We start from the raw sequence: 57,671 nt of genomic DNA, 5'->3' as shown, positions 1-57,671 counted from the left end.
CGCGGCCCAGGTAGCCGCGGCCCAGCGGGCTGCCCAGGGGGCGCAGCCGGCAGGCCAGCAGGCCGCCCCCAAGCGGGGCCGGGGCCGTGCCAGGCGCTCCAATAAGCCCGGAATCAAGGTGTATTTCCTGGGCGGCCTCAATGAAATCGGCAAAAACTTTACCCTATATGAGTGCCAGGACGATATGCTTATCGTAGATTGCGGCCTGGCCTTCCCGGACGACGATATGCCCGGCGTGGATCTGGTCATCCCGGACTTTGCCTTTGTGGAGAAACACCGGGCGAAGATCAAAGGCGTGGTCATCACCCACGGCCACGAGGATCACATTGGCGCGGTGCCCTACCTGCTGAAAAAGCTCAATGTGCCTGTCTACGGCACGGCCCTGACCATTGGGCTGATCGAGAGCAAGCTGAAAGAGCACGGCCTCACCGGCTCGGCCAGGCTGCACGTGACCCCGCCGGGCTCCCGCATCAAAATGGGCTGCATGGAGGTAGAGCTTATCCACGTAAACCACTCCATCGCCGACTCGGTTTCCCTGGCCATCCACAGCCCCGCAGGGGTGCTGGTGCATACCGGGGACTTTAAGATCGACTTTACCCCCGCCGAGGGGAAAATGATTGACCTGGCCCGGTTTGCCCAGTTGGGGCAGGAAGGGGTGCTGGCCCTGCTGGCCGACTCTACCAACGCGGAGAGGCCCGGCTATACCCAGACCGAGCAGCGGGTCAACGACTCCCTGGACGCACTGTTCAACCGGGCCCAGGGCAAGCGCATTATTGTGGCAACCTTCGCCTCCTCCATCAGCCGGGTGCAGATGATCATCAACTGCGCGGTAAAATACGGGCGCAAGGTGGCCCTTTCCGGGCGTAGTATGGTAAATGTAATGGGCATTGCCAGCGAATTGGGGTACCTGGACATTCCCCCTGGGGTGCTGGTAGACCTGAACCTGATCAACCGCTACGAGCCCGGCCAACTGGTGCTGATTACCACCGGCAGCCAGGGCGAGCCCATGTCCGCCCTGACCCGTATGGCGTTCTCTGACCACCGGCAGGTGGCCATTGGGCCAAACGACTTCATTATCCTGTCCGCCCGGCCCATCCCCGGCAACGAAAAGACCGTAGGCGCGGTGGTGGACGAGTTGCTGAAACAGGGCTGCACGGTGATCTATGAATCCATGTACGAGGTGCACGTGTCCGGCCACGCCTGCCAGGAGGAGTTAAAACTCATCCACGCCCTGACAAAGCCCAGGTTCTTTATACCTGTGCACGGCGAGCAGAAACACCTGCAAAAGCACGCAGGGCTGGCCATGGCCATGGGGATGCCCAGGGAGGATATCTATATTGGCGATATCGGCAATGTGCTGGAGATCCATGAGGACCACATGAAACGGCTGGCCGACGTACCTGCGGGCAGTGTGATGGTGGACGGCCTGGGCGTAGGCGATGTGGGCAGCATCGTGCTGCGGGACCGCAAACATCTGGCCGAGGACGGGCTTATTGTGGCGGTGTGTTCGGTAGACGCCAACGACGGCCACGTGGTTGCCGGGCCGGATATTGTTTCCCGCGGGTTTGTGTATGTGCGGGAGTCGGAAGAGTTGATGGTAGAAGCCAGGAAGGTGGTATATAAAACCCTGGAGGAGTGCGCGAACCGCCGGGTGCGGGACTGGAGCGGCATGAAACAGAGCGTGAAGGATGAACTCTCCCGGTTCCTGTACAGGAAGACCCAGCGCAACCCCATGATCCTGCCGATTATTATGGAGATATAGGCCCGGTATAAGGGCTTTTTGACAGAAACGGGCGCTTAATAAGGAGCTGAAGAGGATGCGGAGAAAGAAGGTTTGGGTCACCTCGCCGCTGATGTACCTGATGGCGGCGGCCATGCTGGTAATGGCGGCCGCCAGCTACCCGTACAGCCGGGTAGTGTTCGCGGTGGAGCTTACCGCCGCGGGGCTTTGCTGCCTGGCAGTGGCGGTGTCAGCGGTGCTGTACCGGCAAAACGCCGTGGCGGCCCTGCGGGCAGCGGGCAAGGTGCTGGGCGCCGAGGAAACGGAAGCCCTGCAGGAATTCGCCCTGCCGGTGGCCGTGGTGGCCCCTGCCGGCGACCTGGTGTGGGTAAACAACGCCTTTGCGCAGACCCTGGGGGCCGTGCACCCGGGCCTGGGAGAGAGCATTTTGCGCTATATCTACCCCAAGACCTTCCGGCAGGTTATGGAGGAGAAGGGGGTGGCGGTGTCTTATGGGGGCCGGGAATATACCGTGTACGGCGCCCGCACCGGGCAGGGGTATATTGTGTACTTTGTGGATGACACCTACTTTAAGGCCATCAGCAAGGAATACCGGGAGCGCCGGCCGGTGGTCTGCCTGGCCGTGTTCGACAACCGGGACGAAATGGCCCGGGACGGTGCCGGGGGCGAGGACTCCCGGATTACGGCGGAGGTGGAACAGGCCCTGCGCGGCTGGGTGCTGGAGGAGCTACAGGGCTTTATCCGCAAGCTTTCCAGCGGGCGGTACCTGTTCGTTACAGACGACGCCCATATTGAGGAGGCCAAGCAGAAACGTTTCCAGGTGCTGGACCGTGTGCGGGAAGTGAAAAACAGCCGCAATACCATGAGCGCCACCGTGTCCATCGGCGTGGGCCGGGGGGCGGTGACAGTGGCCGAAAGCGAACGCTGGGCCCGGCAGGCGTTGGAAATGGCCCTGGGCCGGGGCGGCGACCAGGTGGCAGTGACGCAGGGGGGCGATACATACGAGTTCTTCGGCGGGCTGTCAAAAGGGGTGGAAAAGCGGGACAAGGTGCGTACCAGGGTCATCGCGGCTACCCTAAGCGACCATGTGGCGGGCAGCGACCGGGTGTTCGTCATAGGGCACACCAACTCGGACCTGGACAGCGTGGGCTCGGCGGTGGGTATGTGGGCCGCCATCCGCAAGGGCCTGGAAAAGCAGGCGAATATCGTCATCAACCGGGGCAGCACCCTGGCGGGGACGCTGGTGGATATGATCGACGAGAACTACCAGGGCGAGGAGGTATTCATCAGCCCCGGGGAGGCTATGCAGCAGGCTACGGAACGCTCGCTACTGATCGTGGTGGACACCCACTCTACCAACTATGTAGAGAGCCGGGAACTGCTGGAGCGCATCCCCCGGGTGGTGGTTATTGACCACCACAGGATGATGGTGACGCACATTAAAAACGCCCTGATTTTCTACCACGAGCCCTATGCCAGTTCGGCGTCGGAAATGGTGACGGAGTTGGTGCAGTATATCCGCTCCTCTGCCATTGACCGGACGGATGCCCAGGCGCTGCTGGCGGGCATTATGCTGGATACCAAGAACTTTGTGCTAAAAACCGGCGTGCGCACCTTTGAGGCCTCCGCCTACCTGCGGCGGCGGGGGGCGGACACCGTGTCGGTGAAAAAGCTGTTCTCCAACACCCTGGATAGCTACAAGCGCAAGGCCCAGTTGGTTTCCGGCGCGGAGATCTACAAGGGCTGCGCCATTGCCACCTCCAGTTGGGAGCTAGACGATTTGCGGGTGGCCGCTGCCCAGGCCGCCGACGAGCTGCTGTCCATCCAGGGGGTAAAGGCCTCCTTTGTACTGTATAAGATGGGCGGCGATGTGAGTATGTCTGCCCGCAGCCTGGGCGACGTGAACGTGCAACTGATTTTGGAAGAGTTCGGGGGCGGCGGGCACTTTACCATGGCCGGGGCCCAGATCAAAAACGTCAGCCTGGGCGAGGCCAGGCGGATGCTGATACGGGCCCTGGACGTTAAACTGAAGGAAATGACCGTACAGTAGGGGCGCAGGGCCTTCCGGTAAGGGCTTTCAGCCGGGAAGGGATGGGCGCCCAAGGATCAAGAAACATGGACGGAAAGGATGATAGGCATGAAGGTAGTACTGTTGCAGGACGTAAAGTCCATTGGGAAGAAAGGGGAACTGAAAGAGGTTTCCGACGGGTACGGCAGGAACTTTTTGCTGCCCCGCAAGCTGGCCAAAGAGGCCAACGCCCAGGCTATGAACGAACTGAAAAACGCCGAGGCGGCCAAAGAGTACAAGATCAAGACCGAAACCGAGCAGGCCCAGAAGAACGCCGCGGCCATCTCCGGCAAAACGGTGAAAATCTACGCGAAGGCCGGCCAGGGAGGCAAGCTGTTTGGCTCCGTAACGGCCAGGGAACTGGCGGAGGAGATCGGCAAGCAGTTTGGCGTAGAGGTAGACAAGCGCAAGGTGGTACTGGAGAGTGAGATCAAGGCCTACGGCACCTACAGCTTTGACGTAAAGTTCTACAACGGCATCACCGCCACCCTGAGCGTGGCGGTCTGCGAGGCGTAACACCTGTATGCGGGCGCTGCGGCCCGGCAAAAGCCTTTGACCCTTAAACCCCTTTCTGCCGAAAGGGGTTTAAGCTGCCAGAGGCCAAAAATCCATCGCATCGGGAGGAGGAAAACCAGTGGACTATGAGGGGCAGGCCTACCAGGGCGGGCTGCGGGAGCCGTTCAACTTGGAGGCGGAGCAGTCTGTGCTGGGGGCGGTGTTGCTAAAAGCGGAATGCCTGAGCGAGGTAGCGGAGATACTGCCCCGGGCGGATTTCTTCTACGGGGTGGTAAACCAGCAGATATACGGGGCGATGCTGGAGATGTACACCTTTGGCCGGCCGGTAGATTTTGTAACCCTGCTGACCAAGCTGCGGGAGAATCCGGAGTTTGACCAGGAGGCGGGACGGGTGTACCTGGCCCAGTTGGCCCAGTTGGTGCCCTCGCTGGACCATGTGGGCCTGTATGCCGGTATGGTGCGAGACAAGTACAATGTGCGCACCCTGATGCAGGCTGCCCGTAGCATCCTGGAGGAGGCTGGCTCCGGGGAAAGGGACGCGCAGATGCTGCTGGAAACGGCCGAGCAGCGCATCTACGAGATACGGCAGAGCAAGGAAACCGAGGGGTTGGCCTCCATTAAGGATGTGCTGGTAGAAACCTTTGACCGGCTGAACCTGCTGAACTCCCCGGACCGGGACAAGTACCGGGGCATCGCCACGGGCATAGGGCTTTTGGACAGCACCATTACGGGGCTGAACCGCTCTGACCTGATCGTGCTGGCGGCCCGGCCCGGTGTGGGCAAAACCAGCTTTGGGCTGAACATCGCCCGGCACGCGGCCATTACGGGCAAGCGGCGGGTGGCCTTTTTTTCGCTGGAAATGGGCCGGGAGCAGTTGGCAAGCCGCCTGCTTTCTACCGAGGCCTCGGTGGAGGGCACCAAGCTGCGCAGCGGCGATATGGAGGACGCGGAGTGGGCCCGGCTGGTGGAAGCCGGGGATATCCTGAGCCGGGCGGAGCTGTACTTTGACGACGCGCCGGGCATCACCGTAAGCCAGATGAAGGCAAAGCTGCGCAGGCTGAAAGGGGTGGAACTGGTGATCGTGGACTACTTGCAGCTCATGTCCGGGGGGAAGAAGACGGATAACCGGGTCAACGAGATCAGCGACATCACCCGGAACCTGAAGATCATGGCAAAGGAACTGGACGTGCCGGTGATTGCCATGTCCCAGTTGCGCAGGCCGACGGACCGCACGAAGGATCACCGGCCAGGGCTCTCAGAACTGCGGGATTCGGGCTCTATTGAGCAGGACGCGGATATTGTCATTTTCCTCCACCGGGAGGCGTACAACGCCGCCAGCGAGGGCGGGGAAGTGACAGAGGATATGGATGTGAACGCCGCGGAGATCATTGTGGCCAAAAATCGCCATGGGGCCACGGTGGATATCCCCGTACACTGGCAGCCGGAGTTTATGCGGTTTACCGCCCGTGCCTTTGAGCGCAATGGCTGACGGCGGGTGCTGCCGGGTGCTGCCGGGGGCCTGGGAAGAGGGTATACCGGCAAAGGGGCGGCTGGTAGTGGGGTTCTCCGGCGGGGCGGACTCGGTGGCGCTGGCCCATTGGCTGATGGGCAGGGTGGCAAAGGACCGGCTGCTGCTGGCCCACGTCAACCACCAGTTGCGGGGGGAAGAGGCCCTGCGGGACCAGCGCTTTGTCGAGGATTTTGCCAGGGCCTGGGGGCTAGAGATTGCGGTACTACAGGCCGGCGTGGCCACCCTTGCCAGGGAACGGGGCCAAGGCTTGGAGGAATGCGGCCGGGAGGTGCGCTATGGGTTCTTCCACCAGTTGGCAGCAGGGGAAGAGGATAGGGTGTTGACCGCCCACAATGCCGACGACAACGCGGAAACCATTTTGATGCACCTGTGCCGGGGGGCAGGGGGCGGCGGGCTTTGCGGCATACCGCGGCAACGGGGGAAGATCCTCCGGCCCCTGCTGGGGGTAGCCAGGGAGGAGATAGAAACCTACTGCCGGGCCCAGGGGCTGGCGTTTGTCACGGACAGCAGCAACCTGGAGGAGGATTATGCCCGCAACCGGGTGCGCCACCGGGTAATGCCCGTGCTGCGGGAGCTGAACCCCCGCTTTGTACAGGCTGCCGGCCAGGCTGCGGCGCTTTTATCCGCTGACCAGGCGTTTTTGGGGGAGCAGGCAGCGGCGCTGCGCGCGCGGGCCCGGAACCGCTGGGGCCTGGAAACAGCCGTGCTGCTGGCCGCCCACGAGAGCCTGCGGAGCCGGGCCCTCAGGCTTTACCTGGAGGAGGCCGGCTGTAGGCAGTTGGAGAGGAAACATCTGCTGCTGGCGGAGAGCCTGCTGGCAGGCGGCGGGGCGGACCTGCCCGGCGGCGTGGCCGTGCACTGTGCCCAAGGGGTGTTTTGGGCCGGGCCCATGTTGCCGGGGGAGGACTACCAGATGCCTGTAAAGCCCGGCACATTCTATCTGCCCGGAGGGCTGCGTTTGACCCTGCGGCGGCTTTATACCCGGCAAGGGCGGGTGAGGCTGCGGGCTTTCCGGCCCGGCCCGGCAGGGGGGCAGAAGGGCCCGGAACGCCTGGCGGGCAGGGCTTTTCGGAAAAAAATGGAGGCGGAAATAGAAAATCAGGAAAAAATTCAAAATTTGTTATTCAAAAATGCGCTGGACTGTGCTATAATGAACGGAAACTTGATCGTGCGTAACCGCCGCCCAGGGGACCGGTTCGCGCCGGTGGGGCGAAAGCTCTCCAAGCCGCTGAAACAGGTGTTTCAAGAGCTGCGGGTGCCGGCACCTTTGCGGGGGCGCATCCCGCTGCTGGCCTGGAACCGGCAGGTGGTATGGTGTCCGGGGGCCGGGGCCGCCGAGGGTTTTGCGGCGGGGAGGGACGCACAGGCCGTATGGGTTGTGGAAATTGCGGAGGAGTGAGGGAAATGAACGAGGAAAGGACCATGCTGGACGACATTGAAAGGGAGTTATTTACTAAAGAGGAACTGGCCGCCATTGTGTCCCGGATGGGCCGGGAGATCAGTTGGGACTATCGGGGCAAAAACCTGCTGATGGTCAGCGTGCTGAAGGGCTCGGTGGTGTTTATGGCCGACCTAATGCGGGCCATTACCGTGCCGGCGGGCATTGACTTTATGGTGGTGTCCAGCTATGGCAGCGCGGCAAAGTCTTCGGGGGTGGTGAAGATCGTGATGGATCTGAACATCCCCCTGGAGGATTACGACCTGCTGATTGTGGAGGATATTTTGGACAGCGGCAAGACCCTGCACTACCTGTTGGAGGTGTTGCAGGCCAGGAACCCAAAGAGCATCAAGATATGCACATTGTTTGATAAGCCGGAGCGCCGGGAGGCCCCGGTAAACCCCAACTATGTGGGGGCGCGGATACCGGACGCCTTTATTGTAGGCTATGGGCTGGATTACGCGGAAAAGTACCGCAACCTGCCCTTTGTAGGGGTGCTGAAACCGGAAATTTACGAATAAACCGGTGGCATCCGCAAAAAACAGAGATAATCACAGAGATAACCACCGATACTGTTAACGAGAGATAAACACAAGAAAGCAATCCCCCGCTACCGTGCCGCAAGGCAGCGGCAGAAAAAGCCAAGGTAGCGGCAAAAAAGTTTCGTCCACCTTTTCAAAAGTGGCGGGGTGTGGGGCAGGGCCCCACGGCCCAAAAAGCAAGATCAGGCAAAGAAAAAAGCACCCCCGCTACCGGGCCGCAAGGCAGCGGCAGAAAAAGCCAAGGTAGCGGCAAAAAAGTTTCGTCCACCTTTTCAAAGGTGGCGGGGTGTGGGGCAGGGCCCCACGGCCCAAAAAAGCAAGATCAAGCAAAGAAAAAAGCACCCCCCGCTACCGGGCCGCAAGGCAGCGGCGGAAAAAGCCAGGGTAGCGGCAAAAAAGTTTCGTCCACCTTTTCAAAGGTGGCGGGGTGTGGGGCAGAGCCCCACGGCCTTAACGCTGGTTAGGAGAACACATCAGGAGGGCAAATCTTTGGACGGCAACAACGGAAAAAAACTGCGGAACCTACTGCTGTACATCGGGATACCGGTGGTGGTACTGTTTATCATCATCTTCCTGTTCGGCAACCGCGCGCCGCGAGGCGAAACCTACAAGTATTCGGACATTCTCAACTATTTTGAAACCGGGCGGGTGACGGAGTATACCCTAAACCTGGGCACGGGTGAAATGGCCCTGAAACTGGATGACGCGGGGGGGACTACCATTGGTTTTGTGGTGCCCAGCGTGGATCTGTTTTACCGGGACGTTTCCGATGACATTGCGGCCTATAACGAGGCCCACCCGGACAAAAAAATGGTGCAGGATGTGGTGCGGCCTGCGGAAACCAGTTGGCTCATTAGCCTTTTGCCCACGGTGATCCTGTTCGGCGGGCTGATCTTCTTCTGGATTTTTATGATGCGGCACCTGGGCGGCGCCGGGGGCGGCGGCGACAAACAGATGAACTTTGGCAAGGCCAAGATCAAGCAGATCAGCGATGAAAAGCGCAAGACCACCTTTGCCGACGTGGCGGGAGCCGATGAGGAAAAAGAGGAACTGCGGGAGATCGTGGAATTTTTGAAAAACCCTGGCAAGTTCAACTCTTTGGGGGCGCGAATCCCCAAAGGCGTGCTGCTGGTGGGCCCTCCCGGCACAGGTAAAACCCTGCTGGCCAGGGCTGTAGCCGGGGAGGCCGGGGTGCCCTTCTTCTCCATCTCCGGCTCGGACTTTGTGGAGATGTTTGTGGGCGTAGGCGCGTCCCGTGTGCGGGACCTGTTCGACAAGGCCAAAAAGAACCACCCCTGCATTATCTTCATTGACGAGATCGACGCCGTAGGCCGGCAGCGGGGCGCGGGCCTGGGCGGCGGCCATGACGAGCGGGAACAGACCCTGAACCAACTGCTGGTGGAAATGGACGGCTTTGGGGCCAATGAAGGGGTCATTATGATCGCGGCCACCAACCGGCCTGATATTCTGGACCCGGCGCTGATGCGGCCCGGCCGGTTTGACCGGCAGGTGACGGTGGGCCACCCGGACATCAAAGGCCGGGAAGAGATCCTGCGGGTACACGCGAAGGGCAAGCCCTTGGCCCCGGACGTGGTGCTCTCCACCATTGCCAAGTCAACCGCGGGCTTTACCGGGGCTGATTTGGAGAACCTGCTCAACGAGGCGGCCTTGCTGGCGGCACGGAAAAGCCTAAAGGCCATCACGATGCGGGAAATCGAGGAGGCCACCATTAAGGTGGTGGTGGGCACCGAGAAGAAGAGCCGGGTGATGAGCGAGAAGGAAAAGAAACTGACAGCCTACCACGAGGCAGGCCACGCCATTGCCTCCTATTATTGCAAGACCCAGGACCCGGTACACCAAATTTCCATTATCCCCCGGGGTATGGCGGGCGGCTATACCATGCACCTGCCCACCGAGGACCGCTCCTACCGGAGCCGGGAGGAGATGCGGGAGGAGTTGGTGGTGCTGCTGGGCGGCCGGGTGGCCGAGGCGCTGGTGCTGGATGATATCTCCACCGGGGCCAGCAGCGACATTGAGCGGGCTACCAAGATCGCCCGGGCGATGGTCACGAAATACGGTATGAGCGAAAAGCTGGGGCCCATCACCTACGGCTCCGATGGCTCCAACCCCTTCCTGGGCAAAGAGATGGGGCATATTAGCAACTACTCGGAGCAGACGGCCTCGGAGATCGACGGGGAGATACAGAAGATCATCTCCACTGCCTACAGCCTGACCGAGCAGATTTTGAAGGACCATATGGAGGAATTGCACCGGCTGGCCGGGGTGCTGTTCGAGAAGGAAAAGCTGGACGACAAGGAATTCCAGTTGGTGATGGACGGCACGCTGCTGCCGGGTGCGGCGGAGATGCCCGCGCTGGAAACCGGGGAGGAACCTGCCCCGGCTGTAAAGCCCCCTGTGGGGAGCGGGCCGGAACAGTCAGAATAAAACCAGAAGGGGCCTGCCGCTCTACGCGACAGGGCCTTTCTTTGCGCCTTTGGCAAACAGGGCCGCGGCCCTGTGACGAAGTGTCCGCTGTGCCCCCATAAGCCGGGTGATTTTCCGTTTTTTCCAGGTTTTGGCCCTGCGGGGCTTGCAGATCAACCGGAGAATGAGATAAAATAAAGGGGCGCCCATTTGTGGCCCCGGCTGCCCATAACCCCTGCAATGGCATAAGGCAACCGATGGATAAATAGCAAGGAAAACCTATATATACCTGCCGGCCAAGCCAAAAGCCTGACCCAAACAAAAGGGCACGGCAGATGACGCCATACAAGTTTTGAAAGATTCTTAAGGGGCTTTTTCAAGAGAGAAGTTCCCTCGGCTGCGCCTATGGTGAGGCCGTTACTGGAAACGACCTGTAAGGAGGAGATAACCATGCCCAAAAAGCCGGCATATGACAACGAAAGTATCCAAAGCCTAAAGGGGGCGGACCGGGTACGGCTGCGCCCGGCGGTGATCTTTGGATCGGACGGGATAGACGGGTGCCAGCATTCGGTATTTGAGATATTGTCCAACGCCATAGACGAGGCGCGGCAGGGCTACGGGAAGGAAATTAGCCTGACGCGGTTTTTGGACGGCTCGGTGCAGGTGGAGGACCACGGCCGGGGCTGCCCGGTAGACTACAACCAGAAGGAGCAGCGTTTCAACTGGGAGCTGGTGTTCTGCGAACTGTACGCCGGGGGCAAGTACAACAATGATGCGGGGGAGAATTACGAGTACTCCCTGGGGTTAAACGGGCTGGGCCTGTGCTCTACTCAGTATGCCGCGGCGTACATGGACGTGGACGTGCGCCGGGACGGCTACCGGTATACCCTGCACTTTGAGCATGGGGAAAACATCGGCGGGCTGCATAAGGAGCCCTACAAGAAAAAGGACACAGGCTCCATCATCCGCTGGAAACCGGATTTGCAGGTGTTTACAGACATTGACATCCAGCCGGCATACTACCTGGATGTGATCAAGCGCCAGGCCGTGGTAAACGCGGGGGTGACCTTCCACTTCCTTAACGAAACGGCGCCGGGGGTGTTCGAGCCCACGGATTTCTGCTATGAGAACGGCATTTTAGACCATGCACGGGAACTTTGCGGGGAGGATAGCCTGACGGCCGTGCAGCTTTGGCAGAGCGAGAAACGGGTGCGTGACCGGGCGGATATGCCGGAGTATAACACCAAAATCAATGTGGCTGCGGCCTTTTCCAACCGGGTGCACGTGGCGGAGTATTACCATAACTCCAGTTGGCTGGAGCATGGCGGCGCCCCGGATAAGGCCGTGCGCAGCGCCTTTGTGGGGCAGATAGACGCCTGGCTGAAACAGAATAGCAAGTATACCAAGGGGGAGGCAAAAATCACCTTTCAGGATGTGGAAGACTGCCTGGTAATCGTGATCTCCTCCTTCTCCACCCAGACCTCCTACGAGAACCAGACCAAAAAGGCTATCACCAACAAGGGCATACAGGAGGCCATGACGGAGATGCTGCGCCACAGCCTGGAGGTCTACTTTATTGAGAACCCATTGGACGCGGAGAAGATCGCCGGGCAGGTGCTCATCAACAAAAGGAGCCGGGAGGACGCGGAGAAGACCCGGCTGAACCTGAAAACCAAGCTGACCGGCAAGCTGGATATGGCCAACCGGGTGCAGAAGTTTGTGGACTGCCGCAGCAAGGACGTGAACGAGCGGGAACTCTTTATTGTGGAGGGCGACTCGGCTTTGGGGTCGGTCAAGCAGGCACGGGACAGCAACTTCCAGGCAGTAATGCCTATACGGGGCAAGATCCTGAACTGCCTGAAGGCGGACTATGACCGCATCTTCAAGAGCGAGATCATCACCGACCTCATCCGGGTGCTGGGCTGCGGGGTGCAGGTAAAAACCAAGGCCAACAAGAACCTGGGCGTGTTCGACATCAACAACCTGCGGTGGAGCAAAGTCATCCTCTGTACGGACGCGGATGTGGACGGTTTCCAGATCCGGGTGCTGCTGCTGACCATGATCTACCGGCTGGCCCCGGCGCTGATTGAGGCGGGGAAGGTGTATATTGCGGAGAGCCCCCTGTACGAGATCACCGGCAAGGACGAAACCTACTTTGCCTATAACGAGCAGGAAAAAGCGGAGTTTTTGAAAAAGCTGGAGGGGAAGAAGTACACCATCCAGCGCAGCAAAGGGCTGGGAGAAAACGAGCCGGACATGATGAGCCTGACCACCATGAACCCCAAGACCCGGCGGCTGATCAAGGTGAACCCCGGCGACGTGGAGGACGCGGCCCGGATGTTCGAAATTTTGCAAGGGGACGACCTGGCCGGGCGCAAGGAGTACATTGCCGCGCACGGGGCGGAGTATACGGAAGAGTTGGATGTAAGCTGAGGGCAGCCGGAAAGGGGAGCGCTATGGGGAAACGTTTTGCGTACGAGGAAACCCTACACGAACTGCCGGAGAAGGGCGGGGCATATGTGGCCTTCCCCTGGAATATCCGGGAGGTTTTCGGCAAAGGCCGGGTAAAGGTGCACGCCACATTTGACGGCGAACCCTATGACGGCAGCATCGTCAACATGGGCCTTCGCGGCCCCGACGGGGAGATCTGCTATATCATCGGGGTGCGCAAGGCCATCCGCCAAAAGCTGGGCAAAAAAGACGGCGACCGGCTCCGTGTGGTGATTGAGGAGCGGTAGGGGCCGTGGGGCAGAAGGAGGGGCAGAATGGACAAGGAAAAAGTATTTGCCATGAAACTGGGGAAGGTGTACCCCCTGCTGGTACAAAAGGCGGAACGCAAAGGCTGCACCAGGGCAGAGGTAGATACGGTCATCTGCTGGCTGACAGGGTATAGCCAGGCGGGGCTGGAAGAGCAGTTGGCAAAGGACGTGGCATACGGCGCCTTTTTGGCAGGGGCCCCGGCCTGGAACCCCAACGCGGGGCTGATTACCGGCACCGTGTGCGGCGTGCGGGTAGAGAGCATCGGCGACCCGCTGATGCGGAAGATACGCTGCCTGGACAAGCTGGTGGACGAACTGGCAAAGGGGCGGGCGATGGAGAAGATCTTACGTAGCGGGGAGGCAGCCCAATGAACCGTACTGTTTCGGGCGGGCTTATGGTACGCCCTATGGAATATCCTGACGTAGGTGCCCTGGCCCGGAGCGAGCGGGAGCAGGGCTGGTCCGGCTCAGAGGAAAAGTTGCAAAGCCGGTGGGCCGATTTGCAGGCCGGTAAGGCTGTGGGCTTTGTGGCCGAGTATGCGGGCGGTCCGGCCGGGTATATTTTTGTGTATCCAGAAGGACTGGGCGGGCCTTTCGGCGGCAGGGGAATCCCGGAAATCGTGGACTTCAATGTGCTGGTGAAGTACCGGCGCAGGGGCATTGGCACAGCCCTGATGGACGCGGCGGAGGAAACTGCCGCAGGCTATGGGGACAGCGTGTACCTGGCCGTGGGCCTGCACAGCGGTTACGGCAGCGCCCAGCGGATGTACGTGAAACGGGGCTATGTGCCCGATGGCTCTGGGGTATGGTATGGAGAGGCTGTCTGCCCGGCCTATGGCCCATGCAGGAACGACGACGATTTGGTGCTGCATTTTTTGAAGAGGCTGGGCGGGGCGCGGCCTTAGTTCGTGAAAGGAAAGGGTGAGAATATGCCAAGAAAAGAGAGAAAGGCCCCCAAAAGCACGGGCAAGGTGCACGGCTACATTGCCGGGGCGGGGGAGATCGTAGAGCAGGACGTGGGGGACACCCTGCGGCAGAACTATATGCCCTACGCCATGAGCGTGATTTTAAGCCGGGCCCTGCCGGAGATCGACGGGCTCAAGCCCTCCCAGCGCAAGCTGCTGTACACCATGTACAAAATGGGGCTTTTGGGGGAGGGGCGGAAGAAATCGGCCACCATCGTGGGCGAGGTCATGAAACTGAACCCCCACGGGGATGGGCCCATCTACGACACCATGGTGCGGCTGAGCCGGGGGTATGACGCCCTTTTGCACCCCTATGTGGACAGCAAAGGGAACTTCGGCAAGGCGTACTCACGGGACATGGCCTGGGCCGCGCCCCGGTATACAGAGGCCAGGCTGGACGGGATCTGCCGGGAACTGTTCCGGGATATTGACCGGGACACCGTGGACTTTGTGGACAATTATGACAACACCATGAAGGAGCCCACCTTACTGCCCGGCACCTTCCCGGCCATTTTGACCAATGTAAGTACAGGCATTGCCGTGGGTATGGCCTGCAATATCTGCTCCTTTAACCTGGCGGAGGTCTGCCGCACGGCCATTGCCCTGATGCGCGACCCCCAGGCAGACCTGTTCCACACCCTGCAAGCCCCGGACTTTCCGGGCGGGGGGCAGTTGATCTTTGACCGGGCGCAGATGGGGAAAATCTACGAAACCGGCCGGGGGAGTTTCCGGGTGCGCAGCAAGTGGAGCTACGACAAAGCCGCCAACTGCATCGATGTGACCCAGATCCCCCCCTCCACCACGGTCGAGGTGATTGTGGAGAAGATCGTGGACCTGGCCAAAACCAACAAGCTGCGGGAGGTAGCGGACGTCCGGGACGAAACCGACCTGGAGGGCCTGAAAATCACCATTGACCTGAAACGGGGGGTGGACCCGGACAAGCTGATGCAAAAACTGTTTAAGCAGACCACTTTGGAGGACAGCTTTGCCTGTAACTTCAACGTGCTGGTAGGGGGCGTGCCCCGGGTGCTGGGGGTGCGCCAGTTGCTAGAGGAGTGGACGGCCTTCCGAATGGAATGCGTGCGCCGCCGCACCTTTTTCGACCTGCGGAAAAAGAAGGAAAAACTTCACTTGCTGCGGGGCTTGCAGGCTATCCTGCTGGACATCGACAAGGCCATACGCATTGTGCGGGAAACCGAAGAAGAGGCCGAGGTGGTGCCCAACCTGATGATCGGCTTTGGCATTGACGAAACCCAGGCCGAGTATGTGGCGGAAATCCGCCTGCGCCAGTTGAACCGGGAGTACATCCTTAAGCGCACAGAGGAAACCGGGCAACTGGAAGAGGACATTGCCGGGTTGGAAGAGGTGCTGGGCTCCAAGGCGAAGATCCAGGCGATTATCATCAAAGAACTGGAGGCCGTGGTAAAAGCCTACGGGAAACCCCGGCGCACCATCCTCCTGTACGCCGACGAGGTGGAGGAAACCGTGGAGGTGGAAGAGGTACCGGATTACCCGGTGCACCTGTTCTTTACCAGGGAGGGCTACTTTAAAAAGATCACCCCCCAGTCCCTGCGCATGAGCGGCGAGCACAAGCTAAAGGAAGGGGACCAGATCGCCCAGGCGCTGGAGGGCCAGAACAACGGGGAACTGCTGTTCTTCTCGGACAAGTGCCAGGTCTACAAGGCACGGGGCGCGGACTTTGATGACGGCAAGACCAGCCTGCTGGGGGATTATATCCCGGCAAAGATGCAGATGGAGGAGGGGGAGCGGGCCATCTATATGGCGGCTACCGTGGATTTTTCCGGCTATATGCTGTTTATCTTTGAGAACGGCAAGGCGGCAAAGGTGGAGCTCTCCGCATACCAGACCAAGACAAACCGGCGCAAGCTGCTCAGCGCCTACAGCGATAAATCGCCGGTAGCGGCGGTTTTGCAACTGGCGGAGGACTGCGAAGTGCTGCTGACAGCCAGTTCCGGGCGGATGCTGCTGTTCCATACCGGGCTGGTGGGGGCAAAGTCCACCAAAAACACCCAAGGGGTGCAGGCCATGAACCTGAAAAAAGGGCAGCGGGTTATGGGCGCGGTGGCCTATGCGGAAGGGATGCTGCAAAACCCGGCAAGGTACCGGAAAAAGCTGCCGGCACTGGGAGCCCTGCCCGATGCGGAAGAGGCCGGGGAGCAGATACAGTTGATGTAAGGGGGTGGCGCGAGCGCCGCCCCATGACCGGCAGAACGAACAATCAACCCAAAGGAGAGGACCAGCATGAACGAGAAGGAGATCGCGGAGATCCGCCGGCGGTTCCAGCCGGAAAAATCCAATATCACGGCCATAAACGGCTGCTATGTAAATGCCCAGGGGGAGATCATCTCCCGGTTCGCCCAGTCCCTGGCCGCGGCGCCCCAGGAGGAAACCGAGAGCATTTTGGCTGTGCTGAAACGGGCGCTCTCCGGCACCCTGGGCAAACAGCTCAATGACATTATCTTTGAAACCAGCCAGGTGGCGGACAGCGACGAGCACCGGATGCTTATGGCCCTGCGGGACAGCGCCCTGAAGGACGAGGGGGTGGTGCAGGCCTTTTACCAGCGGGTGATCGAAAGCCTGGAGATGGAGGGGCCCTACCTGATTTTGCTGGCCAGCGACAAGTACGACGTGCCCTACCGGTCCAAAGACGGCGCCCCGAACCCGGACGGCTCCAGCGAGGTGTATTCCTACATCCTGTGCGGCATATGCCCGGTAAAGGAAACCAAGCCCGCCCTGCGTTACGACGTGCCGGACAGCGTGATCTGTAACCGGGACATGGACTGGCTGATTGCCCCGCCGGAGCTGGGGTTCCTGTTCCCGGCCTTTGACGACCGGTGCGCCAACCTGTACAGCGCACTGTATTATACCAAAAAGACCGGGGAGAACCACCCGGAATTTGTGGAGGGGCTGTTTTGTACCGAGCCGCCCATGCCGGCTGATTTGCAGCAGGAAACCTTCCGGGAGATTCTGACAGACGCCCTGGGGGAGGCCTGTAGCTTTGAGGTCGTGCAGGAGGTACAGGGCCGGCTGGGCGAGATCGTCGAGGAGCACAAGGCCAGCAAAAGCCCGGAGCCCCTGGCCGTCAGCCGGAACACCATGCGCAAGGTGCTGGACGCCTGCGGCGTGGAAGAGGAGAAGGCCCAGGCCTTTGAAGAGAAATATGAAGAAGCTTTTGGCGGCGGGGCCGTGAACCCCCGGAACCTGGTGGACACCAAAAGCTTTGTGGTAAAGACCCCCAGCGTGACCATCAAGGCCGAGCCGGCGTGTGGCGACCTGGTGGAAACCAGGGTCATAGATGGGCGCAAGTACATACTCGTGCGCGTGGACGGCGACGTGGAGTTCAACGGGGTCACGGTGCAGTTTGAGGAGCCGTGAGCGCCCTGTTTTCGGCCCACTGCGGGCTTATTCCTGTGGGCCGGGGCTGATTTGCGATTGCGTGTGGGCCGGGGCTGTGGTATAATGGGTACAACTTGTTACGCCCGGCAGGTAGACCGGGCCTGTGCGGGGACAATAAACATCTTGGGGGTGATGGCTTGCATCTGATCCTGGCGGTACCGGTTTTGGGGCTGATGGGCCTGGTGGCGGTGCGCTGCCTGATGGCCTGGGGCGTGCCGTCCCCTTTGCCTGCGGCCTTTTTTGCCGGAAAAGCACCTACACCGCCGGGGGCCTATACGCCCTCCCGGCGGGAACTGTGGAAGGTGTTCGGCCTGGCTATGGGCATACGGTTGGCCCTGCTGGGGGTGGTAGCCCTCTGCCTGGCAATGACAGCCAACCAGGGGCTGTCCCGGCCGTCCATAGAGGGCAGCTTTCAGCTTTGGGATGCCAGGCACTACATCGCCCTGATAGAGAAAGGGTATGGGGGCTATCAGGAGGACGGGAAACATATCTTTCTGGTGTTTTTCCCGCTGTATGTGTGGGTAACACGGCTGGTGCGGCTGGTGGTACCCAGCACCATAGGGGCCGGGGTACTGGTTTCGGTACTCAGCTACGGCTGGGGTTGCTGCTGGGTATACCGGCTGGCCGGGCTGGTGTTTGGCAGGCGGATAGCCTGGGACACGGTGCTGTTTTTGTCGGTATTCCCTTTTTCCCTGTTTTTCGGCGCCGTGATGACAGAGGGGCTGTTTTTGCTGACCACCTCGGCGGCCTGTTACTTCGCCCTGCGGCGCCGGTGGCTGGCCTACGGCATATGGGGGGTCCTGGCGGCCATGACCCGTATGACCGGGCTGCTGGTGATTGTGCCAGCCTTTATCGAACTGGGAAGGGCCGTCCGCCTGCTGCAAAGGCCGGCGCGCAGGCCCATAGGGCGCTGGCTGCTGCCCGCCCTGGGAAAGCTGCCCCTGCTGTTGCTGCCCTTGCTGGGAACAGGCGTGTACCTGCTGCTAAACTGGCGGATAGACGGCGACCCGCTGGCCTTTGTGGTACACCAGCGCCATTGGCACCAGGGCGGTATGCCGGTCCCGCAGGTGTTGGCCTACCTGTGGCACTACCTGAGGATGTACTTCCGCCAACCCATCGGGTGGAGCGTCTGGCTGCCGGAACTGGTGCTGTTTGTGGTATGCTTTGGGGTGCTGGCCCTGGCCTGCCGCCATAGGGCGGTGCCGGCCAGCCTGCTGGGGTATGGGCTGCTGTACCTGCTGGCCAATTACTCGCTCTCCTGGCTGCTAAGCGGCGGGCGGTACTTAAGCTGCGGGGTGCCGCTGTTTATGCTGGAGGCCTATTTGGTAAAGGATAAGCCGGTGCTGCGGGAATACCTGCTGGTAGCCCAGGCGATGCTGCTGGGGGCATACCTGTTTGCGTACATAAACCATGCGCCCGTCATGTGACCAAAAACCCGGCCCCTTATTTCTGCCGCCCGATACAAAACAAAATATTTGTAGGAGGTTTCCACTATGCGCGTCATCCTGTTCGACATTGACACCCTTCGCCCCGACCACCTGGGGTGCTATGGCTATGCCCGGCCCACATCCCCCGCGATAGACGCCATTGCGGAGGACGGCGTCCGGTTCTCCCACTACTATTGCCCCAACGCCCCCTGCCTGCCCTCCCGGGCCTCCCTGATCACCGGCCGCTACGGCATCCGCAACGGGGTGCTGGGCCACGGCGGTACCGCCGCCGACTTGCGCCTACAGGGCGAGTCCCGGCATTTCCGGGATGACTGCAGCGAAAACGGCCTGTTTATGCAGTTCCGCCGGGCCGGTATGCACACGGTTTCCTTCTCCACCTTTGCCGAGCGCCACTCCTCCTGGTGGTTCAATGCCGGGTTTAACGAGTGTTTCAACGTAGGCAAATGCGGCAACGAGTCTGCCGAGGAGATCACCCCCCATGTGCTGGATTGGCTCCGCCGCAAGGGGCGGGAGGACGATTGGTTCCTCCACGTCCACTACTGGGACCCCCACACCCCCTACCGCGCCCCCCAGGATTTTGGCAACCCCTTTGCGGATATGCCCCTGGCAGACGATTGGATCGATCAAGAGATATTCGGCCAACACCTGCTCCATGTGGGGCCCCACGGGGCAAATGAGATCAATATGTGGGACGACACCCAGTTCCCCCAGTTCCCCCGGCATCCCGGCTCCCTGAAAAATCTGGACGATGTAAAGGCTATGATAGACAGCTACGACTGCGGCGTACGCTGGACGGACGACAACATCGCCCAAATCATGGCCCTGGTGAAGGAGATGGGGCTTTATGACGGCCTGGCGGTGATTGTCACCTCCGACCACGGCGAGAACATAGGCGAGCTGGGCCTTTACGGCGAGCACGCCACCGCCGACGAGCCCACCTGCCATATCCCCATGATCATCAAGTGGCCGGGCGGCCAAAAGGGCGTGGTGGCGGAAGGGTTCCACGACAATGTGGACCTGGCCCCCACCGTGCAGGAACTGCTGGGCACGGCGTTCCAGGGCGGCTACGACTACGACGGCTGCTCCTATGCCCAAACCCTGCTGGCCGGCCGGGATTGCGGCAAGGGCCATGTGGTGCTGAGCCAGTGCGCCCATGTATGCCAGCGCGCGGTGCGGTTTGACGATTACCTGTACCTGCGCACGGTGCATGGGGGCTACCATCTGTTCCCCCAAGAGATGCTGTTCAACGTGAAGGAGGACCCCCACCAGCTCCACAATCTGGCGGCAGAGCAGCCCGGCCTGTGCGATAAGGGTGCCCGGCTGATTTTGAACTGGACAGAGGACATGATGAAAAAGTCTGCCTATGGCACCGACCCCATGTGGACGGTCATGCGTGAGGGCGGCCCGGAGCACGCGCGGGGGATGCTGGAGCGCTACATCCACCGGCTGGAGGGCACGCCCCGCGCAGCGCAGATCCCCCTGCTGCGGGAGATGTACCCGGAGGTCTAGGCGCGGGTTTTCGTGGCCTTCCGGGGGCAGGCAGGGTTCACCCCCACACCGCCGGCCTCCTCTCCCCCAAAGAATGTACGGGCTTTTATGAAACAAGCAGGGGCAAAGCCCCGCCTGCAGGTATGCGTAAGGGGTGCCCCTGCCCATACAAAGGAGGAACAACCATGACAAGCTTTCTCAAAGAGGCGGCTACAGTCAGGCCGTCGGCACGGCAACTGGCCTGGTTTGCGGTGGGGCAGTATGCCTTCATCCATTTTGGCGTAAACACCTTTACCGGCCGGGAATGGGGGGACGGCACCGAGGACGAGGCCGTATTTGCCCCCAGCCGCCTGGACTGCGGCCAATGGGTGCAGGCGGTAAAGTCCGCGGGCCTAAAGGGTATTGTGCTGACAGCCAAGCACCACGACGGCTTTTGCCTGTGGCCCTCCCGGCATACCGGGCACTCGGTCAAAAACGCGCCGGGCTGCCCGGATGTGGTGCGGGCCTGTGCCGACGCCTGCGCCCAGGGCGGCATCAAATTTGGCTTTTACCTCTCCCCCTGGGACAGGAACTCCCCCCTTTACGGGACGGAGGCCTACAACGACTACTTCTGCGCCCAGTTGGAGGAACTGCTCACGGGCTATGGGCCCATCTTCTGCGTATGGTTTGACAATGCCTGCGGGGAAGGCCCCAACGGGAAAAAGCAGGTGTACGATTTCGACCGCTATATCCGGCTGGTCCGGCAGCATCAGCCGGAGGCCGTGATTTTTAACGATTTTGGCCCGGATACCCGCTGGTGTGGCAACGAGGCCGGCCAGCCCCGGCGTTCGGAGTGGGCGGTGGTGCCCGGCGAGTTGTGCCGCTTTGCCGAAACCCAAACCGGCCCCGGCCCCCTGGCGGCAGAGGGCTCCCTGGCGTACCTGTACAGCACCGACGACAATCTGGGCAGCCTGCCCAATATCCTGTACTCTAAGGGGCTGGCCTTTGTGCCCTCGGAGATCGATACCTCCATACGTCCGGGCTGGTTCTGGCACCCGGAGGAAGAACCCCAAAGCCTGGAAAAACTGTTCCACATCTGGCTTTCCAGCGTAGGGGCCAACGCGGGGCTTAATCTGAACATCCCCCCCAACCGGGAGGGGCTGATTGACGAAAAAGACTGCCGGCGGCTGGCGGAACTGGGGGAACTGCTGCAAAGGGAATTCGGCAGCCCCCTGGAAACACAAACCCTGCTGGAAGAGGGCAGTATGCCCACCCAGCCGGTGTACCTGGTGCGCGGCGGGCATACCGGGGTGCGGTATGTAGAGCTGCGGGAGGACATCGCCCAGGGCCAGCGGGTAGAGAATTTCCAGATAGAGGCGGTGGAGCCCGACGGCAGCCGTTTCCCGCTGTTCCAGGGGACCACCATTGGATACCGGAAGATCTGCCCCCTGGGGGACCCCTTTGCGGGGCAGAATGGCCTGACCAGGACCATGGACGCCCAGGTGGCCTCGGTGCGGGTGCGTATCACCGCCGCGCGGGGCCCGGTACATTTAAAAGAGATCATCCTATACGCCTAACCGGTTGGCAGCAAAAGGCCGGGGGCCGCCAAACTTCCCTTTAGAAGTCTGGCGGCCCCCGGTTACGTTTTATCCGGTGCCGGTTACAGCTTTATGCCGGTTACAGCTTTTCAATGGTATCCGCGGCCGCTTCCAGCCAGTTACCCTCGAACAATTCGATAATGCCCCGGTCGCAGGCGCTGGCCAGGGTGGGGTCAATGGGCAGCTTGCCCAGCACAGGCAGGGCATATTTGGCGGCCACTTCGTCAATATGGCTTTTGCCGAACAGTTCTACCTTTTTGCCGCAGTCCGGGCACTGGAAGTAACTCATGTTCTCCACCAGCCCCAACACGGGGATGTTCATCAGCTTTGCCATCTCTACCGCCTTGGAAACAATCATGCCCACCAACTCCTGGGGGGAGGTGACGATGATGATGCCGGCAAGGGGCAAAGACTGGAACACCGTCAGGGGCGCGTCGCCGGTGCCGGGGGGCATATCCACAAACATATAGTCCACGTCCCCCCAAACCACGTCCGTCCAGAACTGCTTAATGGCCCCGGCAATCACCGGGCCTCGCCAGACCACCGGGGCGGTTTCCTCCTGCAAAAGCAGGTTTACGCTCATTACCTTAATGCCGGTTTTGGTGTCCCTGGGGTACATACCGTTTTCGTCGGCCACAGCCATGCCCTTTAGCCCAAAACACTTGGGGATGCTGGGCCCGGTAATGTCCGCGTCCAAAATTCCCACCGAGCAGTCCCGGCGGCGCAGGGTGGTGGCCAGCAGGGAGGTAACCAAAGACTTGCCTACGCCCCCCTTGCCGCTGACCACGCCGATGACCTTCTTAACGTGGCTCAGGTCGTTGAGCTTTTCGATCATATCCGCAGGCTGGCGGGAGGGGCAGTCCGCCCCGCAGGTAGAACAGTCGTGGGTACAGTTTTCCAGGTTTTCACTCATGTTGATGATCCTCCTCATGCAAAAGATAGGGTTGGTGCTTAGGGTGCCTTACAGGTAACACAGGCGGCTGTCTGGGCCGCAAACCAGCCGGGCCCGCCGCCCAATGGGCAAAATCGCGTGGTTCTCCCCATGGCCAAAGTCGTCGCAGTAGGCTACGGGGATGTGGTGCCGTTGCCCCAGCAGCTTAAGCCGGGCGTACAGGTTAGGGCAGGGGTGGCCGGCATAATGGCCGAACACCAGCCCGGTAACAGACCGCATGAAAGCGCTTTGCTCGATGTACCCCAGCATGGCGCTTACATGGGCCTCGCCGCCGAACATTTCGTGATCCTCCAAAAAGAGGAGATGGGGCTCGCCGGGGTCTACGGGGAAATAGTCTGTCCCCAGCAGCAGGGCGAAATTCATGGTGTAGCCGCCTACCAGCACACCCTCCGCCGTGCCGGGGCACAGGCCCAGCCAGGGGGAGTTGGCCTCATGCACGGCCATGCTACCGCTGCGGATATGCCCTTCAAAGTGGCGGCGGTTGTAGGGCGTCCATTGGGCAAACAGGGTGGGGTTCTGGCCGTAGTAGGTGACCAGGCCGGTTTTTGCCCAAATGGCGTTCAAAATGCTGGTGCCGTCGCTGTAGCTGCAAATGCGCTTGGGGTTCTGGCGGAACAGGTCAAAGTCCAGGTAGGGCAGCACCTCAGGAGCGCCCTCGCCCCCGCCAAACAGGATATACGCTACCTGGGGGTGGGCGGCCAGTTGGTTCAGGTCAGCCCCCCGCTCCTCGTCCGAGGCCAGGAAACCCCAGGTGTCCTTGTACATATTGTCCGCCTGCACCACCCGGAACCCTTCCCCCTCCATGTTCGCTATCAGGTTTTTATACTCCTGGCTCCAGGGGATCTCCTGGCCGGGGGCCGCCTCGTACAGGGGGATATGGCTGGGGCAGCACAGGCCGATGGTACCGTTTTCACTTAAGGGTTTTGCTTGCATGGCTTATCTCCTTTCCGTGGGTTGGGGCGGGCAGTGCGCCGGGAAACCCTTCCCGCGCCGCCCATTGCCTTGCTGTGAGAGGCACCGAGGAATGGCTACACCTCAGCCGGCCCGCCGGCCTGTTCCTGCCGGTACAGCCGGCCCCCCTCCATGCGGTAGTGGCCGTGGTAACGGGCAGCCAGGGCCGGGGCGGTTTTGTGGCTGACATGGACCACCGCCGCGCCGCTGCCCAACAGCGTTTCTTCCACCAACCGGGCGCTGGCCGGGTCCAGGGCAGCGGTGGCCTCGTCTACCAGCAGGGCAGCGGGCCGGCCCACCAGGGCCCTGGCCAGGGCCACCCGCTGGCGTTCCCCGCCGGAGAGTGTTTCCACCGCCTGGGGGGTCAGGTCCCGGCCGCCCCAGCGCGCCAGCAGGGGGGCCAGGTTCAGCCCTTGGATCACCGCCCGGTACAGGGCTGGGTCTACATCCCGGCCCAGCAGGATATTTTCCTCCAGGCTGGCGAAAAGAAGGACGGGCTGCTGGAATACCGGGCACAGGCAGGCCAGGCGTTCCCCAGGCGGGATGTCCCGGAGCTCCCGGTCCCCCAGGCGGATGCTGCCGGCGTAGTCCAGCCCGCTTAGGCCGGTGAGCAGCCCCAATAGGGTGGACTTGCCGCTGCCGCTCTCCCCGGTGACCAGGTAGGCTTTTCCGGGTAGGAACTTTGCCGTTACCCCGCTGAGCAGGGTATGCCCCCCGGCCCGGCAGGAAACATCCCGCAACCACAGGCCGGGGAAGGGGGCGCGGTCCGGCCCGGAAACCGGCTGGGGGGCGTCCCGCCAGCCCTGGTAGCTTTTCAGCAGGGGCTTTACCTGGTTGCGTGCCTGGAACAGCCAGGCCAGCACCTCCATGGGCGCGCCGATGAGCCCGGAAACCTGGATGACCGCCACCAGGTCGCCGGGGCCGGCCTGGCCCCGCCCCATCAGCCACAGGCTGATGAGGATGACCAGCACGGTTTTGCCGGTTTGCAAAAGGCCGGTGGCGGCATAGGCCAGCAGGCGGCGTTTCAGCAGCGCCGATTCTGCCCGGGCCGCGGCGGCGTTCTCCTGCTCCAGCAGATGGGCGGCCCGGCTTTGGCAGCGGTAGGCCCGCACCGTGTCCACACCCTCCAGCAGGGAGCCCAGCAGGGTGTTGTACCGGCCCAACCGGCCGGAGTAGGCCTTACGGGCCTGGCCGTCCCGCTGGCCCATCCATTGGGGAAGGGCGGCGGTCAGCAGGCTGACGGAGAAGATGACCGCCGCCAGCAGCCAGTGCACAGACAGCAGGGCCCCGGCCGAGGAGAGCAAAATCGCCAGGCATTTGAGGATATCGATGGTACCGGCGAAATACTGCTCTGCCAGCGCGGGAATATCGTTGTTGACAAAGGACACAAAGCCGGCAGTTTCCTGCTGGCCGGCCCCGCCCCGGGACAAAAAGCCCCGGAAGGCGGTTTGGCGCATCAGGCGCTTTTGCCGCAGCTTAAAGGATTCGGCCAGGTACATATCCAGTTGGGAGAGCAGCGCCTGGGCCAGCCCGGCCCCCAGGAAGAGCCACAGCGCCGGGCCCGCCCCCTTGCCCTGGGCAAAGCGGTCTACTAGCCGGCCGGAAAGGGTGGGCGTCAGCACAGAGGACAGGGAAAAGGCCAAACCCGCCAGCAACGCCAGCAGGAACAGCCGGGCGTTCCCCCCAAGGTTTGGGAATCGGGCGGGACGGGCGCTGGGCGCGCCGTTTTTGTTTGCTATATTCAATTTTCTTTCCTCCAATCGGTATGGTTTGTCAGCGCATACCGTTGGAGAACGCGTCGGTCCAGTTTTCTTGATGATAGCGGTGCATAAGGCTGCCCTCCTTTCCAAGTGGGGGCCTTCCGGGCCCGTTTGAAACTTTGAAACATGAAGGGAGGGTTTCCGCGTGGAGAACTCCCTATGTGGCAGCGTATCTTGCGGTTTTTCCTTGAAAGCCCTGGTTTTTGGACAAAAATCCCACATTTCTCCGGGTTTAAACCAGACGCTAGGCCACGGTCAGCTCAAACCAAAAGGTGCTACCCCGGCCCAGTTCGCTGATGACCCCGTACCGGCCCCCGTGGAGGTCCAGCACATTTTTAACAATGGACAGGCCCAGCCCGGTGCCCACCTGGGTCCGGCGGTGCTCCCGGTCCACCTTATAGTACCTGTCCCAGATATCCTGCAACCGGTCCGCCGGGATGCCCTCCCCGGTATCGGTCACGCTGATGCGCACCACCCCGTCCTTGCTCTGCTGGCAAAGCCGTACGGTCTTATCCGCCCCGGCGTAGTTGATAGCGTTGTTTACCAGGTTATACACCACCTGGGAAAGCTTAAGCTGGTCGCCGACCACATAGACGTCCTCCTCCGCGGCAAAGGGGAAGGAAAAGTCCTGCAACCGCCCGTAGCGGCCCAATATCGCCCGTATACTTTCCGTCAGGTTAAAGCGGGCGGGAGAGAGCTCCATCACCCCTGCCTCCAGGCGGGAGAGGTCCAGAAGGTCGTTGACCAGGTCGTTGAGCCTGCCTGCCTCGTCAATGATGATCTGCACGTTTTCCGGGGTGCTTTCACCGGGCAGGTCCCGCATCACCTCCGCATAGCCCTTGATCATGGTCAGGGGGGTGCGCAGGTCGTGGGAAACATTGGCCAGCAGTTCCCGGCGCAGGCCCTCGGTTTTGGAAAGTTCGCCGGCGGCAAAGTTCAGGGTGGCGGCCAGTTCGCTGACCTCCCTGGGGCCGCTCTCGGCAAAACGCAGGCCGTAGTCGCCCTGCCCCAGGGATTTGGCAGCCTCGTTGATCTCCGTTAAAGGCCGGGCAATCCGCCGGGAAACCACCACCGCCAAAACCAGCCCCAGGGGTACCAGCACCAAAGTCAGGCAAAAAAGCTGTGCCAGCAAGGTTTCCACCGTGGAGTTCAAGGGGGTAAGTTCGGCCTCCACCACAACCAGCCGGTCGTTGCCCAGCGGGGTGCGCACCGTAACGGCGTACAGCAGCAGTTGGGTGTCCTCACTGCCGGAAAGCCGGGACTGGAACACACGGGTATACTGCCCGCCCTGCAAGTTCACCTGGTCAAACAGCCGGGCCAGTTCCTGCCGGGGGAGGTTATAGACCAAACTGTCCTTGTAGGCATGGCGGCATACCACATAGCTGCGGCCCAGGGGGTCGCACACAAACACGTTGGCCCCGGTCTGAATCACCAGGTTCAGGGCCGTGTCATTCAGCTTGTCCCCGTCCAACTGGCGGACCACGGCCTGGGAGATGGCTTTGGCCTCCGCCGTCTTAATGGCCCGGTAGAAGGGGCTGAGCAGGAAGATCTGCAACACCCACAGCAGCGCCACGGTAACCAAAGCGAACAGCCCAAAGCCCAGGGCAATCTGCCCCCGGATGCCCCTGGGGGCTTTGGGGCGGCGGGGGGCCTTTGCCCGGCTAAGCACGGGCGGCCTCAAACCGGTACCCTACCCCCCGCAGGGTGGCAATATACCTGCTGTAAGGCCCCAGGCGTTTGCGCAGCAGCTTGATATGGGTGTCCAAAGTGCGGTCGTCGCCGTAAAAGTCATAGCCCCACACATTGGTCAGCAGCATCTCCCTGGTCAGGGCCAGGCCCTTGTTGCGCACCAGATAGCTAAGCAATTCATACTCTTTGGGGGAGAGTTCCACCCGTTCCCCGTCCACCGTCACAAGCCTTGCGTCAAAGTCAATGGAAAGGCCCTCAAAAACCTCCACCTGCCGGGGCTTTTGGGCAGCGGGGCGCACCCGGTTCATAATGGCCGTTACCCGCAGCATCAGTTCCTTGGGGGAGAAGGGCTTGACCACATAGTCGTCGGCGCCCAGCTCAAAGCCGTGTATCTTATCATACTCCTCCCCCCTGGCCGAGAGCATGAGGATGGGCAGCGCGCAGGTTTTTTTGATCTCGGCGGCCGCGGAGAAACCGTCCAGTTCCGGCATCATCACATCCATAATCACCAGGTCAAAGGCTTCGGGGGTACGGCGGCAGAACTCCACAGCCTCCATGCCGTTTTTGGCCTCTGTCACCTGGTGGCCCTCAAACTCCGCGTATTTGCGAATAAGCCCCCGGATGCGCTCTTCGTCGTCCACCACCAGCAAACGGAACATCCGGCTCACGCTCCGGGCACCAGGCGGTCCCGGCACTCCAGGTATTTCAACCGGGTTTTCTCCACCACATGGGCGGGCAGTTCCGGGGGCGGGGTTTTGCCGTCCAGCCCGTTGTCCGTCAGCCAGTCCCGCAGGTACTGCTTGTCAAAGCTTTCCGGGGAGGTACCGGGCCGGTAGGCGTCCCGGCTCCAAAAGCGGCTGCTGTCCGGGGTCAGCACTTCGTCCGCCACCACCAGCCCGCCGTCCTCGTCCAGGCCGAATTCAAACTTGGTGTCCGCAATAATAATGCCCCGCTCATAGGCGTAGTCATAGCAGCGCTTGTAAAGGGCCAGCGCCGCGTCGCAGACCTTGTGGGCCAGTTCCGCGCCCAGCTTTTCTTCCATGTACGCCAAAGATACGTTCACGTCATGGCCCTCCTCGGCCTTGATGGAAGGGGTCAGGACCGGTTCGGGCAGCTTTTCAGCCTGCTGCATCCCGGCCGGAAGGGGCTTGCCGCAGAACCCGCCGGTCTGCCGGTACTCCTTCCACATGGAGCCGAAAAGATAGCCCCGGATGATAAACTCAAAGGGGAGCATCTTCAGTTTCTTCACCAAAACGGTGCGCCCGGCAAAGGCGTCCCCCTGCAATTCCGGGGGCATATCGGCCGGGTTTTCCGAGATCATGTGGTTCTTTACGATATCCGCCGTGTACCGGAACCAGAAAGAGGACAGGGCGTTGAGCACCCGGCCCTTGTCGGGGACCGGGGTGGGCAAAATGACGTCAAAGGCCGACACCCGGTCTGTGGTCACAATGGCAAGGGCCTCCTCCGAAACCTGGTAGACCTCCCGCACCTTACCGCTGATAAGCTTTTCCATAGAATAACCGCCTTTCACTGGTTTTCTTTCCTGTATAGTATAGCCCAAGCCGCCGGATTTTGCAAGAGGGAAGGCGGCGCCCCGCAACAGCCTGTTGCTTTACTTTACCCGGCCGGGGCGGTATAATAAGGGTATCCTAATCAGGGCGCGTTCACAACATACACGGGCACGCCCCGGGGAAATCCGGCAAGGAGCGTGGGAAAATGGAAACAAAGGAGATCATTTTGCGGCTGCGGGAAAAAGCGGGCCTGTCCCAGGAGGGCCTGGCGGAAAAGCTGTTCGTGACCCGGCAGGCGGTAAGCCGCTGGGAGAACGGGGAAACCACACCGGACACGGAAAGCCTCAAGGGCCTGTCGCGGCTGTTTGACGTATCGATCAACACCCTGCTGGGCTCGCCCCGGCAACTGGTCTGCCAGTGCTGCGGGATGCCCCTGGACGACGGCAGCATCAGCCGGGAAACAGACGGCAGCCTGAACGAGGATTACTGCAAGTGGTGCTATACAGGCGGTAAATTCGTCTACGCCAACATGGACGAGCTGCTGGACTTTCTGGTAGAGCATATGTCCAACGAAAACTTCCCCCCGGAACAGGCACGGGCCCATTTTGCCGGACAGTTGCCCCTACTTGCCCACTGGGCCCAGCCCACGGCGGAATAATCCCATCACATAAATAGTGCACTGGCAGGCCCCCTGGGTTTTCAGGGGGCCTGCTTTTTCTCTGGCCGGGCGAAGATTTTATCGGCAGACAGGCGGTTCGTGGTTGCAATGCCGGCGGTTTTGAGGTAAAATAGATTTGTGAATTTTTTTCGAACAGCCTATGGAGGAACTATTACCAAACGAAAGGATCGTGGCTATTATGCAGGATAGGAAGGAGCAATTCCCCAAACGCCCCTATCATACCCACGGTGGCGCGCCGGTGCCCCATCATAAAAATACGTGGCAGGCCGAGTCGGTGGTCATGCCGCCCCCTGCGCGGGTGGTGCTGCCCATGCAGCAGCACATCGGCGCGCCCTGTAAGCCGGTGGTAAAAAAAGGCGACCATGTGTATCTGGGCCAGTTGGTGGGCGACAGCGACGCCTATGTAAGCGCGCCGGTACACGCCTCTGTTTCCGGCACGGTGGTAGAGGTGGCACAGGTCATGCTGACCGGCGACCGCCCGGTAGAGGCGGTGGTGATCGAGTCGGACGGGCTGATGGAGCCGGACCCGGCTATCCGGCCCCCGGCGGCCATCACCGGCAAACAGGCTTTGGCAGACGCCGCCCGGGCAGCGGGGCTGGTGGGTTTGGGGGGCGCGGGTTTCCCCGCCCATGTTAAGCTGAACGTGCCCGAAGGCAAGCGTATTGACACGCTGATCATCAACGTGGCCGAGTGCGAGCCCTACGTAACGTCCGACCACCGGGAAGCCCTGGAGAACGGCAAAAACGTCCTGGACGGGGTCTACAAGGTAAAAGAGATCCTGGACGTGCACCGGGTGCTCATCGCCGTAGAGGACAACAAGCCGGACGTGATCGCCAAGCTCACCGAAATTGCCGATAACCCCCAGATGGACCCCCAGGACGAGGTGCGGGTGCTGGCCCTGCAAAGCCGTTACCCCCAGGGGGCGGAAAAGGTGCTGGTGCAGGCGTGCACCGGCCGCATGGTGCCTGCCGGGGGCCTGCCCGCCGACGTAGGCTGCCTGGTGATGAACATAGCCTCGGTGTCCTTTTTGGCCAGCTATATGCGCACGGGTATGCCCCTGACGAAAAAGCGCGTCACCGTTGACGGCTCGGCGGTCAAGGAGCCGAAAAACGTGATCGTGCCCATTGGCACGCCCATTAAAGACGTGATGGCGTTCTGCGGCGGCTATCGGGCCCAGCCCAAAAAACTGCTGATGGGCGGGCCCATGATGGGCATTGCCATTACCGGGGACGAGCTGCCCATATTAAAGCAAAACAACGCCATCCTGGCCTTTGACGAGAACGAGGCCAAGCTATACGAAACCACGGCGTGCATCCGCTGCGGGCGGTGCGTGGCAGCCTGCCCCATGAACCTGATGCCCACCAAGCTGGAGAAAGCGGCCGAAAAGAAAGACGTGGAAACCCTGCTGGAGCTGGACGTGATGACCTGCATGGAGTGCGGCTGCTGCGCGTTCTCCTGCCCGGCAGGCAGGCGGCTGGTGCAAAGCATCCGCCTGGGCAAGGCCTATGTAAGGAAAGCCGGCCAGAAAAAGTAACCCAATGGTTTGCCCCGGCCACGAAGCGGCCGCCCCCCGCTTGTGCGGGGTACCGGCAAACGCCTACGTACAGCGCCGGCGGAAGAAAAAATAAACAAGAAGAAAAAATAAAAAAAGTACGCCATTACCCGCCAAAAAATCAGACCAACCGTGTCCCCACAGCACCGGCGCCGGGGCGCATAAAAGTCTTTGGAGATTCTCAAGAACCTTTCTTCAGAAAGGTTCTTGAGCCGCCGTGGGTATTGAACGGAGGGCTGCGCCCTCCGTTCAAACCCCGGCGTTTGCCCCGGCCACGAAACGGCCGCCCCCGCTTGTGCGGGTACCGGCAAACGCCTACGTACAGCGCCGGCGGCCTTCCCATTCCCCCACAAGAAAGGACTTGATACGATGGACAAACTGACCGTTTCTTCCTCCCCGCATTTTAACGGGCGGAAAACCACCCACAACATTATGCTGGACGTGATCATCGGCCTGTGCCCGGCGGCCATTGCGTCGGTGGTGATCTTCGGCCCCCGGGCGCTGCTGGTGATTGCCGTGACCGTGCTGAGCTGTGTGCTCAGCGAGTACCTGTCCCGCAAAGCCATGAAACGCCCCCAGACCATCGGCGACCTTTCCGCGGTGGTCACGGGCCTGCTGCTGGCCCTAAACCTGCCCGTCACCATCAATCCGCTGATGGCCGCCTTTGGGGGCGTGATCGCCATCGTGGTGGTCAAGCAGATGTTCGGCGGCATTGGCCAGAACTTTGTAAACCCGGCCCTCACCGCCCGCATTGTGCTGATGAACTCCTTCCCCGCGCCCATGACCCACTGGACGGCGGCCTTTGACTACAGCGCCACCGCCGACGCCGTCACCACGGCCACTCCTTTGGCCGCTTATGCCCAAAACGGCGGCGCTGGCTGGCCCAATTATCTGGATATGCTGCTGGGCGTACACGGCGGCTGCCTGGGGGAGACCTGTGCCCTGGCCATCCTCATCGGCGGGCTGTACCTGATCGTCCGTAAAGTCATCAGCCCGGTGATCCCCGTCACCTATCTGGCCACCGTGGCGGTGTTCTCGGTGGTTCTGGGCCGGGACCCGCTCTTCGACCTGCTGGCTGGCGGGCTCATGCTGGGGGCCTTCTTTATGGCTACCGACTACACCACCAGCCCCCTGTACTTCTGGGCCCGGCTGGTATTCGCCATTGGCTGCGGCCTTTTAACCGTGATCATCCGGGCGTTCGGCTCCCTGCCGGAAGGGGTCAGCTACTCTATTGTGCTGATGAACATCATCACCCCCCTCATCGAGCGCTACATAAAGCCACGGGCCTTTGGCTCGCCCAAGAAAACGAAAAAGGAGGGGGTCGCCCCATGAACGTGAAGGAGGTCCTAAAACCCGCCGCCATTCTGCTGGTGATCTGCGTGGCGGTGTCCGCGGCCCTGGCAGGCACCAACCTGCTTACCCAGGACCGCATCGCCCAGGCCGCCGCCCAAAAGGCGGAGGAGAGCCGCATGGTGGTGCTGCCCGGGGCCGAAAGTTTTGAGGAAAAAGACGGCCACCACGCCGGCCTGGACAGCGCCGGCCAGGTCGTAGGCTATGTGTTCGAAACAGAGAGCAAAGGCTACGGCGGCACCATCCGGGTGATGACCGGCATCAGCGCACAGGGCGGCATTACCGGCGTGGTCATCCTCAGCCACGGGGAAACCCCCGGCCTGGGGGCCAACGCCGAAAAAGAGGCATTCCGGGACCAGTACAAGCAGCCGATAGCCGGCAGCGCGGGCGGTATCGGGGTGGTTAAGTTCCAAACCCCCGGCGAAGGGGAAATCCAGGCCATGACCGGTGCCACCATCACCAGCGCCGCCGTCACCAACGCGGTTAACCTGGCCATTGCGCAGTACCAAAGCCTATACGTTTCGGAAGGGGGCAACTGAGAATGGAGAAGAAAAAGGGCCTTTGGCCCACGTTTACCAAAGGCATTATCATCGAAAACCCGGTGCTGCGGCTGATGCTGGGCTGCTGCGCCACGCTGGCCGTTACCACCGCCGCCAGCAACGCCATCGGCATGGGGGCGGCCACCACCTTTGTGCTGGTGTGCTCCAACGCGGTGATCTCCCTGCTGCGCAACGTGATCCCCAACAAGGTGCGCATCCCGGCCTTTATCACCGTAATCGCCGGCTTTGTCACCATTGTGCAGATGTTTATCAAAGCCTTTTCCCCGGCGCTGGACACCGCTTTGGGCGTGTTTTTGCCCCTTATCGTGGTTAACTGCATTATTTTGGGCCGGGCGGAGATGTTCGCCAGCAAAAACAAGATCCTGCCATCTGTCATCGACGGCCTGGGCATGGGCGTAGGCTTTACCGCCGCCATGCTCTGCATGGGTATCATCCGGGAGCTGCTGGGCGCGGGCACGGTGTTCGGGCTGCCGGTGCTCTCCGGGTTTATGCAGCCCATCATCATCTTCCTGCTGCCGCCCGGCGGGTTCTTCGTGTTCGGTATGCTCATTGCCCTGGCCGGCAAACTCAGCAAAGAGGGCAAGCCCCCGGCGGGCCTGGGCTGTGCCCATTGCCCGCTGGCAGCCGGCTGCTCTAAGCTCAACGAGAAAAAGGAGGGCAACTGATGGACGCGCAAATGATCCGTTCCCTGGTGGCGATCTTCCTGGCCGCCATCCTAACAGAAAACTATGTGCTCAACAAATTTCTGGGCATCTGCCCCTTTTTGGGGGTATCCAAAAAGCTGGACACTGCCTTTGGCATGAGTTGCGCTGTAACCGTGGTCATGGTCATCGCCACGGCTGTTACCTGGCCCATTTACACCTACATCCTGGTGCCTAACAGGCTGGAGTATTTGCAGACGCTGGTGTTCATTTTGGTAATCGCCGCCCTGGTGCAGCTATTGGAAACGGCGCTGCGCAAATATATGCCGCCCCTGTACAACTCCCTGGGCATTTACCTGCCGCTGATCACCACCAACTGCGCCGTGCTGGGCGTAACCATGCTGGTGCTGGAAAAAGGCGCGGCCGACCCCAGCTTTGGCTATTTGCAGTCGCTGGTCAACGCCTTTGGTTCCGGCGTAGGTTTCCTGGTGGCCATGCTGCTCTTTGCCGGCGTGCGGGAGCGGCTGGAGGACTGCGACATCCCGGAAACATTCCGGGGCCTGCCCATTACGCTGGTGGCGGCCAGCCTGGTGGCCGTGTCCTTCCTGGGCTTTAACGGCGTGGTAGACCGGCTGGCGGGCTAAAAAGAAAACTTCGGGGCCATCCCCGGAAAGGAACGTGATTGGAATGGAAATAGTAACACCGATTTTGATCGTAGGCGCCATCGGCCTGCTGGCCGGGGTGGTGCTGGCGGTGGCCTCCATTGTAATGGCCGTGCCCAAAGACGAAAAGGCCGAGGCCCTGGAGGCTGTCCTGCCGGGGGCCAACTGCGGCGCCTGCGGGTATTCGGGCTGTCCGGGCTACGCGGCGGCCATGGCCAAGGGCGAGGCCCAGCCCGGGCTGTGCTCCCCCGGCGGGGCGGCGGTGGCGGCCCAGTGCGGGGAGATCCTGGGCGCCGGCGCCGTGGCCATGGTCCCCAAGGCCGCCTTTGTGCACTGCATGGGCAGCCATGACCACACCCAAAGCAAAATGGACTACGACGGCCTGCCGGGCTGTACGGCGGCTTCCCTGCTCAACGGCGGGGCTTCCAGTTGCCGGTTCGGCTGCCTGGGCCTGGGCGATTGCGCAGCCGCCTGCGGGTACGGGGCCATCCGGGTCTGCAATGGGGTGGCGGTCATAGACCGGGACAAGTGCGTGGCCTGCGGCCAATGCGTGCCGGCCTGCCCCAAGGGGCTCATCCGTATCGCGCCGGTTAAAAAAATGGCCGTGGTCCGTTGCTCCAGTTGCGACAAAGGCAAGGCCACCATGCAAAGCTGCCAGGTGGGCTGCATCGGCTGTATGAAGTGCCAGAAGACCTGTGAGGCGGGCGCCATCACCGTACAAAACGGCCTGGCCCAGGTAGACCCGGAGAAATGCACCGGCTGTGGTAAGTGCGCCGAAGCCTGCCCCCGGCATATTATTACCCTGGAGGGTTAACCCCCATGCCCAGCCACCATAAAAAGGGCGCCGGCCGAAAGCCATACGGCCCGCGCCCCACCCAAGGAGGGATCAGGAAGTGCCTGCCATATCGGAACAGGAACTGCGCAAACAGGTAGCGCAGGGGGATCTGGCCCGGCTGTACCTGCTGGCCGGCGAAGAAAAACTGCTGGTGCGCCGGGAGGCCCGGCGGCTGATGGAAAAAGCCGGGGGCGAGGGCGTCCAGGCATTCAACTGCCAGCAACTGGCCGGCGAAACGCCGGTAGACAGCATTGCCGACGCGGTGCTGGCCATGCCCTTTATGGCAGGGCGCAAGTGCGTGGCCGTGGCGGACTTTAACCCAAACGACAAACCTGCGGCCGAACTGGCCAAACTCCATGAGCTGCTGGACGACCTGCCGGAAACCACCACGCTGGTGCTGTTTTACCCCACGCTGGATCTGGAGCAGCCCAAGGATCGGAAAGGGCAGGGGAAGGGGGCCAAAAAGGGGAAAAGCCCCTGGCAAAAGCTGCTGGACAAGGCGGAGAAAGTAGGCGCCGTGGTGCGCTTTGCCCGGCGGGAGGCCCCGGAACTCCGCCGCGGCCTGCTGGAGCGGGCCGGGCGGCAGGGCTGCGGTATGTCCCGGCAGGCCGCGGACCGGCTCCTCGAATATGTGGGCAAAGATATGCATATGCTGCGCAATGAGCTGGAAAAACTCTGCGCCTACACCCTGGGCCGGGGGGAAAAGGAGATCACCCCGGAAACGGTAGAGGCGCTGGTCCACAAAAGCCTGGAAACCACCGTGTTCGCCATGACAGACGCGGTGATAGAAGGCAAACCGGCGCAGGCATACAAGCTGCTGGCCCTGCTTTTTGAGCAAAAGGAGGACGAGGTGGGCATCCTTAGCACCATGCTGATCCCCTACATGGATATGTTCCGGGTGAAAATGGCCCTGGAAAGCGGCAAAACCCCCCAGGACATCAAGGCATACACCCCGGAGAAACGCTACAACGACTTCCGGGTAAAAAAAGCGCAGCGCTCGCTGCGGTACTTCTCCACCCCCGCCCTAAAAGCCTGCCTGGACCTGCTGCTGGAGGCCGACCTGGCGCTGAAGGGCTCCCCGCTGGAAAAGCGGACGGTCCTGGAGCGGCTGGTCGCCCAGTTGCTGCTGGCAGCCCAGAAAGAGGCCGCCTGATGGTCCGGCTGCGGGAGGCCCTGGTGGTGGAGGGCCGCTGTGACAAGGCCCGGCTGGCCGGTTTGGTAGAGGCAACCATTGTGGAAACCGGGGGCTTTCAAATTTTCAAGGATGCCCGGCGGATGGAGCTGATCCGTCGGCTGGCGGAAAGCCGGGGCGTTATTATCCTCACAGACAGCGACGGGGCCGGGTTCCTCATCCGCAGCCGGCTCAGCCAGTGCCTGCCGCCCCGGCAGGTCAGGCACGCCTATATCCCGGACGTATACGGCAAAGAGCGGCGGAAGGCCAAGCCCTCCAAAGAAGGGAAACTGGGGGTAGAGGGGATGCCCGCCGGGGTGCTCCTGGACTGCCTGCGCCGGGCGGGCGCCACCTTTGAGGAGGAAGAGGATCCCCCCGGCCAGGACACAGGCCACGCGCCGCTGACCAAGGCAACCTTATACGAGCTGGGGCTCAGCGGCGGGGCGGATAGCGCCGCCAAACGCCGGCGGCTGCAACAGGCCCTGGGCCTGCCGGAAAGGCTCTCGGCCAACGGGCTCTTGCAAGCGCTGAACGGGCTGGGCTACGGCAGCCAGGACCTGGCCAAAGCGCTGGGCCTGCCCGCCACAACACAGGCAAGGAGGCAGTGACATGGAGAACCAGGAGAGAGTGGAGCTGTTCTTGGATCTTTACAAGCAGATAGAAGACGTGCTGGATGAAAAGTACCGCAACGCCCGGCGGCACTACACCAGCGCGGTGTACGAGTTCATCAAAGACTACGAGAGCGCGCCGGTGCGGGATAAGCTGGACCTTTGCCGGCATATACGCAACCTGATGGCCCACAGCGCCAATCTGGACGGCCAGCCGGTGGTGGTGCCCTCCCAGCCGGTGGTGCAGGCCCTGCGGGATGCCCTGGAGTTTGTAAGCCGGCCGCCCCTAGCCATCGACTACGCCACAAAGGCCGAGCGGGTGTTGAAGGTGGGCCCGGACCAACGGGTGCTGCGGGTGATGGAACTGATGGACAAAAACGGCTATTCCCATGTGCCGGTGATGAAAGGCGACCGCTTTTACGGGGTGTTCAGTGTGGGTTCGGTGTTCCGTTTCCTGCTGCGCAGGCGGGGCAAGGGGCTGGACCCGGAGGCAACCATCAAAGACCTAAAGGGCTATCTGGCCGTAACGGAGCACGCGGAGAATTACGAGTTCGTCCCGGCCGATGCCACGTACATCTATGTGCGCCAGCAGTTTGAGCAGGTGCGGGGCCGCAACAAGCGGGTTTCCGTGATCTTTATCACCGAGGACGGCAAGCCCGACCAGCCCCTGCTGGGTATGCTCACCCCCTGGGACGTGCTGGGGGAAGATTGACCGCCCCGAAACCCAACACGCAAAAAAGCCCCCCTCCGCCGTAGGAGGGGGCCTTTTTCTTTGTTTTGATTTTCAGTTCCGAATAAACCGGCAGTCCTGGTCCGGTATGCCGCCTTCATCGGGCACAAAGCGCTCCACGCGCATATGCAGGTCATATTTCTCCCGCAGCCGGGCCAGGGTGGCCATCATGGGGCTGGCGTGGTGGCGGTCAATGGCCTGCTGGTCCTCCCATATGTCCACCAGCAAAACTGTTTCCGGGTCGCTAAGGGAGCAGAAGTACGCATAGCGCAGATTCCCCGGCTCCTGGCGGATCAGCCCGGCGGTACCGCTCTCCTCCATCTCCTGTACAAATCGGCGGGCGCTGCCGTTGGTGCCGGTGTAGTACAGGTTCACTGCAATACTCATGGGGGCCTCCTATTCCACGCTCACTTCTGCGGGGGCGTCTACGCATATTTCCCCGCCGCCCTCCACGGCGCCGGCGCCCTCCACAGGGCCGGCCTCCTGGGTTTCGTTGCGGGCGTCCTCCTCGTCCAGTTCCGACTTAACCTTTTTCTTCTCCTCTTCCATCATCCGCATCATAACGGCCATCATATAGGCTTTGGGGTCGTTCTCCAGCAGGTACTTTTCGTCCTGATGGGGCACCTTGTGGCCCTTGCTGATGTTCCGGGCAATGCGCATACACTTCTTCATTTTGTCCATGGCCTTTTTCATGGCCTCGGCCTGCTTTTCGTTCTGCTCCTTCATTTGGGCGCTCTGCTCCCGCAGGATGTCCAGCATCTGTTTGGCGGTTTTCAATTTTTCCGCCTGGGCCTGCTGGCGTTTCTCCGCGGGGGAGAGGGGCGCTTGGCTGCCGCCCTCCTGGGGGGCGTCCCCGGCAGCCCCGGCAGATTCCGGTTGGCCCTCTAAAAACGCCAAAGCCTCCGGGGAAAGCTCCAGCTTATCCTCCCTGGCCGGCTGCCCCTGTTTCACGGTGGCCTGTGTTTCCGGCCGGGTAGGGGCCGCGCCGGGCCGCTGGGCCTGCGTGGCCGCCGCCTGGCGGCGGATCCCGCCCTGCATATTCAGTTCCATAAAGATTCCCCTCCTTTTCTATATAATCGGCCGGGAAACGGGAAAATTAAGGAAATGGGGGATTTAAATAACCGTCTTTCTGTGCTATAATATTAAAACCAGCAAAGCAAGTTTACCAATCGCCTTGCAGCTATCACCCGGCCTTACCCGCCATCATCTTAATAAAGGAGTGTTCGCCATGACACGCAAGACCAAGATCATCTGTACCCTGGGCCCCGCCACCGAGGATGAAACCGTCCTCAGGCGGCTGATGCTGGGCGGCATGAACGCGGCCCGGTTCAACTTTTCCCACCTGGACCACGGGGACGCCCGCCACAAGCTGGATGCGGTCGTCCGGCTGCGGGAGGAACTGGGCCTGCCCATCGCCACCATCCTGGACACCAAGGGCCCGGAGATCCGGGTGGGGAACTTCCAGGACGGCCCCGTCGAGCTGAAAGCCGGGGACAGTTTCACCCTCACCACACGGGAGGTGCCCGGGGACAGCAAAGCCGTGTCCATCAGCTATCAGGGCCTGCCCAGGGACCTGCAACCCGGCGCGCGGGTACTGATCGACGACGGCCTGGTGGAGATGAAGGCCCAGCGGGTTTCGGAAACGGACATTGTGTGCACGGTAGTCAACGGCGGCCGGGTGTCCAACCATAAGGGCATCAATGTGCCGGGCACCAAGCTGTCCATGCCCTTTATCAGTGAGCGGGACCGGGCAGACATCATTTTCGGCATTGAGAACGGCTTTGACTTCATCGCCGCCTCCTTCACCCGCACCGCCGCCGATATTCTGGAGATCCGCCAGATCCTCAAAGAGTACAAATGCCATACCATCAACATCATCGCCAAAATCGAGAATATGGAGGGCGTGGAGAACATAGACGAGATCCTCCGGGTAGCGGACGGTATCATGGTGGCGCGGGGGGATATGGGCGTAGAGATCCCCTTCCAGGACGTGCCGGTGCTGCAAAAGCAGTTGATCAAAAAGTGCTATATGGCCGGCAAGCAGGTGGTTACGGCCACGCAAATGCTGGACAGCATGATGAAAAACCCCCGCCCCACCCGGGCCGAGGCCACCGACGTGGCCAACGCCATCTATGACGGCACCAGTTGTATCATGCTCTCCGGTGAAACGGCCGCGGGCCAGTACCCGGTAGAGGCCCTGGAAACCATGGTGCACATCGCCCAAAAGGCCGAGGAAAGCATCGACTATATCCACCGGTTCAACTCACGGGATAACAGCGACGTGGCCTTTGACGTGACCAACGCCATCTCCCACGCCACCTGCACCACCGCCCACGACCTGGAGGCCAAGGCCATCATCACCGTAACCAAGTCCGGCGTAACGGCCCGGCAGCTCAGCAAGTTCCGCCCCCTGTACCCCATTGTGGGCTGCACCACCGCGGAGAACGTCTGCCGGCAGTTGAACCTCTCCTGGGGCGTCACCCCCCTGCTCATCGCCGAGGAGCAGGACACCGACGCCCTCTTCGACCACGCGGTGGACGCCGCCCAGCAGGCGGGGGTGGTGCACAGCGGCGATATCGTGGTCATCACGGCGGGTATGCCCCTGGGCGTTTCCGGCACCACCAACATGATGAAGGTCCACGTGGTGGGCCATGTGCTGCTCACCGGGCAGGGGGTCACGGAAAAAGCCGTTTCCGCCCGGCTGTGCGTGTGCAGGCACCTGGCGGACCTCCCGGCCCGGTTCAGGGACGGCGACATCATCGTGGTGCCCGAAACCGATAACTCCATCGTGAACTTTATGCGCCGGGCCTCCGGTATCATCACCGAGCAGGCCGGGCAGAATACCCATGCCGCCATTGCGGGCCTGGCCATGGATAAGCCCGTCATCACCGGCGCCCACCACGCCACCCGTATCCTGAAAGCCGGCGCCGTAGTCACCCTGGACGCCAAAACCGGCCGTGTCAGCGTTTGTTGACTGCTTGCTCCCAGTGCCTCCTTTAGTGCCTCCGGCGGCTTAAGAAACTTTCTGAAGAAAGTTTCTTAAGAATCTTCAAAGACTTTTATGCCCGCGCACAAACAGCTTGGTCGATGAGGGCTTACGGCACGCGGCATTCGTAGTCTATTAATAAAATGACAATTTTTTTAATTGATTTTTTCAGCTTATGCTGAGGCGCAAGCGCTATGAAAGCAAAAAAAGAAAAAGAAAATAGAAATAAGAAATAAAAAAAGAAAAAACAAAGGCCCTTAACTCGCCAACGGTCGAGCATCAGCCTTGCGGCCATAGGGCGGCCGGTAACGGCTAGGCCGGGTCCAGGGACGGCCTTAGTCCCTGGCGGAGTTTGAGGCGGAGCCTCAAGGTCTTAAAGAACAGTGTAAGGAAGTGTAAGCAATGTCCATGGAACGAAACAGGCAGTTGCCGGCGCCGGCGGATTTAAAGGCGCAATACCCGTTAGCGGCGGAAACGCAGGCCATGAAGGCGGCGCGGGACAGGGAGATCCGGGCGGTATTTGAGGGCAAATCCGACAAATTCCTGGTGATTGTAGGCCCCTGCTCGGCCGACGACCCGGAGGCGGTGCTGGAGTACGTGCACCGTCTGGCAGAGTTAAACAGGGCGGTCCAAGACCGGCTGGTGCTGATCCCCCGGGTGTACACCAACAAGCCCCGCACCACCGGGCAGGGGTACAAGGGTATGCTGCACCAGCCCTCGCCGGACCGGGCCCCGGACCTGCTGGAGGGCATCATCGCCATCCGGCGTATGCACATCCGGGTGATGGAAGAGTGCGGCCTCACCGCCGCTGACGAAATGCTGTACCCCGAAAACCGCAGCTATCTGGACGATGTGCTGTGCTACGAGGCCGTGGGGGCCCGGTCGGTAGAGAACCAGCAGCACCGGCTGACGGCCAGCGGCATGGATATCCCGGTAGGCATGAAAAACCCCACCAGCGGCGACCTGGCGGTCATGCTCAACTCCATCCAGGCAGCCCAAAGTTCCCACAATTTCCTCTACCGCGGCTGGGACGCCACCACCACCGGCAACCCCCTGGCCCACGCCATTCTGCGGGGCGGCGTAGATAAATACGGCACCTGCGTGCCCAACTACCACTACGAGGACCTCATGCGCCTGTGGGAGCTGTACGGCCAGCGGGAGCTGCAAAACCCGGCGGTCATCGTGGACGTAAACCACTCCAACTCCGACAAAAAATACAGGGAACAGGTGCGCATCGTCAGCGAGGTGCTCCACAGCCGCGGCTACAACCCGGCCCTGCGTAAGCTGGTCAAAGGCGTGATGATCGAAAGCTACCTGGAAGAGGGCTGCCAGCCCATTGGGGGCCAGCGGGTATACGGCAAGTCCATCACAGACCCCTGCCTGGGCTGGGGGGACACCCGCAACCTGCTCTTCAGCATAGCGGAGAAAGCATAGCCCGGCTCCGCTTGCGGGCCCTGGCAGGCCAAAATAGAAACCAAATAAGAGTGGAAAGAGTACGACAGCCCGGTTAAAAAAAGCTATGATGCCTTCCAGGCATTCTACTGTGACGGCCACGTGGACGCCGCGTAAAAACTGATCAGTAACAACCTGACCTGGGCCGAATACAAGAACCTGTATATAGCCATGGGCGTGGGGGCCCTGCTGGCGGCGGCGGGCATGGCGCGGCTGCTGATCGGGAAAGCCCGAAAGAAACCGGCGCCCGCCCCAAACACCGAAGAACCGGAAGAAAGGAAGTGACCGCTACATATGAGCGCCATACGCAACTCCGCCAAAGCGCTGGTTTACCAAAACGGCCGGCTGCTGCTGAACAGCCACCTGACCAGCACCGGCGAGCGCTACTACGACCTGCCCGGCGGCGGGCAGCACCCCTATGAAACCATGGAGGAAGCCGTCATCCGGGAGGTGCTGGAGGAAACCGGCCTCACCGTAGAGCCGGTGCGTTTCGCCGCCCTGGCAGAAGAAATCTTCACCGACGAAGGGATGCGGGCGCGGTACCCCCAGTACTGCCACCGTTGTATGCACATTTTCCTGGTCAAAGTCCTGCCCGGCGCGGCGCAAGCCTGCGCGGAGCTGGACTTCCAGCAGACCGGCAGCCTGTGGGTCACGGCTGAGGAGGCGGAAAACCTGCCCCTGGTGCCCCTGCAACTCCGGGGCCGGGTGCGGGAGCTGCTAAACGCCCATGCGCCGGTCTACCTGGGCTCCCTGCGCCGGGACGAAGTCTGTATGTAAAAGCCACCCCCGCCGGTCCGAGCATTTTTGACGAAATTATGGCCTTCGGCGTGGGCGTTGATTCTCGGCTGCCGCCTCGGTCGGCGACGGGAAATCGCCACTGGCGATTGTCGCCCCCTAAAAACCCCACCACCTTTGAAAAGGGCGAGGGCCACCGGGGGTGGCCGTCACGAGCCGACCGAACCGGCAGGTGAGACGACGAAACTTTTACTGTTTGTTCACCGAAACCTTGCTTTGGACAGACCCGGCACATTCACCACATTCGCCACATCGGGCCAGCCAGCGTCCCCCAAAAACACAAAAGAGAGGGCTTTTGCCCTCTCTTTTTTTGCCGCCTGCCTTATTCCACCGAAACGATAAAGTAGTAAACCGGCTGGCCCCCGTTCACCAAGGTGATCTCCACATCCGCGTGCACCTTGGCCGCCAGTTGGCGTTTGGCCTCCTGTGCCTGCTCGGCGGTAATGCCCTCGCCGTAAATCAGGGTGATAAAGGAGGTCTGCTTGGTGGAGAGGGAGCGGGCCACCCGTACGCAGGTAGCCACCGGGTCCTTCTCGATATAGTGCAGCTTGCCGTTCTTCAGCCCCAAAATGTCCCCCCGGCGAATGGCCTCGCTGCCAAACTCCGAGTCCCTGGCCGCAAAGGTCACAAGGCCGGTGTCCACATGGCCCGCGGCTTCCAGCATGGCGGCGTGGTTTTCCTCCACACCGGCGTCCGGGTCCACGGCCAGCATAGCGGCCAGGCCCTGGGGGATGGTCCGGGTGGGCAGCACAATAACCTCCCGGTCGTCCGCCAAGGGGATGGTCTGCTCCGCCGCCATCAGGATGTTCTTGTTGTTGGGCAGCACAAACACCTTTTTGGCAGGGGTAGCCAGCACAGCGCCCAGGATATCCTCGGTGCTGGGGTTCATGGTCTGCCCGCCGCTGACCACCACCGCGCAGCCCAGTTCGGCAAAAAGGCTCCGCAGGCCCTCGCCCGCCGCCACCGAAACAAAGCCCAGTTCCCCGGTGGGTTCCTGCCGCGCGGGCGCGGGCGCGGGGGCAGGCTCTTCCTCCACAGGGGCGTCCCCCCTGTGCAGTTGACGGTGCTGCTCCTTCATATTCTCAATTTTCACACTGAGCAGTTGGCCGTATTGCAGGCCGCTCTGCAAGGCGTCGCCGGGGTTTTCGGTGTGCACGTGTACCTTGATGATCTCCTCGTCGTCCGCCACCAGTACACAGTCGCCTATGGTTTCCAGGTAAAGCCGCAGCTCCAACGGGTCTTTGGCCACATCCGGGTCCCGCCCCACAATAAATTCCGTGCAATAGGTAAAGTGGATCTCCCCGTCAAAGGTAGCGGCGGCATTGCGGAAGAACTCCGCGGTTTCCTGGGCCCGCTCCTCCTCCGATATCCCGGACTCCAGGATAATCCCGCTGCGCAAAACGCTGAGCATCCCCTCAAAAATCAGGCAAAGCCCCTGGCCGCCGGCGTCCACCACCCCGGCCCGTTTCAGCACAGGCAGCAGTTCGGGGGTTTCCTCCAGCGCCTGGGCCGCGCCCATACAAACCGCGTCCCAAACCCGCTCCGGCTCCTCCGTCCCGTGGTTAAGGGCGTCCCGGCCGAACTCGGCAGCCACCCTGGCCACCGTCAAAATCGTGCCCTCGGTGGGGCGGGTAACGGCCTTGTAGGCCTCCTCCACGCCCAGTTCCAGGGCGCGCACCAAGTCCTCCGGCCCCGCAGTTTCCACCTCGGCCAGCCCCCTGGCAATCCCCCTGTACAGCAGCGAGAGGATAACCCCCGAGTTCCCCCTGGCCCCCCGCAGCATGGCAGAGGCAGCGGTCTTGGCAACCTGGGCCACGCTGTCCGTGTCAGAAAGTTTCTTCAGTTCAGCCACAGCGGCCTCCATGGTCATGGACATATTGGAGCCGGTGTCGCCGTCCGGCACCGGGAAAATATTCAGGTCGTTCACCTGTTTCCTGTATTTGGCAATATTGTTCGAGCCGGAAATAATCGCGTTTTTAAGCTGGGCGCCTTGAATCATGGAAAACACATCCTTATCTTATGAGTACGCAACCAATACGCGGCATGGCGGCGTCCATGCCGGCCGTACAAACACCTTTTTACCTTATTGTAGCACAGAATTTCCAAAAATACAAGTACAGGGCAAAATTAGCGCACGTCCAAAACGAAGAGTTCAAAAACAAGACCCCGGCAAACAAATCGCAAAGGTTTCATCTTCTCACCTGCCGGTTCGGCCGGCTCGTGACGGCCGCTCTACCTTGGCTACGCCAAGTAGCCGGTGTCCCTCGCCCTTTTCAAACGGGCAAACAATAAAAGTTTCGTCCACCTTTTCAAAGGTGGCGGGGTTCTTAGGGGCAGCGCCCCTAAGCCGCCGGAGGCCAAAACACCCCCCCCCCCCACACCCCTACGTCAGCGTCAGCCGTTCCACCGCCGTACACAGCCCGGTGCGCTCGTCCCCGGTAAACAGGACGCAGTCCATGCGGCAGGGGCCGCCGGCCAGTTCAAAGCGGGCGGGCATCTTGGTGGTATACCGGCCAATGATGATCTCCGGCTTAACCCCCAGCACCGAGTCCACCGGCCCGGTCATGCCCGCGTCCGTCAGGTAGCCGGTCCCCTTGGGCAGCAGGCAGCCGTCGGCAGTGGGCACATGGGTGTGGGTGCCAAAAAAGGCCGTCACCCGCCCGTCGGCGTAAAAGCCCAAAGCCCGCTTTTCCCCGGTGGCCTCGGCGTGAAAGTCCACCACCCGCAGCCGGGGCAGGCCGGGGGTGGCCAGCAGTTGGTCCAGCGCCTCAAAAGGCGAGCGCAGGCTCTCCAGGTAAACCGTGCCTATCAGGTTAAAAACCGCCACCTGCACCCGGCCCAGGTCGGCAATATACAGCCCGTGGCCGGGGGCCGCGGCCGGGTAATTGGCCGGGCGTAGCAGGTTTTCCGTGCTGTCATACAGGGGGTAGCTTTCCTTGCGCCGAAAGCTGTGGTTGCCGGTGGTAACCACGTCCGCGCCACTGTCCAGCAGGTGGCGCAACGAGTTCGGGGTAATGCCGTTGCCGTCCGCGCTGTTTTCCCCGTTGACAATACACAGGTCAACGCCCTTCAGCCGCTTAAGGCCGGGCAGCCGCTGGCGCAGGAAATCGCAGCCAATGCTGCCCACCACATCCCCCACACAGAGAATCGTAACCATAAAAAACACCTCTACTGAAAAAGGGCGCGCCTTTCACAGCGCGCCCAACCAGGCCGGGCTATTTGGCATAATCCACCGCCCGGCTCTCCCGAATCATATTTACCTTGATCTGCCCCGGGTAGTCCAGGTCAGCTTCTATCTTTTTGCAGATATCCCTGGCCAGCAGGGTCATCTGCTCGTCCGTCACCGCCTCAGGCCGCACCATAATGCGGATCTCCCGGCCTGCCTGGATGGCATAGCAGCTTTCCACCCCGTCGAAAGACGAGGCCAGCTCCTCCAGTTTCTCCAGGCGTTTGATGTAGTTTTCCAGGTTTTCCCGCCGGGCCCCCGGCCTTGCGGCCGAAATGGCGTCGGCAGCCTGGACAATGCAGGCCACAATGGTCTTGGCCTCCACGTCGCCATGGTGGGCGGCAATGGCGTGTACCACGGCCTCGCTCTCCTTGTAGCGCTTGGCCACCTCCACGCCTATCTGTACGTGAGAGCCCTCCATCTCGTGGTCCAAAGCCTTGCCAATGTCGTGGAGCAGCCCGGCCCGCTTGGCCACCGTGGGGTTCAGCCCCAGTTCCGAGGCGATCATGCCGGAGAGGAAGGCCACCTCCAGCGAGTGGTTCAGCACGTTCTGGCCGTAGCTGGTGCGGTAGCGCAGCCGGCCCAAAAGCTTGACCAGCTCATGGTGCACGCCGTTCACGCCCACCTCCAGCACCGCCCGTTCGCCCTCCTGCTTAATGGTAGATTCCACCTCCCGGCGGGCCCGCTCCACGGTTTCCTCAATGCGGGTGGGGTGGATACGCCCGTCGGAGATCAGCTTTTCCAGGGCCACCCTGGCCACTTCCCGGCGCACGGGCTCAAAGCTGGAAAGGGTAATGGCCTCCGGCGTATCGTCAATAATCAAGTCCACACCCGTCAGGGTTTCAATGGCCCGGATGTTCCGGCCCTCACGGCCGATGATGCGGCCCTTCATTTCGTCGTTAGGCAGCGGTACCACGCTGATGGCGGCCTCCGACACATGGTCGGCGGCGCAGCGCTGAATGGCCGTGGCAATAATCTCCCTGGCGGCCTGGTCGCTTTCGTCCTTGGTCTGCTGTTCAAACTCCCGTACCTTTACGGCTTTTTCCCGTACCAACTCGCTCTCCAGGTTGTTCAGCAGGTATTCCTTGGCCTGCTCGGTAGAGTAGCCGGAAATCTTCTCCAGCATATCGAACTGGCTCTTGCGCACGGCCTCGGCCTCTTTCAGGCGCTCTTCCGCCTTCTTGTTGCGCTGGTCGATCTGCTCCTCCTTGCGTTCCATGCTCTCCAGCTTCTTTTCCAGGCTCTCTTCCTTTTGCAGGTTCCGCCTTTCCTGATGCTGTATCTCCCTGCGGCGGTCAGAAAGCTCCTTTTCGCTCTCGTTGCGCAGGCGGTGGATCTCGTCCTTCCCCTCCAGCACGATCTCTTTCTTCCTGGCCTCGGCGGTTTTCACCGCCTCGCCTACAATGCGCTTGGCCTCCTCCTCAGCGGAACCGATGGTAGCCTCGGCCTTTCCCTTACGGTAATTGACCCCCAGGAAAAAAGCTGCGCCGCCTGCCAAAGCGGCCGCCAATACAGAGATCAAGACACATAGCCATACGGATATCTCACCCAATCGGGCACCTCCTTATTAGAATATTGGTTACAAAAACTGCATACAGTACTGAAACCGGGTGGGCAAAAAAGCCCCCCAAAAAATGCATGGCTGCTTAGGGCAAAGGGATTTTTATATATTGTTCCTGCTTTCGGGCGCCCCCGAAAAGCCGTTGCACAGCAAATATATAAAAAGTATATAAAAAGCACCCAGGTGCATTCCATCTATAATTGTATCTCTCCTACACGTCCTTGTCAAGAAAATTATGAACATTTCTTGAAATTTGCCCCGCCATCCCCTCCGGGGGCGCATACCGGGGCCTTCCCCCGCGGGTTAATGGCAAAAAAGAATGATGCCCCCCTCCAGCCAAAAACACCCCCGGCGGCAGGGCCGGGGGGTTGTTTGCATAATTCAGCGCTTGCCGTCCAGTTCGCCCAAACTTACCGCCACAGTATGGCGGATGGGTTTCCACTCCACGGTGCCGGCCATAGCCACCGGCAGGGCAGCCATAAAGCTGGCCATAAAAAACGGGTAAGTAAACGAGTACAGGATCTTCCGCACCCCGCTGCACGGTATCCGCCGCCACTCGGTAAGCAGCGTAACCAGGCCGGAGAAATACAGCCCCACATAGCAGCCCGCCAGGGCCATCAGGGCAGAGAGCACCACAGGCCCCGCCTCCTGGCCGGGGCTCACCAGCGCCACCCCGAACATCACCACGTTCAGCACAAAGCCCAGCCCCATCAGCACCGCCGCCAACGAGTTCACCAGCACATCATAGCAGGCAAAACTGCCTGTCACCAGCATGGTGCGCAGCAGCTCCCCGCCCTTGCGGCCCAAAATCTGCATCAGGCCCCGCATCCACCGGGCCCGCTGGGTCACAGACTGCTTAAAGTCCGTGGGCTGCTCGTCGTAAAGGATAGCCGTGTTGCAGTACGCCACCTTCTCCCCCCGGCAGATCAAGTCCAAGGTAAACTCCAAATCCTCCGTCAGGGCAAAGTAGTGCCAGCCGCCCACCTTTTCCAGCAGCGCGGCAGAGAACAGGAACCCCGTCCCCGATATCCCGCAGCAGGAGCCCAGAAAATCCCTGGGCCGGTTCAGGTACTCCGATTCCCGCAGGAAGTACATCCCGTACCCCGCGCTGATCCAGTTGTCGCCGAAGTTCTTGGCATTGCGGTAGCCGGTCACCACCTGGCAACCGTTAGAAAAAACCTTGTTCATCTCGGCGATGTAGTGGGGGTCCAGCAGATTGTCCGCGTCAAACACGAAGAAACCGTCGTATTTTTCCTGGGGCCTCTCCTGGGCGATCTTCCCCAGCAGGAACTCCAGCGCGTAGCCCTTGCCAACCTGTAGCTTGTTCCGCCGCTGCCACACCGTGGCCCCGTGGGCGGCAGCCACGGCCGCGGTGTTGTCCGTACAGTTGTCGGCCACCACGTAGATGTCCACCAGCCCCGCCGGGTATTTCTGCAAGTTGATGCTGTCGATGAGCTGGCCGATCACCGCGGCCTCGTTCCTGGCGGCAATCAGCACCGCGTAGCGGCCTAAAGAGCGGGCCTCAAACCGCCGGCCCGCCCCTCGCAGGCGCAAAAGCAGGTAGAGCCCCTGGTAGCAGCAACAGGCCGCCAGCACCGCCGCCATGATAAGGTTTATATAAGAGAGGGTTTTCATGTGTTCCATCCTTCCTCATAGGGAAACTTTCTTTTTTATAAGGATAATCGAAACTGATTAAGCACTATGTGATGAAATTCTTACAGATTTCTTACGACCACGCCTCCGCGGCAGGGTGTGCCTCCGGCAGGCAGGGGGCTTTGCCCCCCTGCACCCCCCACCACTTTTGAAAAAGTGGACAAAACTTTTATCCGCGCCCCCTTGTGCGCCCCCAAAGAACCACCACCCAAGCCCCCCGTTTTCATTTTTTCTTTTCTTTCGCGATTGCCCCCTCGCCTGACCCTCCCAGAGAACCACCACCCAAGCCCCCACGTTTCCATTTTTTCTTTTTCTTTCTTTTCTTTTCTTTCGCGATTGCCCCCTCGCCTGATCCTCCCAGAGAACCACCACCCAAGCCCCCCGTTTTCATTTTTCCTTTATTTTACTTTTTTCACGATTTGCCCCCCTCCTCACCGAATGCCCCCAACACAGAACAAGCCACCCCCACCCTCGCTCATTGCCTCCCCCCCAAAACAATCCTTCTCCCGTTAACTAAAAACAATAAATATCAAATAATAATATAAAGTAGATTAAAATAATAAAAATAATCCCGATAAACCCACCCCCACATCGCCGCACACACCAAAACGCCCCCCGCAAATTGCATAAAAACACATTTTCCGCCCATACACCCTCCAAAACGCCCCCATATCCCTCGAATAACCCCTAATGACCACCCCAATACCCACCGGTTACGCCCTCCTAACCGCCCCGCAAAAGAATAAAAATACGCCCCAATATATATTTATACACGTTCCTCACACCATAAAAAAACGTTTCCCATCCTCCCCAACGGTTTCAGAAAGCGTCCCCCCAGGCGCGCATAAAAGTTTCGTCCACCTTTTTAAAGGTGGTGGGGTTCTTAGGGGTGAAACCCCTAAGCCGCCGGAGGCAAAAGGTGGGGTTCTTAGGGGTGAAACCCCTAAGCCGCCGGAGGCAAAAGGCGGGGTTCTTAGGGGTGAAACCCCTAAGCCGCCGGAGGCAAAAGGTGGGGTTCTTAGGGGCGACGCCCCAGAGTTGGCTACGCCAACTCTCCGCCGCCGGAGGCAAGGGAGATTGACAAAAGGAGGAGAAGAGGGTACAATAAAAGGTAGAAAAAGGAGGGATCGCAGTGAAAAAGGGAGGAATCACAGAGGAAAAGGGTAGCCGCGCGGTAATTTTCCGGGTTTTATCCTACTTAAAGCCGTTTAAAAAGGAATTTCTCCTGGCGGGGATATTGTTGGCGCTGGCCACGGCCATTGGTTTTTTGCAACCGCTGCTAATCCGCCAGATCACCGACAGGGGGATGCTGGCCCAGGACCTGCCGGTATTATACCGGGCGGTAGCCCTGCTGGCCCTGCTGGTAGCGCTAAACCAGGCCGTAGAAATGGCCCAAACCCGGCTATTTGTCCAGGTGCACAACCGCTCCCTCTACGGCATTTTCCGGCAGGTATTCCAAAAGCTGCTGCGGCTAAAAAAGCCGTATTTTGAGGACAAAAACAACGCCGAAATCCTCAGTTTTCTGCAAATGGACGTGTCCCAGGTAGCCTCCATTACTGACCGCTACACCGTCATGAGCGTCAGCTATGTGTTCCGCATTGTCAGCGGGCTGGCGGGGCTGCTGGTCATCAGTTGGAAACTGACCCTGATCGTGCTGGCAATGGTACCCCTAAAGGTGCTGCTGGTCAGGCGTTTTTCCAAGCGGCAGGAAAAGGCAATGGACAAAATGATCGAAAGTAGCCGGGATTTTTCCCAGTGGTTTGGTGATAATATAGAGGGCATAGATGAAATCAAGCTGTGGAACCTGTTCGAGAGCCGGGAGAAGGCCTTCCAGTCCCGGCAGCGGGACCTGCTGGCGCTGCAAAAGGGCAATGCCATGATCGACGCCTGGAACACCCTGTGGGAGTCGCTGCTGGAATGGAGCGTGACCCTGCTGCTGTACCTGGCAGGCGGGTTCCTTATCTGCCGGGGCGGCCTGACGGTCGGGTCGGTATTTGCCTTTGTGTCCTACTCCTGGTACGTAACCGGGCCGGTTTCCGCGCTGCTAAACCTAAAGATGTACTTTGCCCGCATTTTACCCTCAGCCCGGCGGCTTTTCCGGTTTTTGGACATGGAGCCGGAGCCGGACACAGGGACAGGCCGGGTAGGCAACCGCCCGCCCCGGCTGGCTTTTCAGGACGTTTCCTTTGCCTATCAGGCGGACAGGCCCATCCTACAGGGGGCCTGTTTCCATGTGGAGCCGGGGGAGAAGGTGGCCATTATCGGGCAAAACGGCAGCGGGAAATCCACGGTCCTCAACCTGCTGTTGCGGTTCTACACCCCGGAGGCCGGGGAGATCACAGCGGACCATGTGCCGGTTTCCCGGTTGGCGCTGGCGGGGTACCGTTCGCTGTTCTCTGTGGTCAGCCAGGAGCCCTACCTGTTTTTGGGGGATATTGCCGGCAATATCGACCTAACAGGCCAAGCCTCCCCGGAGGAGGTGGCCGCCGCTATGGATACCAGCGGCGTGGCTGCTTACCTGCAACATATGCCCCAGGGGGAGAAAACCCAGGTGGGCCGCAACGGGGCAAGGCTTTCCGGCGGCGAAAAGCAGAAACTGGCGGTGGCGCGGGCTTTGTTGAAGGATGCCCCGGTGGTGATCCTGGACGAAGCCACCGCCGGGTTTGACGTGGAATCGGACGCCTACCTGCACGATGTGATCGTCAACCAGATGGCGGGCAAGTCGGTGATCATGATCACCCATCACTATGAACATCTGGAGGGGATGGACCGGGTCTACCGGCTGGAGGGGGGCCGGCTTTATGAGGAGCGGCGGGAGGACGGCCGGGCCTGGGGCGCCTCCGGGGCGGGGGAACCGTCCGGGCAGCCCTAAAACCCCATCCGTTAGCCGCGCCCTCTGCTTGGGGTAGGGGAGGGGGCGCTCACTCAAGGCGGAGCTGGGCCTCCCGGCAAGTATGCATCTCCCGCTCTACAACCCGGTCACCGGGCCCCAATTCCCCCATCAAAAGCGGGGAGCCGGGGCGGTGTTTCCCGTGGTTTGCCTCCAAGGTTTTTGCACCGGCATGGTTGGCATAACAATACCGGCAGCCATGGAGGCAGGTGTTGTAGGCGCCAATATCCAGGCTTTCCATACAGCCACAGGCCGGCCGCTGATTCTTATCTTTGCTTATTTGTAAAGGGCACTGCAATAGCTGCCCGAACAGGCGGCCGTCTATGCATTGGGCGTGCCCCACCCCGTACCGCTGTAGGTCAAGTCCCTCAGCGCAGGTATCCACCTGCAAGCCGTAGCTATGGGCAATTCCGGCGATGCTTTTTGCCAGTTGCGCCTGCTGCAGGGCAGAAAAGTCCCGAAGTGCCAGCGGGGCCATATTCTTCCCCGTGTTGCGGTAGAAGTCCAGGAAACTGATGGTGCACTTTCTGGTGTAGGGGGAAAGCCGTTTCGCCAATTCCTCAAAGTAACGGATATGGTACTCCATTGTATAGGTTCCGCTGAGGAAGATGGGATCGTACCGCCATATCACGCGGTCACGCCCAATCCGATCGGCCAACCGCTGGAAAGCCGGGATAATGACCTTGCTCTTGCTGGGGACATTCCTTTCCACATCCGCCCCATAGCTGGTCAGCGTAAATTGGAAGTAGTACATATAATCGTGCAGCGCATCCAGTTTGTCCAGCATAGGCAGGGGGTTTTTGGTCCAAAAAACAATGCCGTCCACAACATCCGGCGATAAACTGACCCGGCTGACCTGATGGGCGTTCATGGGGTTGCGCACATACACATACCCGGCCCGAATACGCTCCAGGAACCACTTTGCATAATAGCTGGGGATGTCCGTACGGCGGCTGGCGCTTATAATCATGTTGATCACCATTTATACGGTTTATATGCGGTTTTCCGGCCTTTCGAAAAACCGCCCAGTAATTCTGCCTTAAAAGATGCCATTGGCATTTATGGATGCAGGAGCAGCCCATACAGAATCAAATCATTCGGCCCCCACAGGCTTTGCACAAAGCCTGCCTTTTTTACCATTATAGCAGACCTTGTGCACAAGTCAACCGCTTTCATATTCTGACCGCTGGGAACTGGATGATCGCTTGCAGAAATGATAACAGAGCACGTGGTTTGGAGTCCCGCGGAAAATCTGGGAAAAAGAAAATCACCTATTGCTATCCAAGCCCTGGGCGTTGGGATTGCAATAGGTGATTTGGTCTACGTGCTATAAAAAGGTGTTCTAAAAGTTTATCGTCCGAAAAACGCAAGCGCGTGTGTCCAGTATGCTATGTAGCAAAATTGCGAAAATCAGCCGGGTATAATGCATAGTCAACGGATGACTGCCTCTCTCCAACCTGATCTATCCATGCATCTTTGTTGACACGCAGTTGCGTAAAGCCAAGTTGTTCATAAATATGCTGGGCTCTCTTGTTTTTCAGGTTTGTATCAAGAATGATTTTCTTAAAGCCAAAGTCTTTGTACAGAGAGTGAATCAACATACTCAATAAAATTTTCCCGTTTCCTTGATTTTGCTTGGAAAAATCACAAATTTTGATACCTATTTCAGCAACGCCATCGCCTTTATTCCGATAATTCATTTCACCCACAGCCAAATTATCTATTTCTATTATTAATCTTCTGTGCGTATCGTCGGTGTCGTTTTGCAAGCTGTCAGAGATATCTTGCACAGTTTGCCCAGTCCCGTTTGGGAATCCTGCGTGCGCCATGATTTTGCCATCGTTCCACCATATCGAAAGCTGCTCCGCGTCATCCTTGGTTGCATTCCTGATTAGTAAATTTTTGTATGTAAGGTACATAGTTTTCCTCCGTTTATGTAGGAGGATTAAAGTATCGTCATCCTCCTGTTTTGTTTGTAATGGATCAACGCTATATTTCCCATAAAAAACAATCCCTTCTCGATAAAGTAAACCGGCAACTTCCTGTTACGGAAAGCTGCCGGTTTCTGGCTTCACCATGCTTAAAAGATGCCCACCGGGTGTTTGGAACTCGAAAAGCCCAGTATTTATGCGGCTTTGCGGGGTTTTGAAAAACCGTCATTTGAACTCTGCCTTAAAAGATGCCACTTATTTATCGGCCAATTCGCAGGGTGATGACCTACTCGTCTTCCGCAATTTTTTTGACTTCGTCCAAGTCCAAGCCGCAGATGTTGGAGATTTCCTCCAAAGACCTCTGCTGTTCCAGCAGCCGTTTGACAAAACCTACTATTGCGTTATGCTCACCTTCGGCACGGCCTTCAGCCCGGCCTTTCGCTTCACCCTCTTGGAGAGCATAATACCGCACATCCTCCAACTTTGCCGCCAGCGTCATAAATCTCTCCACCTTCCTGTCGTCAGATTTTATGTCCTCAACTGCCCGGTCTATCTTTGTCAGATACTCCGATCCTGACACGTCAAAAGGCAGCTTCCTGTGTCGTGCATTTATATAACGCAGAAAATCAAGTGCCGGTTCGCTGAGATTCGGCTCCGTAAACTGCGCGTTCAAGATATACGCGTGGGAACCGTCCTCATACAAAATATCTTCCGCGCCCTCGATCACACTCTTGCGCTTGTACAGAGCCAACCCCTGCTTGTAATAATCGTCTGTGCATACGAAAATCACAAAACTATCTTTCAAGTGCCGGTAGCTGTCCGATACCTCCAAAGTCCGGCGGTCCAGGGAGCTTTGATAGTACCGAATCCTGCGCTCCAAGTCATGGGCCTGGCCGGTCTGCATCTCTACCGCATATTGTGTTTTCTCGCTGTCCTCTATGGAGATATCCAAGCGGATCCCATGCAGGTCGAAGCCATCCTTGATATCCTGCTGCTTTTCGATGTAGGTTATTTCCGCAATTTTCTTTTCCAGCACCGCCTCAAGAAATGGCTTGACGTTCTCCGGCTGGCGCATGACTTCCCCGAAGATGTAGTCGTTCGCCAACGAAAGTTCTTCCGCTCCCTTGCGCATGGGAATCACCTCATTTCATTACCATTATACCCCGAATCCGGAGTAAATGCAACTGTTTCTATCCGGAAACTTTCTCAGTATGCTCTGAATCCAACGCCTTCTCCAGCAGTGTGGCGATAAATTCTTTCTGTTTCATGCCATGCCGCTGGAGATATACCTTCAAGCGCTGATAGGTTTCCTCCGGCATCTGAATTGTCATTGTTCTTGTATTATCCATGATAAATCCCTCCCATAAATTAAAACAAATTGGGCGTCCCATAACCCAAAATCTGATAATTTCCAACAGGATAGCTGTTCCTCTCGCAGGTGTCTCCAGAGTTCCCCTCAATGGTGTAGACCCGGCCGCCCTCGACCTTCTCCACAATGCCAACGTGATCGGAGTTGCCATCCTGTATCCCATCTTCCAACCAGTCAAAGAAAATGATGTTCCCGGATTCCGGCGTGGCACTGCCATCCAGCCATTGATTCTTGTTCTTGAACCAGGTAACGCCGTCGCCGCACCCGGCAAATTTCGGGATAATTCCGCGGTCTATATACCCGCACTGATCCGCGCACCAGCTGACAAAGCAGGCACACCATTCGACCCTGCCGCCAAAACCATACCAGCTCCAGTACGGCTCGCCGCCCACATTCCCAAGCTGAGATTTCGCAATCTCCACCAACTGGTGGTTGGCGTAGTTCATGATGGCCGAAAAGTCTTCCGCATTGAGGTCGGTGCCAAAAGCCAGATTGACATTGGTTATCAGCTGCTCGTCCGTCTGGTCATCAGCGAAACAGCCGGTCAGCTTGCTGATAAAACCCGGCTCTTTGGAATATTCGGAAAGGGCCAGCACATACAGGACTTCTGCCGCCTTGATCTGCTCCTTTGTTCTGCCCCTCATGGCCGAGTGTAAAGCGTTCACCGTGTCCTCGATCAACGTCAACTCGTCGATCTGCTCCTGAGTCAAGTTCAAGATAATTTGAGATTGCAGTTCCTGGCTGGTGAAGTCGATGCCGTCCGCGCTGACAACAGCGGCCAGTGCCACCATCGGGAAAACCACAATCATGAAGACTGCCAACAGCAGGCAGACGATTTTCTCCCAATTTCGCTTATCAAGCAGTATCGCGGCGGCAATCTTTTTCAATGCTGCGCCTATAGTTGCACTCATAGCATTCCCCCTTCATTTTTTACAATCCCATTCCCATTTGCCGCTCTGCTTCCATATGTCCCTCGTAGTGATCGTATAGCTGATCCAGTTCATATGCCTCAACTCCATCCAGTCGTATTACATGGCTGCAATCTTCTTCGTCGGGGTAGATATCATGAATGGTGGCTTTCATAATATTCTCATACTGCTCCTGTCCGGCGGGCATTAAGGCTGCTGCAGCACAGATAGGGATGAAAATCTCCATGTTTCTATCAGAGAGAACCCCAAAATTCTCTGGGAGTTTGGGAAGTACGCTATCCAAAGACTGCCCCCGCATTTGAATGATCGATAGGCTGCTCACATGGACACCCCCATGTTCATGCCGTAGTCTTGGTACTCCTCGCTGTCTGGTTCGGGGAAGTCCGGTAGGGCATCCTCGTCAAACTCATGCATAGGGGAAACTTCCACAGCCGCGCCCAACTCACCTTCGACAAACTCTCTGGCCGATTCAGCAGTGTCCAAATCTTCATAGGCCAAATCCTGGTGTTCATCCGGCTCATCTTCCACAGGCCCTTCTGCATCTTCAGACTCGGAATAATCCAGCTCATCATCGGTGAAATCCTGCTCGGTTTCTTCCTCGTCAGGCTCGTCAGAACTGCCCTCAGAATCGCCAACAACGGCGGTTTCCTCTGGCTCGTCTACCTGCTCGACATCGGGGCCATCCTCGCTCACAGTGGCCTCACCGTCCTCGGAAATGCCTTCGTCCTGTTCTCCCTCTGACTGCTCCGCGTCCTCCTGCTGCTTTCTCAGCTGCTCCTCGTCGCAGTCCAGTTCGTCCTCAATCAAGCCTATAACGAACTGCCGCTGGGTCATGCCGTTGCGTTCCAGATACTGCTTGACTCTCTGGAAGAGTTCTTCTTCCACTTGGAAAGCCAGCGTTCTCATTCTGCCCACTTCTTTTACCTCCACTTCTGGTGTTTTAGGGTGTAGCTCATCCTGCGCGGCCAGGGCGATAAATTCGCCCATGGTCATTTCGTGCTGTTCCAGGTACGCTTTGATCTCCGCATGGAGCGCGGCGTCAATGCGCACCGTTATGCCTTTCATATCGGGCATGGTTATCCGTATAGATGGTGTATAAATAAGTTCCAAGGTGTCCACATAATCAAACGCTATGTGGACACCTTGGAACTTCACTTGTATAAGAATAAATTTTTCCCATCCAGCGCATACGTCATCTAGATAGTGTCTACACGAATTAAGTACGGATAGCAGCCCAAATGGCGATACAACGGACGTGTACCGCGGCGATAAAAGCATCCGAGGTTTTGGCATAACGAGTGGCAATACCTCTCC

General features: G+C 59.9%; 50 protein-coding genes and 2 pseudogenes (1 of these 52 running past the window's edge). 31 read left to right on the top strand and 21 right to left on the bottom strand.

Annotation, left to right across the window (positions count from 1 at the left end):
* The 16 genes from U8U01_RS12345 to U8U01_RS12270 all read left to right on the top strand — a co-directional run.
* On the top strand, positions 1 to 1,762 hold the 3' portion of the coding sequence (locus U8U01_RS12345; RefSeq protein WP_322174618.1) for an RNase J family beta-CASP ribonuclease. 263 nt of this gene lie to the left of the window's left edge; only the last 1,762 of its 2,025 coding nucleotides appear in the window; its start codon lies beyond the left edge, outside the window; its stop codon occupies positions 1,760 to 1,762.
* A 55-nt stretch (positions 1,763 to 1,817) separates the two neighbouring features.
* The gene (locus U8U01_RS12340) at positions 1,818 to 3,791 is read left to right on the top strand and encodes a DHH family phosphoesterase (RefSeq protein WP_322174615.1); all 1,974 of its coding nucleotides are present in this window, start codon (positions 1,818 to 1,820) and stop codon (positions 3,789 to 3,791) included.
* A gap of 87 nt (positions 3,792 to 3,878) precedes the next feature.
* Positions 3,879 to 4,325: a 50S ribosomal protein L9 gene (gene rplI, locus U8U01_RS12335; RefSeq protein WP_322174614.1), complete on the top strand. Its 447-nt coding sequence runs from the start codon at positions 3,879 to 3,881 to the stop codon at positions 4,323 to 4,325.
* A gap of 118 nt (positions 4,326 to 4,443) precedes the next feature.
* Complete coding sequence (gene dnaB, locus U8U01_RS12330; protein WP_322174612.1) at positions 4,444 to 5,814, top strand: replicative DNA helicase; 1,371 nt, start codon at positions 4,444 to 4,446, stop codon at positions 5,812 to 5,814.
* On the top strand, positions 5,807 to 7,255 hold the full coding sequence (tilS, locus tag U8U01_RS12325; protein WP_322174617.1) for a tRNA lysidine(34) synthetase TilS: 1,449 nt from the start codon (positions 5,807 to 5,809) through the stop codon (positions 7,253 to 7,255). Before dnaB ends, tilS begins: the two co-directional genes overlap by 8 nt.
* A gap of 5 nt (positions 7,256 to 7,260) precedes the next feature.
* On the top strand, positions 7,261 to 7,815 hold the full coding sequence (hpt, locus tag U8U01_RS12320) for a hypoxanthine phosphoribosyltransferase (protein WP_322174610.1): 555 nt from the start codon (positions 7,261 to 7,263) through the stop codon (positions 7,813 to 7,815).
* 510 nt (positions 7,816 to 8,325) lie between these two features.
* Positions 8,326 to 10,281 carry an ATP-dependent zinc metalloprotease FtsH gene (ftsH, locus tag U8U01_RS12315; RefSeq protein WP_322174608.1) on the top strand — a complete coding sequence of 652 codons (1,956 nt, stop codon included), beginning with the start codon at positions 8,326 to 8,328 and terminating at the stop codon, positions 10,279 to 10,281.
* A 429-nt stretch (positions 10,282 to 10,710) separates the two neighbouring features.
* On the top strand, positions 10,711 to 12,693 hold the full coding sequence (locus U8U01_RS12310; protein WP_322174606.1) for a DNA gyrase/topoisomerase IV subunit B: 1,983 nt from the start codon (positions 10,711 to 10,713) through the stop codon (positions 12,691 to 12,693).
* 23 nt (positions 12,694 to 12,716) lie between these two features.
* On the top strand, positions 12,717 to 12,998 hold the full coding sequence (locus U8U01_RS12305; RefSeq protein WP_322174604.1) for a DUF1905 domain-containing protein: 282 nt from the start codon (positions 12,717 to 12,719) through the stop codon (positions 12,996 to 12,998).
* Between the two features lie 27 nt (positions 12,999 to 13,025).
* Positions 13,026 to 13,391: a DUF2200 domain-containing protein gene (locus U8U01_RS12300; RefSeq protein WP_322174602.1), complete on the top strand. Its 366-nt coding sequence runs from the start codon at positions 13,026 to 13,028 to the stop codon at positions 13,389 to 13,391.
* On the top strand, positions 13,388 to 13,924 hold the full coding sequence (locus U8U01_RS12295; protein WP_322174600.1) for a GNAT family N-acetyltransferase: 537 nt from the start codon (positions 13,388 to 13,390) through the stop codon (positions 13,922 to 13,924). Before U8U01_RS12300 ends, U8U01_RS12295 begins: the two co-directional genes overlap by 4 nt.
* A gap of 24 nt (positions 13,925 to 13,948) precedes the next feature.
* On the top strand, positions 13,949 to 16,180 hold the full coding sequence (locus U8U01_RS12290; RefSeq protein WP_322174599.1) for a DNA gyrase subunit A: 2,232 nt from the start codon (positions 13,949 to 13,951) through the stop codon (positions 16,178 to 16,180).
* Positions 16,181 to 16,246: 66 nt separating this feature from the next.
* On the top strand, positions 16,247 to 17,380 hold the full coding sequence (locus U8U01_RS12285; protein WP_322174597.1) for a DUF4317 domain-containing protein: 1,134 nt from the start codon (positions 16,247 to 16,249) through the stop codon (positions 17,378 to 17,380).
* Between the two features lie 158 nt (positions 17,381 to 17,538).
* On the top strand, positions 17,539 to 18,828 hold the full coding sequence (locus U8U01_RS12280) for a glycosyltransferase family 39 protein (protein WP_322174595.1): 1,290 nt from the start codon (positions 17,539 to 17,541) through the stop codon (positions 18,826 to 18,828).
* A 66-nt stretch (positions 18,829 to 18,894) separates the two neighbouring features.
* Positions 18,895 to 20,358, top strand: a complete 1,464-nt coding sequence (locus U8U01_RS12275; RefSeq protein ID WP_322174594.1) for a sulfatase — start codon at positions 18,895 to 18,897, stop codon at positions 20,356 to 20,358.
* 164 nt (positions 20,359 to 20,522) lie between these two features.
* A complete protein-coding gene (locus tag U8U01_RS12270) occupies positions 20,523 to 21,893 on the top strand; it encodes an alpha-L-fucosidase (RefSeq protein WP_322174592.1) in 1,371 nt (456 codons plus the stop codon).
* A gap of 100 nt (positions 21,894 to 21,993) precedes the next feature.
* On the opposite strand, the gene U8U01_RS12265 is transcribed toward U8U01_RS12270, so the two are convergent.
* The 6 genes from U8U01_RS12265 to U8U01_RS12240 form a co-directional block, all read right to left on the bottom strand.
* Positions 21,994 to 22,827 carry a P-loop NTPase gene (locus U8U01_RS12265; protein WP_322174591.1) on the bottom strand — a complete coding sequence of 278 codons (834 nt, stop codon included), beginning with the start codon at positions 22,825 to 22,827 and terminating at the stop codon, positions 21,994 to 21,996.
* A 48-nt stretch (positions 22,828 to 22,875) separates the two neighbouring features.
* A complete protein-coding gene (locus U8U01_RS12260) occupies positions 22,876 to 23,799 on the bottom strand; it encodes a S66 peptidase family protein (protein WP_322174590.1) in 924 nt (307 codons plus the stop codon).
* 95 nt (positions 23,800 to 23,894) lie between these two features.
* Positions 23,895 to 25,562, bottom strand: coding sequence for an ATP-binding cassette domain-containing protein (locus tag U8U01_RS12255; RefSeq protein WP_322174589.1), 1,668 nt, complete (start codon positions 25,560 to 25,562; stop codon positions 23,895 to 23,897).
* Positions 25,563 to 25,821: 259 nt separating this feature from the next.
* On the bottom strand, positions 25,822 to 27,258 hold the full coding sequence (locus tag U8U01_RS12250) for a HAMP domain-containing sensor histidine kinase (RefSeq protein ID WP_322174588.1): 1,437 nt from the start codon (positions 27,256 to 27,258) through the stop codon (positions 25,822 to 25,824).
* Entirely contained in the window at positions 27,239 to 27,925 is a 687-nt protein-coding gene (locus U8U01_RS12245; protein ID WP_322174587.1) for a response regulator transcription factor, read from the bottom strand. Before U8U01_RS12245 ends, U8U01_RS12250 begins: the two co-directional genes overlap by 20 nt.
* 5 nt (positions 27,926 to 27,930) lie before the next feature.
* The gene (locus U8U01_RS12240; protein WP_322174585.1) at positions 27,931 to 28,779 is read right to left on the bottom strand and encodes a phosphoribosylaminoimidazolesuccinocarboxamide synthase; all 849 of its coding nucleotides are present in this window, start codon (positions 28,777 to 28,779) and stop codon (positions 27,931 to 27,933) included.
* A gap of 203 nt (positions 28,780 to 28,982) precedes the next feature.
* On the opposite strand from U8U01_RS12240, the gene U8U01_RS12235 reads away from it, so the two are divergent.
* The 10 genes from U8U01_RS12235 (at position 28,983) to U8U01_RS12190 (ending at position 37,547) form a co-directional block, all read left to right on the top strand.
* Entirely contained in the window at positions 28,983 to 29,435 is a 453-nt protein-coding gene (locus U8U01_RS12235) for a zinc ribbon domain-containing protein (RefSeq protein ID WP_322174583.1), read from the top strand.
* Positions 29,436 to 29,595: 160 nt separating this feature from the next.
* A complete protein-coding gene (gene rsxC / locus U8U01_RS12230; RefSeq protein ID WP_322174581.1) occupies positions 29,596 to 30,990 on the top strand; it encodes an electron transport complex subunit RsxC in 1,395 nt (464 codons plus the stop codon).
* Between the two features lie 387 nt (positions 30,991 to 31,377).
* The gene (locus U8U01_RS12225) at positions 31,378 to 32,340 is read left to right on the top strand and encodes an RnfABCDGE type electron transport complex subunit D (RefSeq protein WP_322174579.1); all 963 of its coding nucleotides are present in this window, start codon (positions 31,378 to 31,380) and stop codon (positions 32,338 to 32,340) included.
* Positions 32,337 to 32,897 carry an RnfABCDGE type electron transport complex subunit G gene (locus U8U01_RS12220; protein WP_322174577.1) on the top strand — a complete coding sequence of 187 codons (561 nt, stop codon included), beginning with the start codon at positions 32,337 to 32,339 and terminating at the stop codon, positions 32,895 to 32,897. Before U8U01_RS12225 ends, U8U01_RS12220 begins: the two co-directional genes overlap by 4 nt.
* A 2-nt stretch (positions 32,898 to 32,899) precedes the next feature.
* The gene (locus U8U01_RS12215; protein ID WP_322174575.1) at positions 32,900 to 33,583 is read left to right on the top strand and encodes an RnfABCDGE type electron transport complex subunit E; all 684 of its coding nucleotides are present in this window, start codon (positions 32,900 to 32,902) and stop codon (positions 33,581 to 33,583) included.
* The gene (locus U8U01_RS12210; protein ID WP_322174573.1) at positions 33,583 to 34,203 is read left to right on the top strand and encodes an electron transport complex protein RnfA; all 621 of its coding nucleotides are present in this window, start codon (positions 33,583 to 33,585) and stop codon (positions 34,201 to 34,203) included. Before U8U01_RS12215 ends, U8U01_RS12210 begins: the two co-directional genes overlap by 1 nt.
* Before the next feature lie 43 nt (positions 34,204 to 34,246).
* Complete coding sequence (locus tag U8U01_RS12205; RefSeq protein WP_322174571.1) at positions 34,247 to 35,035, top strand: RnfABCDGE type electron transport complex subunit B; 789 nt, start codon at positions 34,247 to 34,249, stop codon at positions 35,033 to 35,035.
* A 79-nt stretch (positions 35,036 to 35,114) separates the two neighbouring features.
* A complete protein-coding gene (holA, locus tag U8U01_RS12200) occupies positions 35,115 to 36,209 on the top strand; it encodes a DNA polymerase III subunit delta (protein WP_322174569.1) in 1,095 nt (364 codons plus the stop codon).
* Entirely contained in the window at positions 36,209 to 36,835 is a 627-nt protein-coding gene (locus U8U01_RS12195) for a ribonuclease M5 (protein ID WP_322174567.1), read from the top strand. The genes holA and U8U01_RS12195 overlap by 1 nt, the downstream gene beginning before the upstream one ends.
* Position 36,836: 1 nt before the next feature.
* Entirely contained in the window at positions 36,837 to 37,547 is a 711-nt protein-coding gene (locus tag U8U01_RS12190) for a CBS domain-containing protein (protein WP_322174565.1), read from the top strand.
* Between the two features lie 72 nt (positions 37,548 to 37,619).
* On the opposite strand, the gene U8U01_RS12185 is transcribed toward U8U01_RS12190, so the two are convergent.
* Positions 37,620 to 37,952 (bottom strand): antibiotic biosynthesis monooxygenase family protein, encoded by a 333-nt coding sequence (locus tag U8U01_RS12185; RefSeq protein ID WP_322174563.1) that lies wholly within the window; start codon positions 37,950 to 37,952, stop codon positions 37,620 to 37,622.
* Between the two features lie 9 nt (positions 37,953 to 37,961).
* Positions 37,962 to 38,615 carry a hypothetical protein gene (locus tag U8U01_RS12180; protein WP_322174561.1) on the bottom strand — a complete coding sequence of 218 codons (654 nt, stop codon included), beginning with the start codon at positions 38,613 to 38,615 and terminating at the stop codon, positions 37,962 to 37,964.
* Positions 38,616 to 38,793: 178 nt separating this feature from the next.
* Here U8U01_RS12180 and pyk point away from each other — a divergent pair, with 178 nt between their 5' ends.
* From pyk to U8U01_RS12165, 3 genes are all read left to right on the top strand, one after another.
* Entirely contained in the window at positions 38,794 to 40,539 is a 1,746-nt protein-coding gene (pyk, locus tag U8U01_RS12175; protein WP_322174559.1) for a pyruvate kinase, read from the top strand.
* 414 nt (positions 40,540 to 40,953) lie between these two features.
* A complete protein-coding gene (locus U8U01_RS12170) occupies positions 40,954 to 41,985 on the top strand; it encodes a 3-deoxy-7-phosphoheptulonate synthase (RefSeq protein ID WP_322174557.1) in 1,032 nt (343 codons plus the stop codon).
* A gap of 312 nt (positions 41,986 to 42,297) precedes the next feature.
* The gene (locus U8U01_RS12165; RefSeq protein ID WP_322174555.1) at positions 42,298 to 42,780 is read left to right on the top strand and encodes an NUDIX domain-containing protein; all 483 of its coding nucleotides are present in this window, start codon (positions 42,298 to 42,300) and stop codon (positions 42,778 to 42,780) included.
* 340 nt (positions 42,781 to 43,120) lie between these two features.
* On the opposite strand, the gene U8U01_RS12160 is transcribed toward U8U01_RS12165, so the two are convergent.
* On the bottom strand, positions 43,121 to 44,797 hold the full coding sequence (locus U8U01_RS12160) for a DAK2 domain-containing protein (protein WP_322174554.1): 1,677 nt from the start codon (positions 44,795 to 44,797) through the stop codon (positions 43,121 to 43,123).
* Positions 44,798 to 44,817: 20 nt separating this feature from the next.
* Here U8U01_RS12160 and U8U01_RS12155 point away from each other — a divergent pair, with 20 nt between their 5' ends.
* A complete protein-coding gene (locus tag U8U01_RS12155; protein WP_322174552.1) occupies positions 44,818 to 45,090 on the top strand; it encodes a hypothetical protein in 273 nt (90 codons plus the stop codon).
* A 91-nt stretch (positions 45,091 to 45,181) separates the two neighbouring features.
* Here U8U01_RS12155 and U8U01_RS12150 read toward each other — a convergent pair whose 3' ends face one another.
* From U8U01_RS12150 to U8U01_RS12135, 4 genes are all read right to left on the bottom strand, one after another.
* Positions 45,182 to 45,955, bottom strand: coding sequence for a TIGR00282 family metallophosphoesterase (locus tag U8U01_RS12150; protein WP_322174551.1), 774 nt, complete (start codon positions 45,953 to 45,955; stop codon positions 45,182 to 45,184).
* A 58-nt stretch (positions 45,956 to 46,013) separates the two neighbouring features.
* Positions 46,014 to 47,567 carry a ribonuclease Y gene (gene rny, locus U8U01_RS12145; RefSeq protein ID WP_437124396.1) on the bottom strand — a complete coding sequence of 518 codons (1,554 nt, stop codon included), beginning with the start codon at positions 47,565 to 47,567 and terminating at the stop codon, positions 46,014 to 46,016.
* A 399-nt stretch (positions 47,568 to 47,966) separates the two neighbouring features.
* A complete protein-coding gene (locus U8U01_RS12140) occupies positions 47,967 to 49,229 on the bottom strand; it encodes a glycosyltransferase family 2 protein (RefSeq protein ID WP_322174547.1) in 1,263 nt (420 codons plus the stop codon).
* A gap of 232 nt (positions 49,230 to 49,461) precedes the next feature.
* Positions 49,462 to 49,629, bottom strand: a complete 168-nt coding sequence (locus tag U8U01_RS12135) for a hypothetical protein (RefSeq protein WP_322174545.1) — start codon at positions 49,627 to 49,629, stop codon at positions 49,462 to 49,464.
* A gap of 741 nt (positions 49,630 to 50,370) precedes the next feature.
* Between U8U01_RS12135 and U8U01_RS12130 the strand changes: the two genes are divergently transcribed.
* Positions 50,371 to 52,110: an ABC transporter ATP-binding protein gene (locus U8U01_RS12130; RefSeq protein ID WP_322174543.1), complete on the top strand. Its 1,740-nt coding sequence runs from the start codon at positions 50,371 to 50,373 to the stop codon at positions 52,108 to 52,110.
* A 49-nt stretch (positions 52,111 to 52,159) separates the two neighbouring features.
* Here U8U01_RS12130 and U8U01_RS12125 read toward each other — a convergent pair whose 3' ends face one another.
* The 8 genes and pseudogenes from U8U01_RS12125 to U8U01_RS12090 form a co-directional block, all read right to left on the bottom strand.
* A complete protein-coding gene (locus tag U8U01_RS12125) occupies positions 52,160 to 53,110 on the bottom strand; it encodes a DUF1848 domain-containing protein (RefSeq protein ID WP_322174541.1) in 951 nt (316 codons plus the stop codon).
* Between the two features lie 406 nt (positions 53,111 to 53,516).
* Positions 53,517 to 54,047 carry a GNAT family N-acetyltransferase gene (locus U8U01_RS12120; protein WP_322174539.1) on the bottom strand — a complete coding sequence of 177 codons (531 nt, stop codon included), beginning with the start codon at positions 54,045 to 54,047 and terminating at the stop codon, positions 53,517 to 53,519.
* 298 nt (positions 54,048 to 54,345) lie between these two features.
* Positions 54,346 to 55,191: an Rpn family recombination-promoting nuclease/putative transposase gene (locus U8U01_RS12115; RefSeq protein WP_322174537.1), complete on the bottom strand. Its 846-nt coding sequence runs from the start codon at positions 55,189 to 55,191 to the stop codon at positions 54,346 to 54,348.
* Between the two features lie 58 nt (positions 55,192 to 55,249).
* The gene (locus U8U01_RS12110) at positions 55,250 to 55,390 is read right to left on the bottom strand and encodes a hypothetical protein (RefSeq protein ID WP_322174535.1); all 141 of its coding nucleotides are present in this window, start codon (positions 55,388 to 55,390) and stop codon (positions 55,250 to 55,252) included.
* A gap of 37 nt (positions 55,391 to 55,427) precedes the next feature.
* Positions 55,428 to 55,874, bottom strand: a pseudogene (locus tag U8U01_RS12105) (CHAP domain-containing protein); the annotation flags it as partial.
* A 484-nt stretch (positions 55,875 to 56,358) separates the two neighbouring features.
* Positions 56,359 to 56,583, bottom strand: coding sequence for a hypothetical protein (locus U8U01_RS12100; RefSeq protein ID WP_322174533.1), 225 nt, complete (start codon positions 56,581 to 56,583; stop codon positions 56,359 to 56,361).
* Between the two features lie 92 nt (positions 56,584 to 56,675).
* Complete coding sequence (locus tag U8U01_RS12095; protein ID WP_322174532.1) at positions 56,676 to 57,422, bottom strand: hypothetical protein; 747 nt, start codon at positions 57,420 to 57,422, stop codon at positions 56,676 to 56,678.
* 151 nt (positions 57,423 to 57,573) lie between these two features.
* A pseudogene (locus U8U01_RS12090) lies at positions 57,574 to 57,671 on the bottom strand (IS5/IS1182 family transposase); the annotation flags it as partial.

Source organism: Acutalibacter caecimuris, assembly GCF_034335085.1.
In the GTDB taxonomy this organism is placed as follows: domain Bacteria; phylum Bacillota; class Clostridia; order Oscillospirales; family Acutalibacteraceae; genus Acutalibacter; species Acutalibacter caecimuris.
The sequence above is the reverse complement of the archived record's forward strand: the minus strand, read 5'-3'. Positions and strand labels throughout refer to the sequence as shown.

Coding starts and splice junctions, on each gene's coding strand:
- U8U01_RS12340 (WP_322174615.1), top strand. CDS start 1,818: ATGCGGAGAAAGAAGGTTTGGGTCACCTCGCCGCTGATGTACCTGATG.
- rplI (WP_322174614.1), top strand. CDS start 3,879: ATGAAGGTAGTACTGTTGCAGGACGTAAAGTCCATTGGGAAGAAAGGG.
- tilS (WP_322174617.1), top strand. CDS start 5,807: ATGGCTGACGGCGGGTGCTGCCGGGTGCTGCCGGGGGCCTGGGAAGAG.
- hpt (WP_322174610.1), top strand. CDS start 7,261: ATGAACGAGGAAAGGACCATGCTGGACGACATTGAAAGGGAGTTATTT.
- U8U01_RS12310 (WP_322174606.1), top strand. CDS start 10,711: ATGCCCAAAAAGCCGGCATATGACAACGAAAGTATCCAAAGCCTAAAG.
- U8U01_RS12305 (WP_322174604.1), top strand. CDS start 12,717: ATGGGGAAACGTTTTGCGTACGAGGAAACCCTACACGAACTGCCGGAG.
- U8U01_RS12300 (WP_322174602.1), top strand. CDS start 13,026: ATGGACAAGGAAAAAGTATTTGCCATGAAACTGGGGAAGGTGTACCCC.
- U8U01_RS12295 (WP_322174600.1), top strand. CDS start 13,388: ATGAACCGTACTGTTTCGGGCGGGCTTATGGTACGCCCTATGGAATAT.
- U8U01_RS12290 (WP_322174599.1), top strand. CDS start 13,949: ATGCCAAGAAAAGAGAGAAAGGCCCCCAAAAGCACGGGCAAGGTGCAC.
- U8U01_RS12285 (WP_322174597.1), top strand. CDS start 16,247: ATGAACGAGAAGGAGATCGCGGAGATCCGCCGGCGGTTCCAGCCGGAA.
- U8U01_RS12275 (WP_322174594.1), top strand. CDS start 18,895: ATGCGCGTCATCCTGTTCGACATTGACACCCTTCGCCCCGACCACCTG.
- U8U01_RS12270 (WP_322174592.1), top strand. CDS start 20,523: ATGACAAGCTTTCTCAAAGAGGCGGCTACAGTCAGGCCGTCGGCACGG.
- U8U01_RS12265 (WP_322174591.1), bottom strand. CDS start 22,827: ATGAGTGAAAACCTGGAAAACTGTACCCACGACTGTTCTACCTGCGGG.
- U8U01_RS12260 (WP_322174590.1), bottom strand. CDS start 23,799: ATGCAAGCAAAACCCTTAAGTGAAAACGGTACCATCGGCCTGTGCTGC.
- U8U01_RS12245 (WP_322174587.1), bottom strand. CDS start 27,925: ATGTTCCGTTTGCTGGTGGTGGACGACGAAGAGCGCATCCGGGGGCTT.
- U8U01_RS12240 (WP_322174585.1), bottom strand. CDS start 28,779: ATGGAAAAGCTTATCAGCGGTAAGGTGCGGGAGGTCTACCAGGTTTCG.
- U8U01_RS12235 (WP_322174583.1), top strand. CDS start 28,983: ATGGAAACAAAGGAGATCATTTTGCGGCTGCGGGAAAAAGCGGGCCTG.
- rsxC (WP_322174581.1), top strand. CDS start 29,596: ATGGAGGAACTATTACCAAACGAAAGGATCGTGGCTATTATGCAGGAT.
- U8U01_RS12225 (WP_322174579.1), top strand. CDS start 31,378: ATGGACAAACTGACCGTTTCTTCCTCCCCGCATTTTAACGGGCGGAAA.
- U8U01_RS12220 (WP_322174577.1), top strand. CDS start 32,337: ATGAACGTGAAGGAGGTCCTAAAACCCGCCGCCATTCTGCTGGTGATC.
- U8U01_RS12215 (WP_322174575.1), top strand. CDS start 32,900: ATGGAGAAGAAAAAGGGCCTTTGGCCCACGTTTACCAAAGGCATTATC.
- U8U01_RS12210 (WP_322174573.1), top strand. CDS start 33,583: ATGGACGCGCAAATGATCCGTTCCCTGGTGGCGATCTTCCTGGCCGCC.
- U8U01_RS12205 (WP_322174571.1), top strand. CDS start 34,247: ATGGAAATAGTAACACCGATTTTGATCGTAGGCGCCATCGGCCTGCTG.
- U8U01_RS12195 (WP_322174567.1), top strand. CDS start 36,209: ATGGTCCGGCTGCGGGAGGCCCTGGTGGTGGAGGGCCGCTGTGACAAG.
- U8U01_RS12190 (WP_322174565.1), top strand. CDS start 36,837: ATGGAGAACCAGGAGAGAGTGGAGCTGTTCTTGGATCTTTACAAGCAG.
- U8U01_RS12185 (WP_322174563.1), bottom strand. CDS start 37,952: ATGAGTATTGCAGTGAACCTGTACTACACCGGCACCAACGGCAGCGCC.
- U8U01_RS12180 (WP_322174561.1), bottom strand. CDS start 38,615: ATGGAACTGAATATGCAGGGCGGGATCCGCCGCCAGGCGGCGGCCACG.
- pyk (WP_322174559.1), top strand. CDS start 38,794: ATGACACGCAAGACCAAGATCATCTGTACCCTGGGCCCCGCCACCGAG.
- U8U01_RS12170 (WP_322174557.1), top strand. CDS start 40,954: ATGTCCATGGAACGAAACAGGCAGTTGCCGGCGCCGGCGGATTTAAAG.
- U8U01_RS12165 (WP_322174555.1), top strand. CDS start 42,298: ATGAGCGCCATACGCAACTCCGCCAAAGCGCTGGTTTACCAAAACGGC.
- U8U01_RS12160 (WP_322174554.1), bottom strand. CDS start 44,797: ATGATTCAAGGCGCCCAGCTTAAAAACGCGATTATTTCCGGCTCGAAC.
- U8U01_RS12155 (WP_322174552.1), top strand. CDS start 44,818: ATGAGTACGCAACCAATACGCGGCATGGCGGCGTCCATGCCGGCCGTA.
- U8U01_RS12150 (WP_322174551.1), bottom strand. CDS start 45,955: ATGGTTACGATTCTCTGTGTGGGGGATGTGGTGGGCAGCATTGGCTGC.
- U8U01_RS12140 (WP_322174547.1), bottom strand. CDS start 49,229: ATGGAACACATGAAAACCCTCTCTTATATAAACCTTATCATGGCGGCG.
- U8U01_RS12135 (WP_322174545.1), bottom strand. CDS start 49,629: ATGAAAACGGGGGGCTTGGGTGGTGGTTCTCTGGGAGGATCAGGCGAG.
- U8U01_RS12125 (WP_322174541.1), bottom strand. CDS start 53,110: ATGGTGATCAACATGATTATAAGCGCCAGCCGCCGTACGGACATCCCC.
- U8U01_RS12120 (WP_322174539.1), bottom strand. CDS start 54,047: ATGTACCTTACATACAAAAATTTACTAATCAGGAATGCAACCAAGGAT.
- U8U01_RS12115 (WP_322174537.1), bottom strand. CDS start 55,191: ATGCGCAAGGGAGCGGAAGAACTTTCGTTGGCGAACGACTACATCTTC.
- U8U01_RS12110 (WP_322174535.1), bottom strand. CDS start 55,390: ATGACAATTCAGATGCCGGAGGAAACCTATCAGCGCTTGAAGGTATAT.
- U8U01_RS12100 (WP_322174533.1), bottom strand. CDS start 56,583: ATGGAGATTTTCATCCCTATCTGTGCTGCAGCAGCCTTAATGCCCGCC.
- U8U01_RS12095 (WP_322174532.1), bottom strand. CDS start 57,422: ATGAAAGGCATAACGGTGCGCATTGACGCCGCGCTCCATGCGGAGATC.